The organism is Bordetella bronchiseptica (assembly GCF_900636925.1).
In the GTDB taxonomy this organism is placed as follows: Bacteria; Pseudomonadota; Gammaproteobacteria; order Burkholderiales; family Burkholderiaceae_B; genus Bordetella; species Bordetella pertussis.
Genome location: NZ_LR134326.1, coordinates 3847166 through 3904014, shown reverse-complemented (window position 1 = coordinate 3904014; position 56849 = coordinate 3847166). Strand labels below are relative to the sequence as shown.

At 67.7% G+C, this 56849-nt stretch carries 50 protein-coding genes (2 of these 50 running past the window's edge); 23 read left to right on the top strand and 27 right to left on the bottom strand.

The features are described 5' to 3' along the window. The 8 genes from EL288_RS18265 to EL288_RS18230 form a co-directional block, all read right to left on the bottom strand. On the bottom strand, window positions 1–89 hold the beginning of the coding sequence (locus tag EL288_RS18265) for a transglutaminase-like cysteine peptidase (protein ID WP_126622002.1). Its footprint begins 595 nt before the window's first position; the window shows 89 of its 684 coding nt (coding positions 1–89); its start codon is at window positions 87–89; the stop codon falls past the left edge of the window. 80 nt (window positions 90–169) lie between these two features. Beyond that, entirely contained in the window at window positions 170–7582 is a 7413-nt protein-coding gene (locus EL288_RS18260; RefSeq protein WP_126622001.1) for a retention module-containing protein, read from the bottom strand. A 223-nt stretch (window positions 7583–7805) separates the two neighbouring features. After that, window positions 7806–8471, bottom strand: coding sequence for a response regulator transcription factor (locus EL288_RS18255; protein ID WP_003809051.1), 666 nt, complete (start codon window positions 8469–8471; stop codon window positions 7806–7808). Window positions 8472–8492: 21 nt separating this feature from the next. Further along, on the bottom strand, window positions 8493–9935 hold the full coding sequence (locus EL288_RS18250) for an HlyD family type I secretion periplasmic adaptor subunit (protein WP_003809053.1): 1443 nt from the start codon (window positions 9933–9935) through the stop codon (window positions 8493–8495). A 2-nt stretch (window positions 9936–9937) separates the two neighbouring features. Further along, window positions 9938–12112, bottom strand: coding sequence for a type I secretion system permease/ATPase (locus tag EL288_RS18245; RefSeq protein WP_003809055.1), 2175 nt, complete (start codon window positions 12110–12112; stop codon window positions 9938–9940). Beyond that, window positions 12090–12305, bottom strand: a complete 216-nt coding sequence (locus tag EL288_RS18240; RefSeq protein ID WP_003809056.1) for a hypothetical protein — start codon at window positions 12303–12305, stop codon at window positions 12090–12092. Before EL288_RS18240 ends, EL288_RS18245 begins: the two co-directional genes overlap by 23 nt. A gap of 10 nt (window positions 12306–12315) precedes the next feature. Next, window positions 12316–13785 carry a TolC family outer membrane protein gene (locus tag EL288_RS18235; protein ID WP_003809058.1) on the bottom strand — a complete coding sequence of 490 codons (1470 nt, stop codon included), beginning with the start codon at window positions 13783–13785 and terminating at the stop codon, window positions 12316–12318. A 351-nt stretch (window positions 13786–14136) separates the two neighbouring features. Then, window positions 14137–15327, bottom strand: coding sequence for a TIGR03862 family flavoprotein (locus EL288_RS18230; RefSeq protein ID WP_015064382.1), 1191 nt, complete (start codon window positions 15325–15327; stop codon window positions 14137–14139). Window positions 15328–15581: 254 nt separating this feature from the next. Here EL288_RS18230 and EL288_RS18225 point away from each other — a divergent pair, with 254 nt between their 5' ends. Next, on the top strand, window positions 15582–15908 hold the full coding sequence (locus EL288_RS18225) for an ArsR/SmtB family transcription factor (RefSeq protein WP_003809062.1): 327 nt from the start codon (window positions 15582–15584) through the stop codon (window positions 15906–15908). Beyond that, complete coding sequence (locus EL288_RS18220; RefSeq protein ID WP_003809064.1) at window positions 15905–17185, top strand: arsenic transporter; 1281 nt, start codon at window positions 15905–15907, stop codon at window positions 17183–17185. Before EL288_RS18225 ends, EL288_RS18220 begins: the two co-directional genes overlap by 4 nt. A 40-nt stretch (window positions 17186–17225) precedes the next feature. Here the strand turns inward: EL288_RS18220 and EL288_RS18215 are convergent, their stop codons facing one another. The 5 genes from EL288_RS18215 to EL288_RS18195 are packed head-to-tail and all read right to left on the bottom strand — an operon-like array spanning window position 17226 to window position 22287. Further along, a complete protein-coding gene (locus EL288_RS18215) occupies window positions 17226–18191 on the bottom strand; it encodes a Bug family tripartite tricarboxylate transporter substrate binding protein (RefSeq protein ID WP_003809067.1) in 966 nt (321 codons plus the stop codon). Between the two features lie 43 nt (window positions 18192–18234). Then, window positions 18235–19371 (bottom strand): CaiB/BaiF CoA transferase family protein, encoded by a 1137-nt coding sequence (locus EL288_RS18210; RefSeq protein ID WP_003809070.1) that lies wholly within the window; start codon window positions 19369–19371, stop codon window positions 18235–18237. A 29-nt stretch (window positions 19372–19400) separates the two neighbouring features. Beyond that, window positions 19401–20456, bottom strand: a complete 1056-nt coding sequence (locus tag EL288_RS18205; RefSeq protein WP_080707677.1) for a hypothetical protein — start codon at window positions 20454–20456, stop codon at window positions 19401–19403. Between the two features lie 14 nt (window positions 20457–20470). Further along, on the bottom strand, window positions 20471–21118 hold the full coding sequence (locus EL288_RS18200) for a TetR/AcrR family transcriptional regulator (RefSeq protein WP_003809074.1): 648 nt from the start codon (window positions 21116–21118) through the stop codon (window positions 20471–20473). A 2-nt stretch (window positions 21119–21120) separates the two neighbouring features. After that, entirely contained in the window at window positions 21121–22287 is a 1167-nt protein-coding gene (locus EL288_RS18195) for an acyl-CoA dehydrogenase family protein (protein WP_033458951.1), read from the bottom strand. Between the two features lie 213 nt (window positions 22288–22500). On the opposite strand from EL288_RS18195, the gene EL288_RS18190 reads away from it, so the two are divergent. The 3 genes from EL288_RS18190 to EL288_RS18180 are packed head-to-tail and all read left to right on the top strand — an operon-like array spanning window position 22501 to window position 24193. Then, window positions 22501–23238 (top strand): SDR family oxidoreductase, encoded by a 738-nt coding sequence (locus EL288_RS18190; RefSeq protein ID WP_010926074.1) that lies wholly within the window; start codon window positions 22501–22503, stop codon window positions 23236–23238. A gap of 2 nt (window positions 23239–23240) precedes the next feature. Next, window positions 23241–23576: a DMT family transporter gene (locus EL288_RS18185; protein WP_003819574.1), complete on the top strand. Its 336-nt coding sequence runs from the start codon at window positions 23241–23243 to the stop codon at window positions 23574–23576. Next, window positions 23573–24193, top strand: coding sequence for a TetR/AcrR family transcriptional regulator (locus tag EL288_RS18180; protein ID WP_033458948.1), 621 nt, complete (start codon window positions 23573–23575; stop codon window positions 24191–24193). Before EL288_RS18185 ends, EL288_RS18180 begins: the two co-directional genes overlap by 4 nt. Window positions 24194–24253: 60 nt before the next feature. On the opposite strand, the gene EL288_RS18175 is transcribed toward EL288_RS18180, so the two are convergent. Then, the gene (locus EL288_RS18175; protein ID WP_033458947.1) at window positions 24254–25138 is read right to left on the bottom strand and encodes an NmrA/HSCARG family protein; all 885 of its coding nucleotides are present in this window, start codon (window positions 25136–25138) and stop codon (window positions 24254–24256) included. A 107-nt stretch (window positions 25139–25245) separates the two neighbouring features. On the opposite strand from EL288_RS18175, the gene EL288_RS18170 reads away from it, so the two are divergent. From EL288_RS18170 to EL288_RS18130, 7 genes are all read left to right on the top strand, one after another. After that, on the top strand, window positions 25246–26196 hold the full coding sequence (locus tag EL288_RS18170) for a LysR family transcriptional regulator (RefSeq protein ID WP_126622000.1): 951 nt from the start codon (window positions 25246–25248) through the stop codon (window positions 26194–26196). A gap of 580 nt (window positions 26197–26776) precedes the next feature. Next, window positions 26777–28498, top strand: a complete 1722-nt coding sequence (locus EL288_RS18165; protein ID WP_050486105.1) for a hypothetical protein — start codon at window positions 26777–26779, stop codon at window positions 28496–28498. A 7-nt stretch (window positions 28499–28505) separates the two neighbouring features. Further along, entirely contained in the window at window positions 28506–29381 is an 876-nt protein-coding gene (locus tag EL288_RS18160) for an RES family NAD+ phosphorylase (RefSeq protein ID WP_080704409.1), read from the top strand. Window positions 29382–29617: 236 nt separating this feature from the next. After that, a complete protein-coding gene (locus tag EL288_RS18155; RefSeq protein WP_033458945.1) occupies window positions 29618–30412 on the top strand; it encodes a hypothetical protein in 795 nt (264 codons plus the stop codon). A 148-nt stretch (window positions 30413–30560) separates the two neighbouring features. Next, window positions 30561–31211, top strand: coding sequence for a hypothetical protein (locus EL288_RS18150; RefSeq protein ID WP_080704449.1), 651 nt, complete (start codon window positions 30561–30563; stop codon window positions 31209–31211). 626 nt (window positions 31212–31837) lie between these two features. Beyond that, entirely contained in the window at window positions 31838–33334 is a 1497-nt protein-coding gene (locus EL288_RS18140) for a methyl-accepting chemotaxis protein (RefSeq protein ID WP_033458944.1), read from the top strand. Window positions 33335–34512: 1178 nt separating this feature from the next. After that, a complete protein-coding gene (locus EL288_RS18130; RefSeq protein ID WP_080704427.1) occupies window positions 34513–35043 on the top strand; it encodes a hypothetical protein in 531 nt (176 codons plus the stop codon). A 115-nt stretch (window positions 35044–35158) separates the two neighbouring features. Here EL288_RS18130 and EL288_RS18125 read toward each other — a convergent pair whose 3' ends face one another. Further along, window positions 35159–36079, bottom strand: a complete 921-nt coding sequence (locus EL288_RS18125) for a LysR family transcriptional regulator (RefSeq protein ID WP_033458943.1) — start codon at window positions 36077–36079, stop codon at window positions 35159–35161. A 108-nt stretch (window positions 36080–36187) separates the two neighbouring features. Between EL288_RS18125 and EL288_RS18120 the strand changes: the two genes are divergently transcribed. Both EL288_RS18120 and EL288_RS18115 read left to right on the top strand, forming a co-directional pair. Then, a complete protein-coding gene (locus EL288_RS18120) occupies window positions 36188–36631 on the top strand; it encodes a cupin domain-containing protein (protein ID WP_003809095.1) in 444 nt (147 codons plus the stop codon). Next, entirely contained in the window at window positions 36628–37077 is a 450-nt protein-coding gene (locus tag EL288_RS18115; protein ID WP_010926083.1) for a carboxymuconolactone decarboxylase family protein, read from the top strand. Before EL288_RS18120 ends, EL288_RS18115 begins: the two co-directional genes overlap by 4 nt. 1 nt (window position 37078) lies before the next feature. Here EL288_RS18115 and EL288_RS18110 read toward each other — a convergent pair whose 3' ends face one another. Next, on the bottom strand, window positions 37079–38506 hold the full coding sequence (locus EL288_RS18110; RefSeq protein ID WP_232018699.1) for a hypothetical protein: 1428 nt from the start codon (window positions 38504–38506) through the stop codon (window positions 37079–37081). A gap of 101 nt (window positions 38507–38607) precedes the next feature. On the opposite strand from EL288_RS18110, the gene EL288_RS18105 reads away from it, so the two are divergent. From EL288_RS18105 to EL288_RS18080, 6 genes are all read left to right on the top strand, one after another. Then, complete coding sequence (locus EL288_RS18105) at window positions 38608–39036, top strand: hypothetical protein (protein WP_003809102.1); 429 nt, start codon at window positions 38608–38610, stop codon at window positions 39034–39036. 174 nt (window positions 39037–39210) lie between these two features. Then, window positions 39211–40188 carry a Bug family tripartite tricarboxylate transporter substrate binding protein gene (locus EL288_RS18100; protein WP_003809104.1) on the top strand — a complete coding sequence of 326 codons (978 nt, stop codon included), beginning with the start codon at window positions 39211–39213 and terminating at the stop codon, window positions 40186–40188. A 1-nt stretch (window position 40189) separates the two neighbouring features. Further along, window positions 40190–41848 carry a thiamine pyrophosphate-binding protein gene (locus EL288_RS18095; protein ID WP_010926087.1) on the top strand — a complete coding sequence of 553 codons (1659 nt, stop codon included), beginning with the start codon at window positions 40190–40192 and terminating at the stop codon, window positions 41846–41848. 15 nt (window positions 41849–41863) lie between these two features. After that, window positions 41864–43291: an aldehyde dehydrogenase family protein gene (locus EL288_RS18090; protein WP_010926088.1), complete on the top strand. Its 1428-nt coding sequence runs from the start codon at window positions 41864–41866 to the stop codon at window positions 43289–43291. 41 nt (window positions 43292–43332) lie between these two features. After that, window positions 43333–44532, top strand: coding sequence for a CaiB/BaiF CoA transferase family protein (locus EL288_RS18085; protein WP_003809108.1), 1200 nt, complete (start codon window positions 43333–43335; stop codon window positions 44530–44532). 16 nt (window positions 44533–44548) lie between these two features. Further along, on the top strand, window positions 44549–45340 hold the full coding sequence (locus EL288_RS18080; protein ID WP_126621999.1) for an enoyl-CoA hydratase: 792 nt from the start codon (window positions 44549–44551) through the stop codon (window positions 45338–45340). 8 nt (window positions 45341–45348) lie between these two features. Here the strand turns inward: EL288_RS18080 and EL288_RS18075 are convergent, their stop codons facing one another. Then, entirely contained in the window at window positions 45349–46266 is a 918-nt protein-coding gene (locus tag EL288_RS18075; RefSeq protein WP_003809112.1) for a LysR family transcriptional regulator, read from the bottom strand. A 65-nt stretch (window positions 46267–46331) separates the two neighbouring features. Here EL288_RS18075 and EL288_RS18070 point away from each other — a divergent pair, with 65 nt between their 5' ends. Then, window positions 46332–48035 carry a sensor domain-containing diguanylate cyclase gene (locus tag EL288_RS18070; protein ID WP_033458939.1) on the top strand — a complete coding sequence of 568 codons (1704 nt, stop codon included), beginning with the start codon at window positions 46332–46334 and terminating at the stop codon, window positions 48033–48035. 52 nt (window positions 48036–48087) lie between these two features. Here the strand turns inward: EL288_RS18070 and EL288_RS24460 are convergent, their stop codons facing one another. Further along, on the bottom strand, window positions 48088–48561 hold the full coding sequence (locus EL288_RS24460) for a YMGG-like glycine zipper-containing protein (RefSeq protein ID WP_232018698.1): 474 nt from the start codon (window positions 48559–48561) through the stop codon (window positions 48088–48090). A 156-nt stretch (window positions 48562–48717) separates the two neighbouring features. On the opposite strand from EL288_RS24460, the gene EL288_RS18060 reads away from it, so the two are divergent. Continuing rightward, on the top strand, window positions 48718–48969 hold the full coding sequence (locus EL288_RS18060; protein WP_033458958.1) for a hypothetical protein: 252 nt from the start codon (window positions 48718–48720) through the stop codon (window positions 48967–48969). A 65-nt stretch (window positions 48970–49034) separates the two neighbouring features. Beyond that, entirely contained in the window at window positions 49035–49826 is a 792-nt protein-coding gene (locus EL288_RS18055) for an AadA family aminoglycoside 3''-O-nucleotidyltransferase (RefSeq protein WP_033458936.1), read from the top strand. A gap of 5 nt (window positions 49827–49831) precedes the next feature. Here EL288_RS18055 and EL288_RS18050 read toward each other — a convergent pair whose 3' ends face one another. The 9 genes from EL288_RS18050 to EL288_RS18010 form a co-directional block, all read right to left on the bottom strand. Then, window positions 49832–51277 carry an amidase gene (locus EL288_RS18050; protein ID WP_033458934.1) on the bottom strand — a complete coding sequence of 482 codons (1446 nt, stop codon included), beginning with the start codon at window positions 51275–51277 and terminating at the stop codon, window positions 49832–49834. A gap of 5 nt (window positions 51278–51282) precedes the next feature. Beyond that, window positions 51283–52569, bottom strand: coding sequence for a TRAP transporter large permease (locus tag EL288_RS18045; protein WP_033450980.1), 1287 nt, complete (start codon window positions 52567–52569; stop codon window positions 51283–51285). Continuing rightward, entirely contained in the window at window positions 52570–53073 is a 504-nt protein-coding gene (locus EL288_RS18040) for a TRAP transporter small permease (protein WP_015040373.1), read from the bottom strand. It lies immediately after the preceding gene. A 31-nt stretch (window positions 53074–53104) separates the two neighbouring features. After that, window positions 53105–54127, bottom strand: coding sequence for a TRAP transporter substrate-binding protein (locus EL288_RS18035; protein WP_033451843.1), 1023 nt, complete (start codon window positions 54125–54127; stop codon window positions 53105–53107). Between the two features lie 34 nt (window positions 54128–54161). After that, window positions 54162–54782: a 2-hydroxychromene-2-carboxylate isomerase gene (locus EL288_RS18030; RefSeq protein ID WP_003809123.1), complete on the bottom strand. Its 621-nt coding sequence runs from the start codon at window positions 54780–54782 to the stop codon at window positions 54162–54164. Between the two features lie 50 nt (window positions 54783–54832). Beyond that, the gene (locus EL288_RS18025) at window positions 54833–55252 is read right to left on the bottom strand and encodes a nuclear transport factor 2 family protein (RefSeq protein ID WP_003809124.1); all 420 of its coding nucleotides are present in this window, start codon (window positions 55250–55252) and stop codon (window positions 54833–54835) included. Window positions 55253–55452: 200 nt separating this feature from the next. Continuing rightward, window positions 55453–55980, bottom strand: a complete 528-nt coding sequence (locus EL288_RS18020) for a hemerythrin domain-containing protein (protein WP_003809125.1) — start codon at window positions 55978–55980, stop codon at window positions 55453–55455. 37 nt (window positions 55981–56017) lie between these two features. Continuing rightward, on the bottom strand, window positions 56018–56308 hold the full coding sequence (locus tag EL288_RS18015) for an Ada metal-binding domain-containing protein (protein ID WP_003809126.1): 291 nt from the start codon (window positions 56306–56308) through the stop codon (window positions 56018–56020). Continuing rightward, a protein-coding gene (locus EL288_RS18010) for a 2OG-Fe(II) oxygenase (protein ID WP_003809127.1) crosses the window boundary here: on the bottom strand, window positions 56305–56849 show its 3' portion. It continues 91 nt past the right edge of the window; only the last 545 of its 636 coding nucleotides appear in the window; its start codon lies beyond the right edge, outside the window — the gene reads right to left on this strand; the stop codon is at window positions 56305–56307. Before EL288_RS18010 ends, EL288_RS18015 begins: the two co-directional genes overlap by 4 nt.

The following is a 56849-nucleotide window of genomic DNA, read 5'->3' as shown; positions in this document are numbered from 1 at the left end:
GCGTGGACGCCACCCCACCCGCAAGCCAGGCTCAGCAGGGTTGCCAGCGCCAGGCGCGGCGCTTTACGGGGACGGGTGGACAATGGCATGAAACATATTTTGACATTTTCCGCGTTCCCGCGCCGCCGGCGGGCGGCACGCCTTGCGGCGAGCCGCCCGCGCACCGGGCTTACTGGTCAACTTGCAGCTTGTGGCGGCTGAGCAGGTCCTGGATGATGGCGGCGTCGTCCTTGGTGCCGCCAGCGGTCAGGTCGATGTTCTCCAGCACGATGGTCTGGTCCGCGCCCTGGGTGTTGACATGCCCCTGGGTGTTGACCTGGATCACCGTGTCCTGCCCATCGCTGGAGAACTTCAGGAACTGCGTCAGGTTGCCGCTGTTCTCGCCCTGCAGCAGCTCGCCCAGGTCCAGCACGTCGCCGCCGTCGGCAATGTCGGCGTTGGAGAAGTCCTTGATCGTGTCGCGCGCCGGCGCGCCCACCACGCCCTGGTCGTTGAGCTCCCACTTGAAGGTGTCGCTGCCGTCACCGCCGTACAGGATGTCATCGCCCTGGCCGCCGATCAGCAGATCCTTGCCTTCGCCGCCATGCAGCTCGTCGCTGCCGGCGCCGCCGCGCAGTTCGTCGGTGCCCGCGCCGCCATACAGGATGTCGTCGCCGTCGCCGCCGTACAGCTTGTCGTTGCCGCCCTGGCCGTACAGGATGTCGTTGCCGGCGCCGCCATGCAGCTCGTCGTTGCCGCCGCGCGTATCGCCATCCACGTCAAACAGCGCGTGGTTCTCCGAGATGTACTTGTGCAAGTCGGCATCGGTGGGCTGCACGCCGTTCTTGAGGAACAGGAAGTCCTTGAGCGCCTCCAGGCCCGAACCGTTGGGCAGGTCGGCCGGCTTGGCCGGATTGCCCGCCACGCCCCACGGCAGGTTGTCGGTGTTGATCGCGTCGCCGAACAGGATGTCGTTGCCGTCGCCGCCATACAGCTTGTCGTTGCCGACCGGCGCCAGCTCGGTGCTCTGGCTGCCGCCGATCAGGGCCGACTCGAGGTCCGACGGATCGAGCACGGTCTGCGAGTTGCCGGTGCGGCCCGACGTGTAGCTGCGGATGGTGTCCACGGTGGCATAGAACTGGCCGCCGCCGCTGTTGTCGTTGACGATGAACTGGAATCCGTACTGGCCGGGGCCGTGGATACCCGTGCGAGTGCTGGCGTCGGTGCCGCGCTCGACCTCGTTCCACTGCGTGCCGTCCCACTTCATCAGGACCCATTCGAACTTGTCGGCCGGGTTCTTGTTGCCCATGCTGAGCGCGAAGCTGAACGAGGCGCCGCCGGCGCTGGTGACGTTCATCCTGTGGTCGGGGTTCATGGTTACCTTGAACGCCTGGCCATCCGCGGTCGTATCCGTGATACGCATCGCGTTGTCGTTCTTGGTCACCGTGCCGGTGCCGTCCTTGTCCCAGGTGTTGACGTTGTTGGCGTTCGAGTTGCCGGAGAAGTTGACGTGGGTTTCCTGGCCGCCCGTGTAGTAGCCGCCGGTGTTGTCGTACTTGTTCAGCGTGGACGTGGAAACGCCCGAGCCGATCCCGATGCCATGCACATCGCTGATCGCGGCCAGCTCGGCGAATTCGTTGTCGCGGTTGTAGCTCCACTCGGTGCTGGGTTCGCCGTCGGTCAGGAAGAACGTCAGGTTCTTGTAGGGCTTGCCCTCGCTGTCCACCGTGGGCTGGCCTTCGAACCACTGCGTTGTCCGGTCGAACGCCGCGCCGTACGGCGTGGTGCTGCTGGCCTTCAGGCCCATCAGGATGTCGACCATCTCATCGACGTTTTCCGGCGTCAGGCCCGTGATCGACTTCTTCAGCGCGCTGCTGGAGCCGTTGAAGGTGATCAGCGACACGTTGATTTCGCCGTCATGGACGGCCAGCTGGTTCTCCAGCAGGGCCTTGAGCGCGTCCTTGGCGGTTTGCAGGCGGGTCGGCTTGTTCGAGCCCGAACCCCACTTGTCGTTCATCGAGTCGGACAGGTCCAGCACCAGCGCGATGTTGTAGCTGGTGCCCGCGGTCACGTTCTGCTTGATGCCGCCCTGGTCGCCCAGCATCACATCGTTGCCGGCGCCGCCGGTGATGGTGTTGTTGTCGTTGGATCCGGCCACGAACTGGTCGATGTTGATCGTCAGCGTGGTGGAGGTCAGGTCGCCGTCGGCGTCGCGCACCGTGTAGGTGAACACGTCCTGGCCGTCGCCCGGCAAGGCGCCCTGGCCGCTGGCGTTGGCCTTGTAGCTGTAGCTGCCATCGGCATTGAGCGTCAGCTTGCCGTACAGGCCGTCGATGGCCTGGCCCACCTTGCCGTGCGAGATGGCGCCGGTATCGCCGGCCGCCACGCCCACGATGGCGCCGGCATGGTGCCAGCCGTCGGCGCTGGTGTCGTTGGCCAGCACGCCGTCGGCGGCGGACACGTTCTGGGTCACGCCTTCGGTGACGTTGTCCAGGTCGGCGTGCGCCGTCGGCACCGAGTCCAGGATCTGGATGACCAGGTCGCCGCTGCGCTCCTGGCCGTCGCTGTCCGTGACCGTGACCGTGAAGTCGTCGTGCACGCTGTTCTTGCCGTTGCCGTGGTTATGGGCCTGGCCCTTCTCGGTGTAGGTGTAGCTCAGCGCGCCGGTCTGCGGGTCGTAGCCGGTCACGACCAGCGTGCCCTTGCCGGTGTGGAAGGTGACCGGGTTGCCCGCCGTGGCGTTCGTGACGTCCGTGCCGTTGACGGACACGCTCACGACGGCGAGCGCCGTGGAGAGCATGACCGAGCCGCCGACGGTATCGCCCGAGTCTTCCATGACCCGGTTGAACGCGTCCACGACGGCCGCCTCGGCGCCGGAGGTGACGTCGAATTCAGTCTGCGCGGGGTCGCCGTCGCCGTCGGTGCCGGTGACGTGTACCGTGAAGTCCATGTCATCGGCCGGCACGCTGTTGGTGTACGACAGCGTCGTCAGCGAGACCTTGAGGCCGCCGACGCCTTCCAGGGTCGCGGTGCTGAACTCGCCGAACGAGATCGGCGGGACCGCGGCGGCCGCGGCTGCCTGGATCTGGTCCTGCGTGATGCTCAGCGACGTATCGCCCGCATTGACCGGAACCGTGAGAGTCAGCGTATTGACGCCGTCGAACAGCGTGACCTTCACCGACCCCGGGTTGTTCACCGTGGCGATGCCGAAGTTGAAGTTCAGCATGGGGGACTCAAAGGTCATCTGGAAACTTTCGCCGCCTTCGAACCAGGTATTGCCGATGCCGAACTCATGGCTGACGTTCGGAACGTTCGATCCCTTGCCGTTGAACTGTGCCTGCTGGTTGCTGTGCAGCACCGTTACCGATGCAATGCCGAAGTCGTAGCTGGCCTGCGGCGAGTTGGTGATCTGCGAACCCATGTTCACGGACTCGGTCGTTCCGGGCCGGGTCGCCAGCTGATCGACCGTATAGGTGCCGTCGGTGTTCAGCGTGACCGTGAACACGTGCGTGCCGTCCGGCGAGAAGATGTTGACGGACGCGTTGTTCATCGCGCTCGTCGTCCAGTCGTTCGGCAGGCCGGTGATGCCGGTGATGTTCAGCGAACCCACGCCGTCGGCGCCGCTTTCGAACTCCAGCGTGCCGGTCTGCGTCTGGCCCGCCTCGTTGGCCAGCACGGTATCGGTCACCGTCTGGAACGTCGGCACGTCATCGACGATGGTGATATTGAACGAGCTGCTCGTTTCGCTGTCGCCGTTGCCGGTGACCGTGACGCCGATGTTGTCGGTGATGGTGTCATTGCCCGGCTGGCTGTGCGTCTGCGCCTCGTTCAGCGTGTAGCTGAACGTGATGTCGGCGCTCTTGCCGTCGGCCGAAGGCGTATAGCCCGTGATCGTCAGCGTGCCCTCGGTCGTATTGATGGCCGGCAGGCTGCTCAGGTCGCCGCTCAGCTGCGCGACCGTGAAGGTCTGGCCGCCGATGGTGACGCTGCTGATGCCGTCGCTGGCCGACACGGTGATCGTGCCGCCGGTGGTTTCGCTGTCGTCGGCCGGATTGTCCAGCCCGGCTTCGTACACCTTGCCATCGTCGGCGCCCAGGTTCACGGAGATCGCGCCGGTGTCGTTGACGCCCGTTACGGTGACCGTGAGGGTCGTCGTGGAGGTGCCGCCTTCGCCGTCGGAAACCGTGTAGCTGATGGACGTCTCGACACTGTCGCCCTGGGCCAGGTGCTGGAAGGCATTGCCCGGGTTGAAGGAGTAGGTGCCGTCGGCGTTGAGCGTGAAGGTGCCGCCGTTGTCGCCGGCGATGGCCACGCCGACGTTGCCGGGCTGGCCGTTGACCGCGGAGACGTGCAGGTCGTCGTTGTCCGGATCGGTGTCGTTCCTGAGCACGCCCTGGGCCGGGTCGGTGACCGTCAGGGTGGTGTCCTCGTCGGTCGTGCCGGTGTCGGCCACGGCGGTCGGGCCGGGGTTGGTCACGTCCCACTCGAAGGTCTGGCTGACCGAGGCGCCGTTGGCGTCGGTGGCGGTGATCTCGACGGTGTAGACGCCGTCATTGTTCGCGCCGCCTTGCGAGGCCGAGTTGTCCAGCGTGCCCGAGATGATGCCGGTGGCCGGATCCAGGGTCAGGCCGGGGGGCAGGCCGTCGGCGGTGAAGGTCAGCGTATCGCCGTTGTCGACGTCCTCGAACTGGCCGGAGATGTCGACCGGGGTGATGGCCTCGCCGTCGTTGTTGGCCTGGTCGTCCAGGGTGACGTTCGGGGTGAGCGTGGGCGCGTCGTTGGTGCCGGTGACGGTGATCGTCAGCGTGGCCGAGGAGGTGCCGCCTTCGCCGTCGGAGACGGTGTAGGTGATGGAGGTCTCGGCGGTGGCGTCCTTGGCCAGGTTCTGGAAGTCAGGGCCCGGGTTGAAGGTATAGGTGCCGTCGGCGTTGAGCGTGAAGGTGCCGCCGTTGTCGCCGGCGATGGCCACGCCGACGTTGCCGGGCTGGCCGTTGACCGCGGAGACGTGCAGGTCGTCGTTGTCCGGATCGGTGTCGTTCCTGAGCACGCCCTGGGCCGGGTCGGTGACCGTCAGGGTGGTGTCCTCGTCGGTCGTGCCGGTGTCGGCCACGGCGGTCGGGGCGGGGTTGTTCACGTCCCACTCGAAGGTCTGGCTGACCGAGGCGCCGTTGGCGTCGGTGGCGGTGATCTCGACGGTGTAGACGCCGTCATTGTTCGCGCCGCCTTGCGAGGCCGAGTTGTCCAGCGTGCCCGAGATGATGCCGGTGGCCGGATCCAGGGTCAGGCCGGGGGGCAGGCCGTCGGCGGTGAAGGTCAGCGTATCGCCGTTGTCGACGTCTTCGAACTGGCCGGAGATGTCGACCGGGGTGATGGCTTCGCCGTCGTTGTTGGCCTGGTCGTCCAGGGTGACGTTCGGGGTGAGCGTGGGCGCGTCGTTGGTGCCGGTGACGGTGATCGTCAGCGTGGCCGAGGAGGTGCCGCCTTCGCCGTCGGAGACGGTGTAGGTGATGGAGGTCTCGGCGGTGGCGTCCTTGGCCAGGTTCTGGAAGTCAGGGCCCGGGTTGAAGGTATAGGTGCCGTCGGCGTTGAGCGTGAAGGTGCCGCCGTTGTCGCCGGCGATGGCCGCGCCCACGTTGCCGGGCTGGCCGTTGACCGCGGAGACGTGCAGGTCGTCGTTGTCCGGGTCGGTGTCGTTCCTGAGCACGCCCTGGGCCGGGTCGGTGACCGTCAAGGTGGTGTCCTCGTCGGTCGCGCCGGTGTCGGCCACGGCGGTCGGGCCGGGGTTGGTCACATCCCACTCGAAGGTCTGGCTGACCGAGGCGCCGTTGGCGTCGGTGGCGGTGATCTCGACGGTGTAGACGCCGTCATTGTTCGCGCCGCCTTGCGAAGCCGAGTTGTCCAGCGTGCCGGAGATGATGCCGGTGGCCGGATCCAGGGTCAGGCCCGGGGGCAGGCCGTCGGCGGTGAAGGTCAGCGTGTCGCCGTTGTCGACGTCTTCGAACTGGCCGGAGATGTCGACCGGGGTGATGGCTTCGCCGTCGTTGTTGGCCTGGTCGTCCAGGGTGACGTTCGGGGTGAGCGTGGGCGCGTCGTTGGTGCCGGTGACGGTGACCGTCAGCGTGGCCGAGGAGGTGCCGCCTTCGCCGTCGGAGACGGTGTAGGTGATGGAGGTCTCGGCGGTGGCGTCCTTGGCCAGGTTCTGGAAGTCAGGACCCGGGTTGAAGGTGTAGGTGCCGTCGGCGTTGAGCGTGAAGGTGCCGCCGTTGTCGCCGGCGATGGCCGCGCCGACGTTGGCGGGCTGGCCGTTGACCGCGGAGACGTGCAGGTCGTCGTTGTCCGGGTCGGTGTCGTTCCTGAGCACGCCCTGGGCCGGGTCGGTGACCGTCAGGGTGGTGTCCTCGTCGGTCGCGCCGGTGTCGGCCACGGCGGTCGGGGCGGGGTTGGTCACGTCCCACTCGAAGGTCTGGCTGACGCTCTTGCCGCCCGAGTCGGTGGCCGTGATGGTGACGGTATAGACGCCGTTGTTGCCGCCTTGCGAGGCGGAGTTATCCAGCGTGCCCGAGATGATGCCGGTGGCCGGATCCAGGGTCAGGCCCGGCGGCAGGCCATTGGCCGTGAAGGTCAGCGTATCGCCCTTGTCGATATCCTGGAACTGGCCGGAGATGTCGACCGGGGCGATGGCCTCGCCGTCGTCGTTGGCCTGGTCGCCCAGGGTCACGCCCGGGGTGAGCGTGGGCGCGTCGTTGGTGCCGGTGACGGTGACCGTCAGCGTGGCCGTGGAGGTCGCGCCGGACGGGTCGGTAATCGTATAGGTGATGGTGGTGGTGGTCGTCTGGCCTTCGCCCAACGACTGGTGCTCATTGCCCGGCACGAAGGTGTACGAGCCGTCGGGCTGCACGGTGAACGTGCCGCCGCCGCTGCCGGGCAGCGTCAGGCCGCCGGAAGTCATCGGCCGGCCATTGACGGACACCACGGTCAGCGGATCGCCGTCCGGATCCGAGTCGTTCAGCATCAGGTTGCCGCGCAGCGCCTGGCCCTGGCGGGTCTGGCCCAGGTCGTCCAGCGCGTTGGGCGCCTGGTTGGCGGGCGCGGGCGCGGCTTCGTCATCGGCGCCGGCGGTGGCGCCGCCCAGGAAGGTGCGCACACCGTCTTCGCCGCGGCCCGGATTCGGGTACGCCAGGTCCATCGGGGTGGTGCTTTCGAGAATCTTGGCCAGGCGCACGAAGCTGCTGCCGGCGCTGTCGCCGCTGCCGCCGATGACCGCGGCGGTGGGATCCAGCTCGTCGAACGGATCGCGGCCATCCTGCAGGGCGGCCAGCAGGCGTTCGGAGTCGGTCGTGGTCGGCAGGGCCACCGCGGCCTCGGAAGCGTCGCCGCCGCCGCCGTTCAGGTCCGGCGTGACGGCCACTTCGCGCCCTTCGCCGATCACCAGGGGCATGCCGCCATCGACCTGCAGGGCCACCGTGGAGCCCGAGGCCGTGACGATGTCGCTGCCCTGCGGCACCTTGCTGCCTTCATGCAATTCGGTCAGCGAACCATCGCTGTTGCGTATCCAGGCACGGCCGGTGACGGCGGTGACGACAGCGGGGGAAGAATTGGCCATGGCGATCCACTCCGGGATTGACTGAGATGACCATGATGGTACGGACGCGCCGCCGTCCCGGGTATTGTCCGCGAGGACAGGTTCGCGGGGAGAATTTCAGGGGCGGGGAGGGTGGTGCGGGGGGGGGGACGTGGTGCCTGTCCCCGCGGGGACAGGCACCCAGGCCGCAGGTGTCGCTCCCCGTGCGGGGACAGGCACCCAGGCCGCAGCGGGGACAGGCGCCTTAACGGCCGTCAGTCCCCGTCCGGGGGGCAGGCGTACGGGTGGAAATGCCGTGCACGCACAGCGCCAGTTGCAGGCGGTCGGACACGCCCAGTTTTTCGAAGGCGGCCGACAGGTGCGCCTTGACCGTGCGTTCGGTGATGCCCAGTTCGCCGGCGATGTCGGCGTTGGAATCGCCGTGGGCCGCGCGCAGCGCCACCGCGTTCTCGCGCTCGGTCAGGCGGTCGTGCTGCCAGGGGGCCGGCGCGCTGGGCACGCGTTCGTCCACCAGCTTGAGCAGGCGGGTGACCAGCGAGCGGCCCATCCAGATGCCGCCGCCGGATACGACCTCGAGCACCTGCATCAGCGAGGCCAGCGGGGCGTGGCTGTGGCAGTAGCCGTAGGCGCCCGCGGCAAAGACCTGGGTGCCCTGGGCGTCGCTGGGCCGCGAGCTGGCGACCACCAGGCGCAGGCCGGCGGTAAGTTCCTGCCATTGCGGGGCGTCCCAAGCCGGCAGGCGCGCCACGCTGGCGTCCAGGACCACCAGCTGGCGGCCCTGGCCCTGCCATTGCTGCAGCGAGGCCAGGCCGCGCCCGCGCGCCGGCAGCCAGCGCGCCGCGTCCAGGCCGCGCCAGTGTTGCCAGAGCAAATCGTCATCGGTAACCAACAGAACCGGAGTGGCGTGCATACTCAACCTCGCAGATCTCCCTCAACGTTCGGTAAACGCGTTTTCCTTGGCGCGCAGGATGGGCTTGAGCAGGTATTGCAGCACCGTGCGCTTGCCCGTCAGGATGTGGACTTCGGCCACCATGCCAGGGATGATGGGCAGTTTCCTGTCGCCCAGCGTGGCGCTGTTGGTGCGCACACGCACGATGTAGAACGAATTGCCTTTCTCGTCGGTGACCGTGTCGGCGCCGATCTGCTCCACATGTCCTTCCAGCCCGCCGTAGATGGCGAAGTCGTAGGCGGTGAATTTCACCTCCGCCTTCTGGTCGGGATGCAGGAAGCCGATGTCGCGCGGCAGCACCCGCACTTCCAGCAGCAGGGTGTCGTCGGTCGGGACGATTTCGATGATGTCCTTGCCCGGCTGCACCACGCCGCCCACCGTATTGGAGAACAGCGATTTGACGGTGCCGCGCACCGGGGAGCGGATGTCGGCCAGCTTGACGCGGTCGGCCAGGGCGGCCTGGCCCTCGCGCAGGGTGGCCAGCTTGGTGTTGGTTTCGGACAGTTCGCTGCGCGCCTGGTTGCGGATGTTCAGTTCCGCTTCCTGCAGCTTGCTCTGCGCTTCCTTGATCGAGGCGCCGATGCGGTCGATCTGCGCCTCGGCGCCTTTCTGCTCGCCGCAGTAGCGCGCCACGTCGCGCTGCAGGCGCAACAGGTCCACTTCCGAGACAGCGCCGCTCTTGAGCAGCGGGCGGGTAACCTGCAGCTCGCGCGAGGTCAGCCCGCAGCTGGCCGAGGCCTGGTCGCGCTTGGCGATGGTTTCGCGCAGCTCTTCCTCGCGCTGCTTGAGCTGTTCCCTGGCCACGTTGACGGTGGCGTTCAATTCGCTGGTGCGCGCCTGCCAGGTATTGCGCTCCATCTCGACGATGGCGGGGGCTTCCTGCAGCACTTTCTCGGGCGCCACGAACGGCTCACCGGTGGCCAGCGCCTTCAGGCGGGCCGCCTTGGCCAGCAGCGACAGGTACTCGGCGTTGTTCTCGCCCAGCGACGAGGCAAAGCGCGTCGGGTCGATCTTCAGCAGCACCTGGCCGGTCTCGACGGCCTCGCCGGGACGCACCAGGATTTCCTCGACGATGCCGCCGTCCAGGCTTTGCACGATCTGCACCTGGCGCGACGGCACCACCTTGCCCTCGCCGCGCACCACTTCGTCGATGTAGCCGAAGCCGGCCCACAGCAGCAGCGCCAGCGTGGCCAGCAGCGAGGCCCACAGCAGCACGCGCGAGCCGCGCGCGTCGGCCTGGCGGATGGCCCATTCGGCGTTGCCCACGTAGTTGGCCGGGCTGGGCCCGTCCTTGCGTTCGGCGCCGTCGAGCAGGCGGTCGAACAGGCCCATGATCCAGCCGCGCGGCACGCGCCACAGCGCGCCCAGCAGCGAGCCCTGGCGCGCCGGCGGCGCGGCAAGCGTGGCGTTCTGCGTGTTCTGCATGCTCAGCTCCCGCGGCCCACGCGGCCCTGGCGCAGCGCTTCCACCACCTGCTCCTTCGGGCCGTCGGCCACGATATGGCCGTTGTCGATGACGATCAGGCGCTCGACCAGGTCGAGCAGGGCGGTGCGGTGCGTCACCAGCAGGATGGTCTTGTCGGCGCTGGCGGCCTTCAGGCGCTTGCGCAGCTGCGATTCGCTCTGGTGGTCCATGTTGCTGCTGGGCTCATCCAGCAGCAGGATGGGCGGGTCGTTGATCAACGCGCGCGCGATCGCCACCGACTGGCGCTGGCCGCCCGACAGGGACTCGCCGCGCTCGCCGATCATCATGTCGAAGCCGTTGGGGTGCACGTTGGCGAACTCGGTCACGCCGGCCGCGTTGGCGGCGGCCAGGATGCTGGCATCGTCGGCGTGCGGCGCGCCCATGGCCAGGTTGTGCCTGAGGCTGCCGTAGAACAGCACCGGATCCTGCGGCACATGGCCGATGGCGCGGCGCAGGTCGGCCGGGTCGATCTGGCGCACGTCCACGCCGTCGACCAGCACCGCGCCCTCGGTCGGCTGGTACAGGGCCAGCGCCAGCTTCTCCAGCGTGGTCTTGCCCGAGCCGATGCGGCCGATGACGCCCACTTTCTCGCCCGGAGCCAGCTTGAACGACACCTTCTTCAGGGCCGGCTGGCTGGCGCCCGGGTAGGCGAACGTCACGTCGCGGAACTCGATGCCGCCCTGGAACACCGGGCGGTGCAGGAATTCGGTGCCGGCGGGGCGCTCCACCGGCAGGTTCATGTAGTTGTCGATCGATCCCAGCGAGGTGCGCGCGTTCTGGTATTGCATCAGCAGGGCGGCGACCTGGCCGAACGGCGTCAGGCAGCGGCCGGCGATCATCGAGGCGGCGATGATGCCGCCCATGGACATGGCCGACTCCTGGGCCTGGAATACGCCGATGATGACCACCGCCACCGAAACCAGCTGCTGCATGGCCTGCACGAAACCGACCGTCGAGGCCGAGATCAGCTTCAGCTTGCCGCCGTTCTGGGCGATGAACTCGGTCGAACGCTCCCAGTTGCGCTGGATCGCGCCCTGGCCGTTGAGGGTCTTGACGGCCTCGAAGCCGGCCAGCGCCTCGACCAGGGTGGCGTTGCGCTGCGCCGAGGCCTGGTACGAGGCCATGGTCAGCGTTTCCATGCGCGCCTGCGCCGCCAGCGACACCAGCAGGATCAGCGCGATGGCCACCAGCGGCGGGGCGATCAGCCAGGGCGAGATCCACGCCAGCGCGGCCAGGAACAGCAAGGTGAACGGCAGGTCCACCAGGGTGGTGATGCTGGCCGAGGCGATGAAGTCGCGGATCGATTCGAACGAGCGCAGGTTGGCCGCGAACGAGCCCACCGACACCGGCCGGCCCTCCATCCGCAGGTCCAGCACGCGCTCCATGATCTGGGCCGACAGGCGGATGTCCACGCGCTTGCTGGCGCTGTCGACGACATGCGCGCGGGCGGTGGTCAGCACGAGGTTGAACAGCACTACCAGGCCGATGCCCAGCGCCAGCACCCACAGGGTTTCGATGGCGTTGTTGGGCACCACGCGGTCGTACACGTTCATGGTGAACAGCGGCATCGCCATGGCGAAGACGTTGATCAGCAGCGCGGCGATCAGCGCGTCGCGGTACAGCCGGCGGTTCTCCGCGATGGCGGCCCAGAACCAGTGGCGGCTGCGCACCTTGACGACTTCCGGCGCGCGCGCGTCGAAGCGGAACTGCGGCCGTACGAAACAGGCCAGGCCGGTGTAATCCTCCTGCAGCAGGTCGGCGTCCATCTCCACGGCGCTGGCGCCCAGCTCGGGATGGCTGATCAGGTATTTGCCGCCCGGCGCCGTGCCCAGCAGCAGGCAGGCGCGTTCGCCGCGCAGCAGCAGGATGGCCGGCAGCAGTTCGGGCGAGATTTCATCGAGCGTGCGCTTGACGGTGCGCGCCGACATCTGCGCGCGCGCGGCGGCGCGCGGCAGCAGCGCCGGCGTCAGGCGGTGCTCGACCAGCGGCAGGCCGGACGACAGCGCCTGCGCGGTGGCGGGCACCCCGTGGATGCGCGTCAGCTCGACCAGGCAGTCGAGCAGCGGGTCTTCGTGGGATGCGTGGGGATCCGCGCGCCAGCTGCGGGTGGCGGGATCAGAGAACTTGTCCGTCGTCATCGTCCAGCAGATCGAGATCCTCGGCAAGACGGGCCCGATGCCGCTTGCGCTCGGTGAGTTTGCGTTGCGCCTGCGGGGGCAGGTCGGTCAGGCGCAGGGTTCCGTTCTTGATGAGGGCGTCGATCAAGTCTTCGAGGACGCGGACAAAGTCCGCGTCCAGCTTGGAAAAGCCGTTGTCGTTGCTGGCGGACATGGACGGGGCGTCAGGGCCGGGCCTTGTCGGCCGGCACGAACGTCGGCGGCTTGGCGCCGCTGTTGTAGATCACCTGCACAGGCGCCAGGCGCGATACATCGGGCACGGGCGAGTTGCACAGCTTGAGCACTTCGTCGGTCGTCTCCAGCACGGCGTTCTCTTCCGGCATTTCGTCGCGCGCCGGCTGCACGGACAGCGCCGGCAGGATCTTGTGCGACAGCGCCAGCCAACGGTACTGCGCCAGCTGCAGGTCGGCCATGCCGTTGGCCAGGGCGCGGCGCGATTCGAACAGTTCGTTTTCCGTATCCAGCAGGTCCAGCAGCGAACGCTGGCCGATCTGGAACTGCTCGCGGTAGGCGTTGCGCACCTTGGCGGTGGCGATCTCGTGGTCGCGCAGGAAGGGGATCTGCTCGCGCAGGCGCACGATGTTGTTCCAGGCCACGGCCAGGTCCTGCTGCACGTTGCGGCAGGTGTAGTCGCGCACGTCGCGCGCCGCGTACGACTGCTCGGCGGTCTGGCGCACGCGGGCCGAATCGGCGCCGCCGCGGTACAGGTTGTAGCTCATCACCAGCTGCACGCTCGAGCTTTGCACGTCGCGGTACTGCGGCTCGGGCTGTTCGCGGTCGCGGCCGGTGGCGGCCACGAACTCGAACTTGGGCGAGAAGGCGCCCTTGGCCGAGGCCACGCCGGCGTTGGCCGCCTGCAGGTAGGCCTGCTTGGCCAGGAAGCTGGGGTTCATGCGCAGCGAGTCGTCGAAGTTGGCCGGCTGCTGCGGCAGCTTGCCCGCCACGTCGGGAACGGGCTGCAGATCGACCGCGGGCGTCATGCCCGTGATGCGCTGGAAGCGCTGCTGCACGTCGATCAGGTTGGCGCTTTCGGTCATCAGGTTGGTCTGCGCCAGCGCCAGGCGGCCGCCGGCCTGTTCCAGGTCCACGCGGCGGCCCACGCCCGATTCGGCGCGTTCGCGGATCTGCTTGAGCGTGTCCTCGTGCAGCGAATAGTTCTGGCGCGCCAGCAGTTCCATTTCGCGGTAGCGCTGCAGGTCCACATAGGCCTGTACCGCCGAGTAAGCGGTGCTGTCGCTGGTGGCCAGCAGCTCGTAGAAGCGGCCCAGCTTGTCGTAGCCGGCCTGCTTGACGTCATTGCTGGTGCGGAAACCATCGAAAATCAGCTGGCGCAATTCCACGCTGTAGCCGGGGCGGCTCCAGTTGTACGAGCCGCGGTCCGGCACGTTGCTGCGCCATTCCTTGCCTACGAAGCCCTGGGCGTTGACCTGCGGGCGCAAACCACCGCGTGCAACATTCTGGCCTTCCATGGAGGCACGGAAGTCGTGATACTTGGCCTGGATCTCCGGGTTGCTGAGCAGCGTCTGCTCCACAACCTGGTTCAGGGTGGTACCGGCCTGTTGCTGTGCGTACGCGGCAGGCGCAAACAGGACGGCGACGATGGCGGTCGTGCGTTTGAACGAAAACGTAGGCATAGTCGGTCTCTAGTTATAGTTTGGAACAAACGGCCGACAGTTTGTACGAGAATGTTTTTTTAATCGACTAAAAATTTGTTAATTCTTTGCGTAAACACAATCTTTGCGTCATCATACCTGCAAACATACCGGGTGGTGCTTAAAAAACCATTATAAATCAATAGCATATCCGTTTTTTTCGCAGAAAATCTTTTTATTTCAAAGCGCGTCCCAGGCCGGATTAATGCTAATAATCGGCAATTTCAATGCGTTCCGGCTGATTGATTTAGTTACAAGTAACGTTTTCAACGGCGTGTGCAACTTCATGTTTCCACTGACATTTCGCGTTGGTGGGTCGATTCAAGTAACCATTTATAAACCGTCGCGCAGCCAGGCCAGCACGCCGCGGCCCGCCACCACGCCGCTGGCCATGACCGCGGTCAGCAGATAGCCGCCGGTGGGCGCTTCCCAGTCCAGCATTTCGCCGGCGCAGAACACATCCGGCGCCTCGGCCAGCATCAAGCGGGCGTCCAGCGCCGCGCGCTCGACCCCGCCCGCGCTGCTGATCGCTTCGTCGATGGGGCGCGTGCGCAGCAGCCGCAGCGGCAGCGCCTTGATGCGGCGCGCCAGCAGGCCGGCATCGGCATAGGCCTCGGCGCCCGCGCATTCGCGCAGCAGGGCGGCCTTCACGCCCTTGATGCCCAGGCGGCTTTGCAGATGGCTGGACATCGAGCGCGCGCCGCGCGGATGCATCACCGCCGCCGCTACTCGCTCGGCCGGCCAATCGGGCAACAGGTCCAGCCAGGCGGTCGCCGCGCCGCGGACGTCGATGGCATCGCGCAGGCCCGCGCTGCAAGCGTAGACCAGGCTGCCCTCGATGCCGCTGTCGGTGACCACGAATTCGCCGCGCCGCCATGGCCCGTCCGGCGCCAGCGCCATCGCCACTGCCTTGGCCGGCTGGCCGGCCGCGCGCTGCCGCATAGGCTCGCTCCAGTCGGCCTCGAAGCCGCAATTGGCCGGGCGCAGCGGCGCCACCGCCACGCCGTGCTCGCGCAGCGTGGCGGTCCAGGCGCCGTCCGAGCCCAGGCGCGCCCAGCTCGCCCCGCCCAGCGCCAGCACCACCGCATCGGCCCGGACCGCCAGCGCGCCGTCCGGCGTGCCGAAGCGCAGCGCCTGCGGGCTGGCAGGTTCGCCGGCCGGCCAGCCCAGCCAGCGATGCCGCATATGAAAACCCACGCCGGCGCCGCGCAGCCGCGCCAGCCAGGCGCGCAGCAGCGGCGCGGCCTTCATCTCGCGCGGGAACACGCGCCCCGAGGTGCCCACGAAAGTCTCCACGCCCAATCCGTGCGCCCAGGCGCGCAGCGCCTGCGCATCCCACTGCGCCAGCCACTGCGCCACCCAATCGGCGCGCGCGCCGTAGCGCGCTCCGAACGCCTGCGGCGCCTCGCTGTGCGTCAGGTTCAGGCCGCCGCGCCCGGCCAGCAGGAACTTGCGGCCGACCGAGGGCATGGCGTCGTAGACATCGATGCGCAGGCCATGGCCGGCCAGCGTCTCGGCGGCCATCAGGCCGGCCGGGCCGGCGCCGATGATGGCCACGCGCGCGGCGCGCGGGGAGGGCGCGCCGGCTTGCGGCGCCGCTACGGCGGACAGGGAATCAGGGGACATGCAGGGGCGGGGAGGGCGCGGCCGGATGCCGCGATGGCGGATTTTCGCACGCCGCGCGCCCGGCTCGGCGCATCCGGCGGCCCTGCGCGTCGCGCACCGCCCCGCCGTCTTGGCGGACGAGTGCGGAATAATATTTCGACTATACTTGAAGCATGGAAACCAACGCCGCCATCAAAGCCCTGGTCGCCCTGGGCCACGCGTCGCGCCTGACCGCGTTCCGCCTGCTGGTGCAGGCCGGCGCCGAAGGCGTGGCCGCCGGGCAGCTGGCGCAGGCCATGGGCATCGCGCCCTCGTCGCTGTCCTTCCATCTCAAGGAACTGGTCCAGGCCGGCCTGCTGGAGGCGCGCCAGGATGGCCGCTTCGTCATCTACGCCGCGCGCTACGACACCATGGCCGGGCTGATCGCCTATCTCACCGACAATTGCTGCCAGGGCGCGCCCTGCGACGCAGCGCCTTGCACCCGCGAACCCCGAGCATGATCACCGCCGCCGTCATTTTCCTGTTCACCCTGACGCTGGTGATCTGGCAGCCGCGCGGGCTGGGCATAGGCTGGAGCGCCTGCCTGGGCGCGGCCATTTCGCTGGCCACCGGCGTGGTGCACTGGAGCGACATCCCCGTTGTGTGGGGCATCGTCTGGAATGCCACCGCCGCCTTCATCGCCATCATCATCGTCAGCCTGCTGCTGGACGAAGCGGGCTTTTTCGAATGGGCCGCGCTGCACGTGGCGCGCTGGGGCCGCGGGCGCGGCCGCATGCTGTTCGCCTGGATCGTGCTGCTGGGCGCGGCCGTCTCGGCGCTGTTCGCCAACGACGGCGCCGCGCTCATCCTCACGCCCATCGTCATGGCCATGCTGGCCGCGCTGGGCTTTGGCGCCGGCGCCACGCTGGCCTTCGTCATGGCCGCCGGCTTCGTCGCCGACACCGCCAGCCTGCCGCTGATCGTCTCCAACCTGGTCAACATCGTATCGGCCGACTACTTCGGCATCGGTTTCAACCGCTATGCCGCGGTGATGATTCCCGTGACGCTGGTGTCGGTGGCCGCCACGCTGGCCGTGCTGCTGCTGCGCTTTGGCGCCAGCGTGCCGGCGCGCTACGACGCCTCGCAGCTGAAAGCGCCGCGCGCGGCCATCCGCGACCCGCGCACCTTCCGCGCCGGCTGGATGGTGCTGGCCCTGCTGCTGGTGGGGTTCTTCGGCCTGGAGCCGCTGGGCGTGCCGGTCAGCGCCACCGCGGCGGCGGCCGCCGCCGTGCTGCTGGCCGTGGCCGGGCGCGGCCATTTCATCAGCACGCGCAAGGTCATGCGCGAAGCGCCCTGGCACATCGTGGTGTTCTCGCTCGGCATGTACCTGGTGGTGTTCGGCCTGCGCAATGCCGGCCTTACCCAGTCGCTGGCCGACCTGTTCGGCTGGTTCGCCTCGCACGGCCTGTGGGCCGCCACCTACGGCGTGGGCCTGGTTACCGCCTTGCTGTCTTCGGTGATGAACAACCTGCCCACCGTGCTGGTGGGCGCCCTGTCGATCGACGCCAGCAGCGCCAGCGGCGCGGCGCGCGAGGCCATGGTGTACGCCAACGTCATCGGCAGCGACCTCGGCCCCAAGATCACGCCCATCGGCAGCCTGGCAACCTTGCTGTGGCTGCACGTGCTGGCGCGCAAGGGCGTGCGCATCTCGTGGGGCTATTACTTCAAGGTCGGCATCGTGCTGACCCTGCCGGTGCTGCTGCTCACGCTGGGCGCGCTGGCGCTGCGGCTGTCGTAAGGGCAGGGCGGGGCAGGCAGCCCCGCCGCCCCGCCATCCATCACTCGGGCTGGATGTTCGCCTCGCGCATGCGGCGGCCCCAGGTGTCGAGCTGCGACTGCACGAACTGCTGCTGCTGCGCCAGCGTGTTGGGCGCCGTGGTCATGCCCAGGCCCTTGAACTTCTCCTGGATCTCGGGGCGCGCCAGCGCCTTGTTGACCGAGTCGTTCAGGCGCTGGGCGACTTCCGGCGGAATGCCGGCCGGGCCGGACAGGCCCACCCATACCACCAGGTCGAAGGCCTTGTAGTCGGTCTCGGCGAAGGTCGGCACCTCGGGCAGGTCGGGCAGGCGCTGCTCGGTGCTGACCGCCAGCGCGCGGATCTTGCCGGCGCGCAGCAGCGGCGTGGCCACCGACAGGTCGCCCAGCACGTAGTCCACCTGGCCGCCGGCCAGGTCGGTCAGCGCCGGCGGCTGGCTTTTGTACGGCACGCCTTCGGCGCGTATGCCGGCGATATTGTTGAAGGCCACCGCGCCCACCTGGCCGCCGGGCGAGCCGTAGCCGTAGTTCAGCGAGCCCGCCTTGGCCTTCTGCACCAGCTGGTCCAGCGTCTTGATGTCGCCGTCGCCGCGCACCAGCACCAGCATGGGCATGGTGGTCAGGCGCGAGATGTGCGTGAAGTCCTTCTGCGCGTCGTACGGCAGCTTCTTGAACAGGCCCGGGTTGATCGAGTTCAGCGAGCTGCTGGCGATCGTCAGCGTGTAGCCGTCGCCGGGCTGGCGCACGGCGTATTCGGTGCCGATCAGGCCTTGCGCGCCGGGCTTGTTCTCGACGATGACGTTGGCGCCCAGGTCCTTGCGCAGTTCCTCGGCGATGATGCGCGCGCTGGTGTCGGTGGCGCTGCCGGGCGAGAAGGCGGCCACGATCTTGATCGGCTTGTCGCCCGGATAGGTGTCGGCCGCGCCCGCCGTGCCGGCGGCCAGGGCCAGGACGGCGCTGGCCAGCAGCGCGGATTTGAAGCTATGCATGAGTGGTCTCCTGTGCTTTATAGGAATAGGAATGGGCAAGCGCTCAGCGCTTGGGCGGCGGGGCCGCCATTTCGCCCAGCGCGGGCGGACCGCGCCGGATCGCCGCCGGGGTGTGCGACAGCTTGATCGGAATGCCCGGGCCGGTGTAGTCGGGCTGTTGCACCACCATGCGGCGGTGCGCCGTGTGCGGCGCGGCCGCCACGGCGGCAATGTCCAGGATGGGCGCGGCCGGCACATTCTGCGCCAGCAGCTGCTGGCCGAACGGCTCGCCGTCGACCTGCGCGAAAGCCTGCGACAGCGCGGCGTCCAGCGCCTCGCGGTTGACCACGCGCTGGCCGTTGGTGGCAAAGCGCGCGTCGGCGGCCAGCTCGGCCACGCCCAGTTGCGCGCACAGCTTGGCGAACAGCCGGTCGTTGGCCACCGCGATGAACAGCGGGCAGGTGCGCGTGCGGTACACGTTGTACGGCACGATGTTGGGGTGGCCGTTGCCGCTGGGGCCGGGCGTCTTGCCCGAGGCCAGGTAGTTGGTCAGGAACGGATGCGCCACCGAGACCGCCGAGTCGTACAGCGCCACGTCGGCCATCTGGCCGCGGCCGGTGCGGTGGCGCGCCTGCAGCGCCAGCAGCACCGCGATGGCCGCGTTCATGCCGGTGGTCAGGTCCACCACCGGCACGCCCAGGCGCACCGGCGGGCCGCCGGCCTCGCCGTTGATGCTGAGCAGGCCCGCGATGGCCTGCACCGCCGCGTCGTAGCCCGGCAGCTGGCCCAGCGGCCCGTCGTCGCCGAAGCCCGTGATGCGGCAATGCACCAGCCGGGGAAAGCGCGCGGTGATCTCGGCCGGGTCGGCAATTCCCCAGGCGCGCAGCGTGCTGGCCTTGAAATTCTCGATCAGCACATCGGCCGTCTCCAGCAGCTGCCACAGCGTCTCGCGCCCGGCCTCGCTGTTCAGGTCCAGCACCATGCTGCGCTTGTTGCGGTTGACCGCCCGGAAGTACGCCGACGCGCCGTCGACGAAGGGCGGCCCGAAACCGCGGCACTCGTCGCCCTCGGGCGACTCGATCTTGATGACCTCGGCGCCGTGGTCGCCCAGCATCTGGCCGCAGAACGGCCCGGCCAGGACGCGCGAGGCGTCGATGACGCGCAGGCCGGCCAGCGCGCCGCCGCTATCGCTGCTTTGCATATCGTGATCTCCTTTGCGCGGCGCGACGCTCAGGCGCGCGCGATGCGCCACTCGAATTCATGGCCGGCCGCGCCGCGGCGCACCGTGCCCTGCAGCGCCAGCCGGTGGTTGTGCGCGTCCAGCGCGCCGGTCAGCAGGCCTTGCCAGGCCTGCGCCACGCAGGGGTACGCGTCCTCCACCTCGTCCATCAGCGTCCAGCCGGCCTGCCGCACGCGCGCCTCGCCATCGGCCTCGACCACCTCGCAGGCGTCGCCCTGCGCCTGGCCCAGCGCCTGCATGAAGCGCGCGAACTGCGCCGCCGTGCCGTCGGGCTCGAACCCCAGCGCGCGCGCCGTCTCGTGGTAGAACTGCATGCCTATCATGTGCGCCGTCACGCGCAGCAGATGCGTGGCCTCGTCCGGCCCCCACAGCGTCACCGCCGTCGGCAGCGCCGTGCGCACGTATTCCATGGCGTAGTTGCGGCTGGCCTTGGCCAGGCGCGTGGCCGGCCACGTGGCGGTGGGCAGCACCGGCGCGGCAGCCGGGTCGAAATCCGGCGCGTCCTCGTTGCGCGCGAAGCGCAGCCGCTCGTGCGGCAGCAGGTCGCGGTCGTACTCGTAGTAATAGCCCTCCAGGCCCGACTGCCCGTCGGCCGCCTGCTTGGTGCACACGAAACCCAGGCGCGGGTTGTTCAGCGTCACGCCGTTCTGCGCATGCCAGCCCGCCAGCATCGCGCGCGACACCTCCGACGGAATCCCGCACAGGGCCGTGCCCGACCAGATCCAGCGCGGCGCCGAGTAGCGGATCCACGCCTTGCGGTCCGACTCGTACATGTATTGCACCGCCACGCCGCCGATATGGTTGGACAGATAGTGGTACTGCGCCGCGGCCACTGCCGGCGGCAGGTGCGCGATGCCCAGCTTCTCCAGCCCGGCCAGGAAGCGCTGGTTGCGCTGCCGGCAGAAGATCTCGTAGACCAGCTCGGCCGCGCGCGGCGTGCCGCGCCGCGTCACCGTCGACAGCACGATGCCCGTGAAATAGGCGTGATACCACTCGGCCACCGCGCGCCACGCGCGCTCATCCTGTTGCGGGTTCTGCATCATCAATTTCCAGAAAATGTTCAGATCGCCGGCAGCGGCATCACGCTGCCCACGATCGCGTCGGCAATCCCGTGCGCGATCGATTCGCGCTCGGCCTCGGTCTCGCCCTCGCGCGGGCGGTACCACAATGTCGTCCAGTTCAGCGCGCCCAGCAGCGGCTTGACCGCCAGCGCCGGCGGCGCCGCGCGAAACTGCCCGGCCGCCACGCCCGCTTCCACCACCGCGCGAAACAGCGATTCATAGCGGTCGCGCAATTGCACCAGCTCTTCCAGCTCGGCGCGCTGGCCCGCCGTGGTGCGTCCGGCCAGCCGCAGCTCGATGCCCTGCACCGTCACGCGCTGGTAGGGCAGGTACGCCATCATCAGGTGCGTATGCGCGTGCGCCATGTTCCACAAGCGCCGCGCCGGCGTCACCGACAGGTCCGCCGCCAGGGGCTCGACCGCGTCCAGGTTCAGCTGCATGGCGCGCCGGTGCACCGCGAAGAACAGGTCCGTCTTGCTGCGGTAGTAGTAATACACGCTGCCCTTGGTCACCCCGATCAGGTCCGCCACCGAATCGATCGTCGCGGCGCTGAACCCCATCTCGGTGAACGCCCGGGCGGCCGCGTCCAGCAGCTCCACCTGGCGCAGCGGCATCTCCTCGTACGCGACCGCGGCCCGGGCCTTCATCGTCAGCCCCGCGCCGCCAGCACGCTTTTCTTGATCGCGCGCGCCAGTACCACGCGCTGGATCTCCGAGGTCCCTTCGTAGATCTCGGTGATGCGCTGGTCGCGGTAGCAGCGCTCGGCCGCGCTCGGCTTCACGTAGCCGCGCCCGCCCAGCACCTGCATGGCGTCGTCGACCACGGTGTGCGAGACCTCGCTGGCCAGCAGCTTGGCCATCGCGCCCAGCGTGCTGATATCTTCGCCCGCGTCGTACGCGCGCGCCGCTTCGTACACCATCATCCGCGACGACGACAGGCCCGCCATTGCATCGGCCAGCTTGAAACCGATGCCCTGGTGATCGATGATGCTGCGCCCGAAAGTCTCGCGCGACACCGCGAAATCGCACGCCTCGGCATACGCGCACAGCGCGATCCCGTTGGCCTGCGCCGCCACCACCACGCGCCCGATCGTCAGCGTCGCCAGGGCCAGCTTCAGGCCATGGCCCGGCTCGCCCACCAGCGCGTCCTCGGCCACCCAGGTATCCAGCTTCAGGTTGGTGGTCGTCGTGCCGCGGATGCCCATCTTGTCTTCGTAGAAATCGACCGCCACGCCCTCGGCCTCGCGCGCCACCACGAACGCGCTGATGTTGTTGCGCTGCCCCTCGGGCCCGGTGCGCGCGAACACGATGAAATGGTGCGAGTGCCCGCCATTGCCCAGCCAGCACTTCTCGCCGCGGATGCGCCAGCCCGCGCCCTCGCGCTCGGCGGTGGCCTGCACCGCGCCCGCGTCCGAGCCCGCGCCGCGCTCGCTCAGCGCGAAATTCACCGCGCGGCCCTCGCGCGCCAGCCCGCCCAGCAGCGCCGACTTCTGCGCCGCCGTGCCGCCCAGCAGCACCGGAAACGCGCCCAGCGACAAGGCCGCCAGGATCGCCGCGCTCGACGCGCAGCCCTGGGCCACCGTCTCGACCACCGCGATCACCGAGGTCAGCGACGCGCCGCCGCCGCCATACTCCTTGGGCACGAACATCCCGGAAATCCCGCTCTCGCGCAGCGGCGCCAGATGCTCCTCCGGATAGCGCTGATCCCGGTCGATCTCCGCCGCCAGCGGCGCGAAGCGCTCGCGCGTCAACACCGCGGCCTTGTCCCGCCAGGCCGCCGCTTCCTGTGTCAGCGCCGGTTGCCAGATCCCATGCATAGGTTCGTCTCCGTGATACATACTACTCAGTATTTAATTTGCTGGAGAGAAAGATACTACTCGGTATTTGATAACGGGATTGGGGAAAACCCGCATCATACGGCCCGCCGTGCCGCACCAGCCACTGCCCCGGGCGCTGCGCCAATCTTTGTTGACGCGCCATGCCGCTTCGCGTAGTCTTTTATACCGATCGGTATAAAAGGAACCGCAGACATGGAATTCCAAGGCAAGGCCGCCCTCGTCACAGGGGGCACGCGCGGCATCGGCGCCGCCATCGTCCGCCGGCTCGCGCAGAAGGGGGCCGCCGTTGCCTTCACCTACGCCAGCTCGGATCGGGCCGCCGCCGAACTCGCACGCGAACTCGGCGCCAGCGGGGCCAGGATCCTGGCCATCAAGGCCGACAGCCGCGACCCGCTCGCCGTCCGCGCGGCGGTGGCGCAGACGGCCAGGGAACTGGGCGGCCTGGACATACTGGTCAACAGCGCCGGGGTGTTCCCCGCCGGGCCCATCGAGGACGCCACGCTCGAGCAGGTCAACGACACGCTGGCCATCCACGCGGCGGCGGTCTTCGTGGCCTCGCAGGCCGCGCTTGCCCATATGGGCGAAGGCGGGCGCATCATCTCCATCGGCTCGTGCTTCGCGCAGCGGGTGCCCTATGGCGGCGTGACGCTTTATGCGATGAGCAAATCCGCGCTGATCGGCTTCACCAAGGGCCTGGCGCGCGAGGTCGGCCCGCGCGGCATCACGGTCAACATCGTCGACCCGGGCTCGACCGACACCGACATGAACCCCGCCGACGGCCCGACGGTCAGCGCCGAGCTGGAACTCATGGCGGTCAAGCGCTACGCCCAGCCCGACGAGATCGCCGCCGCGGTCGGCTACCTGGCGGGGGCCGAGAGCCAGTTCATCACCGGCGCCTCGCTCGCCATCGACGGCGGCTTCACCGCATAGCGATGCCCATGCCTCCCCACACAGCCTGGATGCTCCTGGCGCTGGCCGGCGCGCTGGAAATCGTCTGGGCCCTGGCGCTCAAGCAGGCGGACGGACTCACCCGGCTGTGGCCCAGCCTGATCGGCATAAGCGTGGCCATGCTCAGCCTCGTCCTGCTCGCGCTGGCGCTCAGGCACCTGCCGGTGGGCACCGCCTACGCCATCTGGGTGGGCATCGGCGCCTTCGGCGTGGCGGTGTTTGGAACCCTGGTGCTGGGCGAGCCCATGTCATGGGCCAAGCTGCTGTTCCTGGCGCTGATCGGCATCGGCGTGGCGGGCCTGCGGATGATCGAACCATGAGCGCCAAACCCCGAGCCGCGCCCACCCGGAAAATCGGCCGCCCGCGCGCCTTCGACCGGGACGCGGCCCTGCTCGCGGCCATGCGCACCTTCTGGACCCAAGGCTACGAAGGCACCTCGATCCAGGACCTGGTGCAGGCCATGGGCGTGAACAAGCCCAGCCTGTATGCCACCTTCGGCTGCAAGGAAGAAATCTTTCGCGAGGCGATCGAACTCTACGACCGCGTCGAGGGGCGCGCCACCTCGCAAAGCCTCGCCCAGGCCCGCACCGCCCGCGAGGCCGTCGAAACCATGCTGCGCGCCAACGCGCGCGCCTATGTCGTGGCCGAAGGCCCGCGCGGCTGCATGATCGTGCTGTCATCCCTGCTGGGCGCGCCCGAGAACGCGCGCGTGCGCGCGTACCTGGCCGACAACCGCCTGGCCGGAGAAACCCTGCTGAAAGACCGCCTCGCGCAAGGCATCGCGCAAGGCGACCTGGCGCCCACCGCGGACATCGGCCAGCTGGCCGCCTTCTACACCACCGTGCTCGAAGGCCTCTCCATCCAGGCCCGCGACGGCGCCGGCGCGGACAAACTCAACACGATCATCGATGCCGCCATGCTCGCCTGGCCGGCCTGAGAACCGCGCCGGCCGGCTGGCAGACTCGGGCCGGGCGGGGGGCAGGCGAGTCGATACCCGCTACGACCGCGCGCCATTTTGCCCGGCCACCAGGTCCTGGACATACGCGCGCAGCGAGCGCGGCTCGCGGCCCAGCGCCGCGCGCAGCGCCAGACTGTTGCCGCCCAGCCCATAGGCTTGATAGTGCTCCATCACCCTGGCCAGCAGCTGCAACTGCGCCTCGCCGTAAGGCAGGCGCGCATGCGCCGCCCATTCGTCGAAACCCGGCTGCAGCGCCGCGACCGGCGACCCCAGCGCCTCCGACAGGGCCGCCACGATATCCATGCGGCTGTACATGCCCGCGCACAGCTCCAGCGTCGCGAAAGCCAGCCGGTCCTGCGTCAACGCAATCGCGGCCGTTTCCGCAACGTCGCGGTAGTCCACGCGCGCGATCCGCGCCTCCTTGGGAAAAGGCTCGCCAAAGCAGCCGTCATCGCGGATCGACGCCCACGCCAGGCCTATGTTCTGCATGAAATTAGCCGGGTGCAGAATCGTGTATTCCAGCCGGGAAGAATAAAGCGCATCCTCCACCGCAACCTTGCTGGCGTGGTTTGCCAGCCGGATATTGGTCGGCTGGATCACCGAAGAAAACACGAACTTGCGCACCCCGCTGCGCTGCGCCGCCTCGACCAGCGCCACCCCCATCGCCGCCTCGTCGGCCGCGAACGCCGGCCCGATATGAAACACCCCGTCCACGCCGCGCGTCGCCTCGGCCAGGCTGGCCGCATCGCGCAAATCGCCGATGGCGATCTCGGTCGCGCCCAGCGCACGCGCGGCCGCCGCGCGCGCCTCGTCGCGCACCAGCGCGCGCACCGCCACATCGCGCCGCCGCAACGCCGGCACCACCAGGCCGGCAAACTTGCCGGCCGCCCCTACAACCAACACAACGGATCGAGCGCTGCCCACTGGCTTCTCCCTGGTAACGGTGAATCGATGCAGCCAGTCTAGATACTCGCCATGGGTCAAACAATACGCGCCGACATGGAAGCTGAATCACCAAAATCGAGATAACCATGAGCCGCCTCGAAGACCTCGAAACCTTCATCCACATCGCCGAAGCGGGCAGCCTCACCCAGGCCGCGCGCCGCCTCGACCGCTCGCTGCAAGCCGTCAGCCGAACCCTGGCGGCGCTCGAACAAGACCTCGGCGTCCAGCTCGTCCACCGCAGCACGCGGCGCCTCGCGCTCAGCGAAGCCGGCCAGGCCTACTACCACCGCATCAAACCCGCCATCGCCGCCATCGCCCAAGCCCGCCTGGACATTGCCGAGCGCCGCGCGGCGCCCTCCGGCACCCTGCGCGTCGGCGCCCCGGTCCTCTTCGGCCCCGACTTCCTCGTTCCCGTCATCGCCGACTACATGCGCGCCTACCCGCAGGTCCACGTCGACCTGCAACTCACCGACGCCTTCGCCGACCTGGCCGACGAAGGCCTAGACCTCGTCGTGCGCATCGGCGACCTGCCCGACTCCGGCCTGCAGGGACGGCGGCTCGGCACCCTGCGGCGCGTCGTCTTCGGCGCGCCCGCCTACTTCGCGCAGCACGGCCGCCCCACGCATCCCGAGGAACTGCGCCAGCACGCCTGCATCGTCCGGACCGTCGACCCGCACCCCGGACGCTGGGCCTTCCAGATCGCCGGCAAGCGCCGCACGGTCGGCGTGCGCGGCGCCTTCCGCGCCAACACCATGGCGGCCATCTACAGCGCCGTCAGCGCCGGCCTCGGCATCGGCTACTCGCCGCTATGGCAGATCCAGCGCCTGCTGGAAGCGGGGCAAGTCGAAACCGTGCTCGAAGATTTCGAACCCAGGCCGGTGCCCATCCACGTGCTCTGGCAGGAGAACAGGCTGATGCCTGCCAAGGTGCGGGCGTTTGTGAATTGTTTGGTGGCGGGGGGGAGGTTGGAGGGGGGGGGAGGGGAGGGAGTTTTGCGGTCAGGTGGAGCGGGGGGAGGGGATGGTCGGTGGATTTGAAACGAGCGGGGCCGATAGTCGGAGTTGATTGGACCCGGGCGGGTGGGCTGAATGGATTGGCGGTTGGGAGCGTTGTTTCTGGGGTTCGGACGAGCTTGTTGTTGGTTTGGGTGGCCTTCGTTAGATGGTATGAGGGCAAGAGGGGGCTGGTTGCTAGCGATTGTGGATGTCTGCTCTCGACCCATCGCGGTCCATGGGAAGGTTTGTCTGCTATGACGGCTCAAGGGCGGGAAGCGGTCGAACGGCTGCCATGGCTACTTCTGGTAGTGCTATGTCGTCTGTAGACTGCCGGCGCAATTTCATTCTCTCTCATGGCGCTCAATGGCCCATTCAGCCAGATGCGCTCATCGAACGGTAAAGCAGTTAATATCCCCGATTATTTCTCACCGTCCCCCAACATAAAAGAATCAAAGGTTTCCGTATTGGCCTGCTCGCAGGAAAAAACGCCTGGTCGCTGGTTTAAAGTGGCGATCGGTACCAAAAGAATGGTTATAACAACAGCCCGAAGGGCTGCCTTTTTGCTTCCAACCTGCCACTTTCGAGCGAACAGGGGGACCGTTAATGCAAGGAGGAGGTGTCGGTGACAGTTGAGCAATGCTTCGTTGGCGTTTGCTTCATCCCGCTCGATGGTCGCGGACAGAAGTTCTTCGGATTCTCGGAGTTCCTCGCTGGCCTTGCGCTCATGGTGTTGGCCTGGACGATCGCTGACGTCCGCTACCGTTTTCGGGTCCGGACGGCTCCCATACCTCTGCTGGGCGTCACATTCTCGGTGGTTGCTGCCATCGGCGTGCTGGCGCTACTGACGGACCTTTGGCGTGCTGAGCAGTGGCTCGTACCCAAGGGCAACCTACTGACTCCGGCGTCATGGCAGGCACTCTTGGGCGGGTTGTTTCTGCTGACGTTCCTCACCTGGACTTGGTTCGCGTTCATCCGACCACCCATTTATGGTACATACAACGCCGAGCGCTATGCGCAAACCCTGTATCGCTTCATCCTCAAGGGTTCGCCGGCAGAGCTCGCAGTCATCGCAGACGAACTCGCCTACTCGGCCGGGGCGCTTGTCCGCCACGCCACGGACAGGGGCAAATTGAAGAACTATCGGCTTGAGGGCAAAGATGAAAAGAAGAAGAACCCACCGAAGGTGGAGGGATATGCCAACGACCTGCTTCTGCTCATCGCTGACAAGAGACTGTGTCGCGCAATCGTCGGGTCATCGCCCGGCACCGCACTGGCCGTGTTCCAAGCAATGGCAGAGACGAAGAAGTATGGCATCCAGGTTGAGACCTTCGCCAAAAATATCGTCAATGAAGCGCTGGCAAACAAAGATTCCTGCCTCTATCACGAGGCTGAGGGCTACGAATCGGGTTTGATTGGCTACCACAAGCCACTCAGTCAGGCGATGTTCGCCAACTATGAGATGGTCGAGACGATCGGAAGTCTTCTTGATTCCGACATATATGGTAAGGGGGAATGGGACGCCGCGCAGTGGGAGGCATACTGTAGGGTTGTTTTGATGACGTTCCGCAGCTACGTCAACGAAGGGTACGGAGGCCATTCGAGCGTGTTGTACCGCGCCAAGGGCTACATAGAAAATGCTGCTTCCGATCTCTACACTTTGAACGAGCTCACCAGCGCTTGGGATACCGATTCATCCCGCCGTCTTCGTGTAGTCATTGAGTTCGTCAAGGACGCAGTCAAGATTCTCGACGAGAAGGGGGTTCCCGACTATGTCCGAATTCGTGTGAGAGAGAAGTACGGCCATCCGAGCGAGACCTTTTACGATCACATAGCCAGCTTGATCTTCGAGGTGATCTTTCACGCTTCGGCAGTCAAATCGCCACAGTGGGGATGCTGGACGATTCAGCACAACTCGGTGTGGGGTAAGCTGTTCAACTTCAATCACCTCGATGGTCCCGCGGGAAAAGTGGTGAAGTTCAAGGTGCGCCGGCTACTCTACGAGGAAATCGCTGACATGCAGCGCTTCCCGAACTTCAAAGGAGCAAAGATTCTCGGCTTCTGTCTGAACGTAATGGGACTTACTGTCAGCGAGGGCGATTACGACAGGGACAGCCGGGCGCTTCAAAAGGCCTTGTTGGCTTGGACGAAGAAGAACTTCACTTGGCTGCATGAGTACAACCCGCGCGTTGCCGAGGCGTGCTTGGTGGACGGCATGACCTACGATGCGGAGAACCTTCGGTTGGTCCGCACCTCTCCTGCCGAAGGGCTGAGACGGGAGCCGAGCTACATCTACTTTGACCTCGATCCTGCGTCATCAGAAGCGGCTGCGAGAATTACGAGTTGAGGTTGAAATGGGTAAGACCGTAACGCAACAATTTACTCCTGTTCCACTTGACGAGCTGGTTTTTGGTGTCAGGGATTTTAAGAATAAATCGCTGGTTGAAAAGCGTATATTCATTCAGCGACTGGTCGAAGCACATCCGATACTTAATCTACAGTGGGGGCCGGGGCGTCGCTTTCGTCGCGCAAGGCGATTGTCTGGCAATGAAGTGCCGCCTGACCACGTCAACGGCGTCGCTTGGCGAGGCGAGGTGCCGGCCAGACAAGGAAGAGCAAATCCTTCTGGTTTCTCTGTCATCTATCTAGCCGACAGGATGGAAACGGCCTTTCGCGAAGTACACGCTGAAGTCGACCGTACGGTGATTGCAGAGTTCGCAATTCTGGAACATCACGCTATTCACATAGCTCCAATTGGTGAGATGAGCCTAATTCAACGATCTGGTAGAGGATGGTTGTCGGGTAATGCATCGTTCGAAATTTCGCAGATGTTGAATGCATGCGTCCTAGACGAGGCGAAGTCACTCCTCGTCACCGACGCTTTTCTTTTTGATTGTCTTACCAACCCTGAGGACGATTACGACATTTCATCGACGGTCGCAACGTGTGTTTTTGAAAAGATTCCGGCCGTAACGAGCATAGCGTACCCGAGTCGCCGGCAACATGGCGCCATTAACTTAGCCGTACGTACAGACAGCTTTTGGGATAACTGGGGTATCGTCTCAATCCAGTGTGGATTGGCGACGCACCTTGCATGCGGCTACTATCGATTCTCGGATCGGCGCCATGTCTCGGGTATCACACGTTCTGGTGTATTGAGGTGGGATGCTGAACTGCTCGATGATCATTCGACAATCCTTCTGGATCCTCCATGGACACCGCCGAGCTAGCAGGAACCTACTGACGGCTTGCAGGTGTGAAGCCGCCGTCCGAACGCGCGGTTGCTGATAATAGCGAACGACACATTGTGGCCGAGAGCAGCCACCAACCCTAAAGGTGTCAGCCTTTCCGCTACCAAACGGCACGCATAACACGCTCTCTGAGCGAGATACTGGTTCCTTACCAATCCAAAGCCCCAAACCCGGCCGCAACCGCTATTCTGGAAGCCCCCCCTTCGGACAACGCCATGCTTCCTGAGCTGCCACCTCTACACGGCCAATTCCTGGAAAAAATCCACGCCGCAGTCGCCGCCGACCCACGGCTGACCGCGCTGCTGGCCGCCGGCTCATATATCCACGGCGGCTTCGACGAGTATTCGGACCTGGATTTCGTCATCGTCTGCGACGATCGTAGCTACGGCGAGGTCATGGCTGCACGGCTCGAGTTCGCGCAGCGGATGGGCGGGCTGCTGTCTGCCTTTACCGGCGAGCATGTGGGCGAGCCCAGGCTGCTGATCTGCCTGTACGGGCCGCAGTTGCTGCATGTCGATTTCAAGTTCGTGACCCTGGGCGACCTGGACCGGCTGGTGGAGCGCCCGGCCGTGCTGTTCGCGCGCGACGCCCAGGCGGTCGAAGCCCGGCTGGACGCGGCGGCGATTGCCTGGCCCGAGGCCACGCCCGATTGGTTCGAGCGCAGGGCCTGGATCTGGCTGCATTACGGCGCGAGCAAGCTGGCGCGCGGCGAGTTGTACGAGGCCATCGGGATTCTGGGCTTCTTTCGCGAGCAGGTGCTGGGGCCCATGCTGCATCGCCGGGCGGGGCGCCCGCAGCGCGGGGTCAGGCGGATCGAGGCGGTGGCGGGGGAGGCCGGCGCGCAACTGGCGGCTGCGGTGCCCGGGCCTGACAAGGATTCGGTGCGCGCCGCGTTGTTGGCCGCCATCGCGCTCTATGTCGAATTGCGGACGGACGAGCCGCCGTCTGAAGCGGTGAGCCGGATGCCGGAAGCGCTATATGACTATGTGGGCAGGCACGTTGGCGTCTAGTGAGAATGGAGTTTCTAGGGTAGTAAACGGTGCTAGACGGTCTACGCCCACTCAGATTGAGGTCGATGTCTGACTACGACCCAAAGCGCACCGTTCCGGCTATAACGCTTCCAAGCGCTACTGAGTCTGCCTCTGGAGCCTAAATCTGATGCGTATATCGCTGATCGGAACTGTCCACGCCGAAAGTGGACGCGCCAACTTGGCGGAATTGCGGACGATCCTTGAACGCCTTCAGCCGGGCGTTATCTTTGCTGAAATTCCCACTGCCAATCTTGCTGACTATCTCGACGGCTCTCACGGCAATCTCGAGTCTGCTGCCGTTGCCCTCTATCGCAAGCGCCGTCCAGTTTACGTTGTACCTGTGGACTTGAACAAACCGAGCGACGAGTTCTTCAGAAAATCCGAGGAGATGTTTAAAAAGGTCGAAAGGACGAGCTCTGAATATCGCCGTCTGATGGACCAAAACAGCCTCGACACGCGAGATCACGGTTTTCCATACCTCAACAGCGATCGTTGCGCCCAAGCATGGGCAGCCATCTACGACGAGGTGCGCGCAACCGTCGAATGGATTGGCGACGCCAGTTTGCGACAGATCTACGCTCTATGGAGCGAGACAAATGACCGTCGCGAGACGGGAATGCTAGAGAACATCAATGGCTATTGCATCCGCGGCGGACTCTCTCATGGAGTGCTTCTCCTTGGAGCGGGACACAGGAAAGCCATGGTGGAGAAGGTGCAGGAGCAACGAGGCGTCGGTGCACCAGGAGTCTCATGGAACTTTGAAAGTTTTCTGGATTAGGCTGTGTGAGGAAATGTCCACTTCTGGTTGAAATCCGCCCAGTCAGGTCACTCATCAGCCCCCTTCCGTGGCGCAATCCGGTCACTCCGTAGTCCTCCGATTCCTCCACAACCCATCCCCCTCGAACAACCCTGCCACCCACTGGACGAAAACCTGCACGCGTGCCGAGAGCTGGTGGGTCTGGGGGTAGAAGGCGGCCATGGGCATGCTGGTCAGGGCCCAGTCGGGCAGGATTCCACGCACGGCGCCGGTTTCTAGCAGGGACGGGCGTCGGCGGGCGGCAGGGCGGCGTTGCCGTTGTTGAAGTAGAGGTCCAGCGGGTGGCTGTCGTGCTGTTGCGCAGGGTAGCGGCGACTCGTTTGTCGGTGCCGGGAAACCGCAAGTCCTGGTGTCGGTGCTGGGCGGGGGCGGCGCACATGCGGAAGCACATCTGGCCGACGCGGCGCGATGAGGCCCTGGTCGGCGATTGATAGGGACTTGCCAGGACCGTAACAGTCTTGCAATCGTAGGAAGGCACGTAGGGCGGAAAGGCAGCAAATTTGGAATAAATATTCACAATTAGTTATTTATGTTGCAGAATCGGGTTTGCGCGGACCCGCCCGCCTCCTCTGCCGAAGGACCTGTCAATGCGCACCGCAAGCCGTTTGCTGGAAGACTCGTATCGCCGGGCCGACCGGGCGATGTTGCCGCTGCTCTGGGTGCTGGTCATCGTCGGTCTTTGCATGGCGCCGCAGTACGGCCGATGGACGGCCGCTGTCACGGTAGGCGTGTTGGCGGCCGGCCTGCCCACGCTGTTGATCCTCTGGCGGCCCGGCAAGTTGTCGACGCGCCTGGCCGTCGCCTGTGGGCTGATGGCGTTGGCGGGGCTGCACATCCACCTCATGTCGGGCATGACCGAAATCCACTTCGGCATCTTCGTGCTGCTCTCGCTGCTTCTGGCATATCGGGACTGGCGGACCATTCTGTGCGCGGCCGTGGTGATCGCGGTGCATCACCTGTCGTTCAATTTTCTCCAGCAATGGGGATATGGCGCGATCTGCTTCACCGAGCCCAGCCTGGGGATGGTGTTCTTGCATGCGGCCTATGTCGTGGTGCAGGCCGCGGCGCTGGGATGGCTGGCCTGGCGGATGGAGCGCGCCGCCGTGGCCGCCGAAGAGCTGGCCCGGCTCAGCGCACGGATCGGCCGCGAGCCTGGGGTCTTCGACCTGCGATTCGGCGGCTCGGAGATGGAAAGCGGGCTCGGCCGCGCGTTCAAGACCACCATGGACGCGGTGCATCGGACCATGAGCGAAGTGCGGGAGACGGCGACGGCGCTGTCGGCGGCCTCGCGCGACATGATGCAGGGCAACCTGGCGCTGGAGGAGCGCTCGCGCACGCAGGCCGAGTCGCTGGCGCAGACCGTGGCGTCGATGCGCGACCTGGCCGCCAATGTCCATGCCAATGCGGCGCATGCCCTGCAGGCCGGGCAACTGACCGACCAGGCCCGCCAGAGCGTCGGCACCGGAAGCACGGCCGTCGCTGGCGTCGCGACCGTGATGGGAGAGATCCAGCAGGAGGCGCAGAAAATCTCGGAAATCATCGGCGTGATCGACAGCATCGCGTTTCAGACCAACATCCTGGCCCTGAACGCGGCGGTGGAAGCGGCCCGCGCGGGCGAAAGCGGCAAGGGCTTTGCGGTGGTGGCCTTCGAGGTCCGCGCGCTGGCCGAACGCAGCGCCGGCGCGGCGCGCGAGATCCGCGGCCTTATCGAGGGCTCGCTGGAGAAGACCGGCAAGGGTTTTCGGCAGGCGGATAACGCCGCGGGCATGATCCGTGAAGTCGTTGCCAGCATTGACGAGGTCGCCGGCGTGGTCGGCCAGATCGGCGACGCGGGCCGTGTCCAAGGCACGGATATCGAGGAGGTGAACCGGGTCGTGGCCAAAATGGACGAACTCACCCGGCAAACCGCCGACCTGGTCGCGCAGGCCGCCAGCGCCTCGACGGCCTTGCAAGGCCAGGCGGCCCAATTGCTGCAGGCGGTTGGCGTGTTCCGCTTGCAAGACGGCCGGCGGTCCGATGAGCCCGTGGCGTCGACAGGGGCTGAGTCGTTTCGGCCGGCCGCGCCGGCGTTGGCCGGTTTATGAGCGGCGCGTCTCGATAGAGGTCCTTGGCCACCGGCCAAGTTGTCGCTGATGGCTGGCTGCGGGGCGTTCCTGGGCGCTCGTTCGCGGGGCTGAGCGGCCGATGGATCAATGCCATGAACCAGTCACTCTATGGGCAAGAATCTCTCAATTTTCTGTTATCACGTGCCTTGCGAATGCGATGATCTGCGCCATTTCACAAACACAGGCATCCATTGCAGCTAGGTCTACTTGGTGCGCAGGCTATAGTGTTTGTAGCGAATTTGCTCGCGACGCTGATCCAGCAACCATGTGGTGCGCAACACATGAGAGGCAGCGAGTTTCATGGCTAAATTTTTATACGGATCATGTTCCGTAAAGCTAGGCTGCAAGTGCTTTGCTATATTTTTGTGAACCAATTTGGACTGCAAGCTCCAGATATAACTTGCGGTATGGTGCGGTCTACATTGCGTTGGGCATTAGGACACTATCGATGACACGCAGACTCACTAGAAATTTGGATCCTGCACTCTTGCCTGAGGCGCGCATGGATCGGATGCGCGAGGAAATGTGGCGCCTTCGCAGCACAATCATTTCCCTCCTCCCTGAAACATACCGCGAGATTGTCGATCCGCCTCATGATCTTTCGCGTGACGAATCCAAGCGGTGGCGCGAGATAGCAGCGCAACGAGTAATTGAAATGACCGTGCCCGACGGAATGGGTAAGACGGCATGCCCCCTATGCGGATCAGTTCCTCAATTCGTTGGAATTGGGTACAGCTATCCAATTGGTCTCGAACGACATCTCGTCGGCTCACATCGCTCGGTAATTTGCGACGTCATCCATGCTGTAGTGGGTGTTCAGCGGGTTCGCCATAGAGAGAAATGGCCAAATGACTACGGACCTTACGGCTGCGACTAGGTAATGCCTGATGCCCGGATCGCCTCGGTGAGCGGGGCGCTATTTGTTGCGATAGTGCTTTACGTCGACTTGCGGGAGGACGAGCCGTCGTCCGAGGATGTGAGCCGGATGCCGGAATGTCTGGTGACTATCTGAACAGGCGCGTAAGCGTTCGATGGTAATAGCGATAGCGTATTGGTATCCGGCGCCGGTGACAGGTAATAATCTCTGTCCAATATGTCAGCGGCAGAGGCCTCTACGACATTTCATGGCCGACTTAATTTAATCATTAGCAAAGCCAATGGCAAAACCAGCTACTCGTGCAAATCTAATCGATGCGTTGTCGCGAGCGGATGAGTTTTCGCGCGATATACGGGCGGATCGAATTGAGTGGTTGGCTCAGCATAGTTCTCGCCCTGGCGGGGTGATGGGAGATATGGCGGCCCTTCATATGATGGAAGAAGCGAGACACTGTTTTATTTCCGGGTATTTTATCGGGACAATATTGCTCGCTACATCTTTTATCGAGCAAACCCTCAGCGAAGAGCTTGCAGGTGTTGCGTCTGAGAAAGAACGAAAGACGCTAGCGACGATGATCAAGGCGGGGCGACGATATCTATCGATGGCTGACGACCTGCTTGATAGAACTGATCGTCTCCGAGAACTGCGGAATCCTTTTAGTCACCGCAAGGCTGACGATCATCCTCATGCGCTTGGCACAAGGTTTTTGGCGACAAAAGCACATCCTGCCTCAATTCTCGAGGCGGACGCGAAGTTGGCGATGACGGTAATGTATGAATGGTTTCGGCGTACGCTACGTAGCGTTGTGTAGGAAGCCTTGGCTCGTGAGACGGAACATGTCAGGGGGGTGAGAGCGTTTCGGCCCGCAGACCAGGCAGTCCGCAACTCGCACCCCTGCCAAGCCATTAACCCACCCGTCCGCTAACCTACCCCCCCATCCCCCACAACTCCTCCCCCTCGAACAACTCCGCCACCCACTGGACAAAAACCTGCACGCGCGCGGACAGCTGGTGGGTCTGGGGGTAGACGACGGACATGGGCATGCTGGTCAGGGTCCAGTCGGGCAGGATCTCGCGCAGCGCGCCGGCTTCGAGCAGGTGGCGCACTTCGGCGCGCGGCAGGGCGGCGATGCCCAGGCCGGCGGCGGCGCCGGCGGTGACGGCGGTGCCGTTGTTGAAGTAGACGTGCGGCGGGTGGTCTAGCGGGTGGCTGTCGCGCTGTTTGTGCAGGGTGGCGACGAATCGTTTGCCGGTGCCGGGAAAGCGAAAGCCCAGGTGCCGGTGCCGGGCGAGCTGGGCGGGGTGGGTGATGGCGGGATGCGCGTCCAGGTAGGCGGGGGCGGCGCACAGGCAGAAGCGCATCTGGCCGACGCGGCGCGCGATGAGGTCCTGGTCGGCGATGTCGCCGCCGCGGATGGCGCAGTCGATGCCTTCCTGCATCAGGCCGACGACGCGTTCGCTGCAGCCGATGTCCAGATGGATGTGCGGGTATCGTTCCGTGAAGCCGTGCAGGGCGGGGATGACGAGGTGGATGCCGACGGGGGTGGGCATTTCCACGGCGACGCGGCCCTTGACGACGGCGCGGCTCAGCGAGACCGAGGCTTCCAGGTCGTCGATGTCTTCGATGACTTTGCGGGCGCGCTGGTAGTAGGCCAGGCCTTCGTTGGTGGGGTGGACTTTGCGCGTGCTGCGGTGAAGCAGCCGGATGTCGAGCAGCCGTTCCAGCGCCTGGATCTGTCCGGACAGGGTGGTGCTTGCTACGCCGAGGGAGTCGGCCGCGCGGGTGAAGCTGCCGAGTTCGACGATGCGGCAGAAGGCGCGCATTGCCTCGATGCGATCCAGGGCCATTTATGCGAATACTCGTTTAAACAAACCGAGTATAGGGCGTTTATCCGGGGAAAATAATCAAATAAAGTGGTCGCCATGCCCTCTCTTTCGGAGGGTAAGGAGCAAGCGATGGGTATTCCGATCAATCGCGGCGTGATTGCCGCGCTGTGCGCCGCGGCGCTGTCGCTGGCGGCCCCGGCCGCCTGGGCCCATGGCGGCGGCGAGCGCGTGGCGGTGAATTTCGAGGAGGCGATTCCGAATATCCCCGGCAAGTCGCTGGTTGCCGTCGAGGTGGCGTATGCGCCGGGGGCGGCGTCGGCGCCGCACCTGCATGCGAAGTCGGCGTTCATCTATGCGTATGTGGTGTCGGGGGCGATCGAGTCCAAGGTCAACGATGGGCCGGCGCGGGTCTATCGCGCCGGCCAGAGCTGGTCCGAGCCGCCCGGCGCGTCGCATTCGATCAGCCGCAATGCGAGCAGGACGGAGCCGGCCAGGCTGCTGGCGGTGTTCGTGGTGGACAGCGGCGACAAGGCGCTGACCGTTCCTGTCGCCGATCAAGGAGTGAAGCCATGACGATGCGTATCGATTACAACCAGGTGGCTCCCGGGGCCGCGGCGGCGCTGGCCGGGGTGTATGGCTATGTGATGAAGAGCGGGCTGGCGCCCGCGCTGGTGGAGCTGGTCTATCTGAGGGTGTCGCAGATCAATAATTGCGCGTACTGCCTGGATATGCACACGCGCGATCTGCTGAAGCAGGGCGTGGCGGTCGAGAAGCTGGCCCTGCTGCAGGCGTGGCGCGAGGCGGGCGGGCTGTTCGATGCGCGCGAGCGGGCGGCGCTGGCGTGGGCCGAATCGGTGACGCAGGTGGCGCAGACCGGCGTGCCGGACCAGGATTACCAGGATGCGCGCGCGGTGTTCGGCGAGAAGGAGCTGGTGGATCTGACGGTGGCGATCGGTTTGATGAACGCCTACAACCGGATGGCGATCGGTTTTCGGAATACGCCGAAGGCGGCCGTGTAGCTCATTTTGCCAGTTCGTAGCCCGAGATGGCCTTGCCGTCGTCCTCGGGCCAGAACAGGACGTTCCGGGCGCCGTCCATGCCCAGCAGGTCGTCGGGCGAGCGCTGCGGCAGCCGCCGCCACGATTGGCCGCCGTCGGCGGTCCAGAATTCGCCGGTGGCCGATATGCTGGCCGGCGCGTCGCCCCAGGGGTAGAGCAGGCGCGGCACGGTGTGGTCGGCCCACAGGGAGACGACCTGGGCCTGGTTGGACACGCGCAGGGCGGTGGCGGTCTGGTAGGCGGGCAGGCCCAGGGGGAAGACGCGCGGCAGGGGGCGTTCGTCGGTCCATTCCAGGGTGGCGGGGTCGAGCCGGGCCAGGGTGGCGTTGCCGCCGGCGCGGGTCAGCACGGCATGGATGGCGCCGTTGGGGGCCTGGGCGAGCTGGGCGATGCGCACGCCGCGCTGGCGGGTGATGCCGGCGATGCGCCAGTCCTGGCCCTGGCGCTGCAGCAGCACCTGGGTGGTGAGGTAGGCGATGGCGCGGCCCTGCGCCGATTGATAGCCGATCCAGTGGGTGTACCAGCCCAGCGCGCGGTCGGCGTCCAGCACGGCGAGGTGGCTTTGGTCGCTGTCGTAGCCGGGGTCGAACAGGCGTGCGTTGTGCAGCGCGGGCCCGAAGTCGGCGGGCGCGGGAAACAGCGAGGTTTCGCTGTAGACCTGGGTGGCGGTGCGGCCCTGGTCTTCGGAGTAGTACCAGCCGGTGGGAAAACCCGCCGGGGTCTTGCGACGGTCGTCTGCGCGCATGTCCTGGATGTCGCGCACGCTCCAGGCGCGCCGGGCGTCGATCCAATGGATGTCCTGGTGCGGGGCGACCAGGGCGGCCTGGGCGAACAGGCCTTGTTCCTGCCATTGCCAGCTGGCTCCGCCGTCGTCGGAGCGAAACACCAGGGTCTGCTGCACGCCAGGCTGCGTGCCGCGCTGCGCGCGCAGCGCGGCGCTGTTGAGGGTGCTGAGCAGGAACACGCTGGCGCCGTCCGGCGTGGCGGCCAGGCAGGCGGAGTCGGTGACGGCGGCGGCGATGCGGAAGCTGCCGTCGGCGTCCAGGCGCCACAGGGCGCTGTAGTCGCGGGCGCGGATGTCGCGCTCGGGCGGCTGGCCGGACACGCCCTGGGCGCTCAGCCAGTTGGCCTGGGGGCCGGCGTTCTGCCTGGTGATGAAGCCGGGCGCGTCGCGTCCCAGCATCCAGGTGTGCGCGCCGGCGCGCGTGATGCCGGTGCAGTACGGCGTGACGGCGGCGGCGGTGCCGTCGGGGGCCTGGCCGATGGTCCTGGACGGGGGCGTGGAGTAGGTCCAGGCCTGTTCGGCCCACAGTATGGCGCCGGCGTAGCCCGCCAGGGCGATGACAAGGACGGCGGCGGCGAGGCGGACGACGGTTCTGCTGCGGGGCATGGGCAAGAAGGCGTAGGGGCTGAGTGCATGACTTTACCCTGTCCGGGCGCCGGCTTCGGCGCGGCACGCCTTACACTGGCGCGACCCCACAAGGAGAGAGCATGGCGCGAGAATCCCGAACCAACCCGCGCGCCGCGGGCCGCAACGCCCTCGGCGCACGCCGCTTCTGGTTTGTTTCGCTGGCGGGCATCGTGCTGGCCAGCGGCTACGACATCCTGCAGGCGTTGCAGGGCAGCGCAGCGGCGGCGCAACGGCTGGTGGTGCCCGTGCTGCTGCTGCTGTGGCTGTATCGCGGCAGCGATTGGGCGCGCTGGATCCTGATGGTGATGCTGCTGGGCTTCGGGGTGCTCAATATGTACCTGGGCACGGGCATGCTGCGCTATGGCGTGCAGAACTGGCTACACATTTATGTGTTCAGCGCCTTCATGGTGGCGACGGGCCTGTACCTGGCGCTGGCCGGCAAGGATTTTGCGCGCTACCGCAGCCATGTCGCGGCGCGCCGGGCGCGGCGGGCCGCAAGCCAGGGCTAGGCCGTGCCGGACGCTACGTTCGTGCCGCTTCAACTCAGCTTTTCAATAATACCAACGCTCGCCGGCGGGGGCTGACCTACACTTTCTTCCGGGATTCTGAGGCCTTTTGCAAGCGGTTCGGCGCGGCGGAAAACAACAGAATTGGTTCGACCAATCCATCTTCGGAGGAAAGACATGCTGGGTATCAAGCGGTGGACGCGCGCGCTGTGCGGTTTGGGTATGGTGTTTTCGATGTCGGCGCACGCCGCCGGCGATTTTCCGTCGCAGTCGGTGCGGCTGATCGTGCCGTTTCCGCCCGGCGGTTCGGTGGACATCGTGGCCCGCACCTACGCGCAGGAGCTGCAGGGCATCCTGGGCCAGACGGTGGTGGTGGAAAACCGCGCCGGGGCCAACGGCATCATCGGCGCCAACGCGGTGGCCAACGCCAAGCCCGACGGCTATACGCTGCTGCTGGCATCGAGCGGCACGTTCACGATTTCGCCGGCGCTGCAGAAGGTGCCTTTCGATCCGTTCAACAGCTTCGATTACCTCGGGCTGGTGGTCAATTATGCGAACGTGCTGCTGGTGAACACCGAGTCCAGGTACCAGAGCCTGGGCGACCTGATCGCGCAGGCGCGCAGCCAGCCCGGGGCGGTGACCTTCGGTTCTTCCGGCGCCGGCGGCTCGAACCATCTGGGCGGCGAGCTGCTGGCCTACCAGGCCAAAGTGAAGATGCTGCACGTGCCGTACAAGGGCAATGCGCCCGCGATGACCGACCTGCAGGGCGGCCGCATCGATTTCATGTTCGACATCACCACCACGGCCAAGGGCCATATCGAAGGCGGCAAGGTGCGGCCGCTGGCCATTACCTCGGCGCAGCGCAATCCGGCCTTCCCCAGCGTGCCCACCACCGCCGAGGCGGGCGTGGCCGGCGTGGAGTTCGAGGGCTGGTTCGGCCTGATGGCGCCGGCCGGCCTGCCGCAGGACGTGGCGCGCAAGCTGGTGGGCGCCAACCAGAAGATCGTGGCCGGCGCCGCCTTCGGCCAGAAACTCAAGGACTGGGGCTACAGCGTGCCGTCGACCGACCCGCAGGTGATGCGCGAGCGCGTCAAGGCCGACCTGGACAGCGTGACCGCCCTGGTGAAGAACGCGGACATCAAGGCGAACGACTGACATGAAATACACAGTGGGAGCCTTGCTGGCCGATTGCCTGGCCGCCAACGGCGTGGATACGGTCTTCGGCATCGTGTCGGTGCACAACATGGCCATCATGGACGCGATCGCCGCGCGCCCGGCGCTGCGCATGGTGATGACGCGCGGCGAGACCGGCGCGGCGCACATGGCCGATGGCCATGCGCGGGCGCGGCAAGGCCTGGGCGTGGTCATCACCAGCACCGGCCCGGGCGCGACCAATGCCGTGCCGGGGCTGGCCGAGGCGCAGTTCGCCGGCTCGCCCGTGCTGCACATCACCGGCCAGACGGCCACGCCCTACCTGGGCAGCCGGCGCGGCACGGTGCACGACATGCCGAGCCAGCACGACATGCTGCGCTCGGTCGGCAAGGCGGTGCTGCGGGTGACCGACGCCGACAGCGCGCTGGCCGTCATCCAGGAGGCGATCCGCGTATGCCTGCAGGCGCCCGCCGGACCGGTCAGCCTGGAGATCCCGGTCGACCTGCAAGGGCGCGAGGTCGCCATGCCGGACCCCGCGTCCCTGAAGGTCTCGCCCGCCGCCGCGCCGCCGCCCGAGCCGACCGCCATCGCCGAGCTGGTGCGCCGCATCAAGGCGGCGCGCCGGCCCATGCTGTGGGTGGGCGCGGGCGCCAAGGGCGCGGCCAGCCAGCTGGCCGCCCTGGTGGACCTGGGTTTCGGGGTGGTGTCGAGCTGGTCGGGGCGCGGCGTCGTGGACGACCATCATCCGCGCAACCTGGGCGCCTTGAATGGCGCCGGCTCGCCCGCCGTGCTGGATCTGTACCGGTCGGCCGACCTCATGCTGGTGGTGGGCTCCCGGCTGCGCGGCCAGGAAACCGATAACCAGGCGGTGCCGCTGCCCACGCCGCTGCTGCGCGTCGATATCGACGCGGCGCGCGACAACCTGGGCTACGCCAACGAACTGTTCGTGCAGGGCGATTGCGCCGAGGTGCTGGACCGGCTGCTGGCCGGCCTGGCCGATGGGCTGGACATCGATCCGGCGTTCGACGCCGACGTGCGCGCCGCCAGGCAGGCGGCCATCGACGATTACCTCGGCCGCCTGGGTCCGTACCGGGATTTTCCCGCGATGCTGCGCCGGGTGCTGCCCGATGACGCGCTGTGGGTGCGCGACATCACCAAGAGCAACAGCACCTGGGGCCATCGCCTGTTTCCCTTGCGCAAGGCGCACCAGAACATCTATCCGGTCAGCGCCGGCATCGGCCAGGGCCTGCAGCTGGGCATCGGCGCGGCGCTGGCCAGCCCGGGGCGCAAGACGGCGGTGCTGACCGGCGACGGTGGCTTCTATTTCAACATGACCGAGCTGTGGACCGCCGCGCAGGAGCGGCTCGACATGCTCGTCATCGTCATGAACGACCAGGGCTACGGCGCCATCCGCGGCATCCAGGACGTGGTCTGCGACGGCCGGCACCGCTACGACGCGCTGGGCGGACCGGCCTTCGCCGACATCGCGCAGCTGGCCGGCGCGAAGTTCTGGAAGGTCGAGGCGGCGCGGGACTTCGAACGCATCGCCGCCGAGGCCTATGCAAGCCCCGGCCTGTGCGTGGTCGAGGTCGACATGGTCGCCATCGGCGCCTTGCCCATGTATTACCCGTATATCAAGGCCGGCACGCCGCGGCAGGACTAGTAGGAAGCAATCGAGATGTCGACGCAATACCGCAGCTTCGTGGCGGGCCAATGGCAGGACGGCGGCGAGCCCGTCGCGCTGTACAACCCGTCCGACCTCCAGGAGGAGGCCGGGGTCTACATGCATGCCCCGGTGGAGATGGTCAACCAGGCCGTGCGCGCGGCCGAGGAGGCGCTGGATGCCTGGCGCGGCCTGCACGCGATGGCGCGCAGCCGCCTGCTCGACGGCATCGCCGACGGGCTGGTGCGGCGGCGCGACGAGCTGGCCATGGCGATCGCGCGCGAACAGGGCAAGCCCCTGCGCGACGCGCTGGCCGAGGCCACGCGCGCCGCCGATATCTTTCGCTATTTCGCCAGCGAGACGATCCGGCAGAAGGGCTACACCTATGCGTCGATCCGCCCCGGCGTGCGGGTCGAGGTGCAGCGCAATCCCGTGGGCGTGGTGGCCCTGGTCACGCCGTGGAATTTCCCGGTGGTGATACCGGCCTGGAAGGCGGCCGCGGCGCTGGCCTACGGCAATACCGTGGTGATGAAGCCGTCGGAGATCGCGCCGTGCGGCGCCTGGATCCTGGCCGACGTGATGCGCGAGGCCGGCCTGCCCGCGGGCGTGTTCAACCTGGTGCTGGGCGCGGGCCAGGCGGGCGCCGCGCTGGTGGCGCACGAGGCGGTCGCGGCCGTCAGCTTCACCGGCTCGGTGGCCACGGGCAAGCGCATCGCCGCCGCCGCCGCGGGCAAGCGCATCCAGCTCGAGATGGGCGGCAAGAATCCGCTCATCGTGCTCGATGACGCCGACCTCGATACCGCCGTGGCCTGCGCCATCGACGGGGCCTTCCTGTACGCGGGGCAGCGCTGCACCGCGTCGAGCCGCATCATCGTCACCGAGGGCATCCATGCCGCCTTCGTTAAGCGGCTGCTGGCGCAGACCGCCAGCCTGGCCGTGGGCCACGCGCTGGACGAGGCCACCGTCATCGGTCCGGTGGTCAACGCCGAGCAGTTCGAGAAAAACCGCCGCTATGCCGACCTGGCGCGCCAGGAGGGCGGCACGGTGGCCGGCGGCCGGGCCCTGTCGCGTCCGACCCGGGGCCATTACTTCGAGCCGTGCCTGGTCACCGGCCTGGACAACAGCGCCACCGTGTGCCGCGAGGAAGTGTTCGGACCGTTTGCCTGCGTGCTGACGGCGCGCGACTACGAGCACGCCCTGGCCATCGCCAACGATACGCCGTTCGGCCTGTCCAGCGGCCTGTGCACCACCAGCATGAAGCACGCCCAGCACTTCAAGGCGCACACCAAGAGCGGCCTGGCCTCGATCAACACCTCGACCTCGGGGGTGGATTTCCACGTGCCGTTCGGCGGCAACGGGGCATCGAGCTACGGTCCGCGCGAACAGGGCGAGTTCGCCATCGAGTTCTTCACCACGCTGAGAACGGTGTACATCGGCGACTGAGCGCCGCACCGGCTTTCGGATCAAACAAGTCTGGAGTAGTCATGCTTCACAACGCGCTGCGCGGCGTCAAAGTGCTGGACCTTTCGCGCATTCTCGCCGGCCCCTGGTGCACGCAGAACCTCGCCGACATGGGCGCCGAGGTCATCAAGGTGGAACAGCCCGGCAGCGGCGACGATACGCGCGGCTGGGGGCCGCCCGACCAGACGTCGCCCGACGGCCAGGCCTCGATGTCGGCTTATTTCATGGCCTGCAACCGCGGCAAGCAGTCGATCGAGCTGGACTTCTCCCGGCCGGACGGCGCGCAGACGGTGCGCCGGCTGGCGGCCGAGGCCGACATCCTGGTCGAGAACTTCAAGGCCGGCGGCCTGGCCAAGTACGGCCTGGACTATGCCTCGCTGGCGCGCGTGAACCCGCGCCTGATCTATCTTTCCATCACGGGCTACGGCCAGAGCGGCCCCATGGCCGGCAAGCCGGGCTACGACTACGTCTTCCAGGGCATGGGCGGCCTGATGAGCTATACCGGCCAGCCCGACGGCATGCCGGGCGCGGGCCCCTTGCGCACCGGCGTGGCGGTGGTGGACCTGATGACCGGCATGTACGCCACCTCGGCGGTGCTGGCCGCGCTGCGCCAGCGCGACCAGACCGGCCAGGGGCTGCCGCTGGACATCTGCCTGCTGGATGTCGCCGTGGCGCTGAACGCCAACCAGGGCGCCAACTACCTGGTGTCGGGCAAGGCGCCGCAGCGCACCGGCAACGCCCATCCCAACTGCGCGCCGTACGAAGTGTTCGCGTGCGCCGACGGCCACCTGATCCTGGCGATCGGCAACGACGGCCAGTTCGCGCGCTTCTGCAAGGTCGTCGGCCATCCGGAGTGGGCCGGCGACGCGCGCTACGCCACCAACAGCGCCCGGCTCGAGCACATGCCCACGCTGCGCCCCATGCTGGCCGCCGCGCTGGCCGGCGCGCCGCGCCAGGCCTGGACCGATGCCTTCGACGCCGCGGGCGTGCCGTGGGGGCCCATCCACACGCTGGACGAAGTGTTCGCCCATCCGCAGGTGCGGCACCGCGAATTGCTGCAGACCGTCCGGCATCCCGTGCTGGGCGAAATGCGCCTGGTGCGCAACCCGTTATTGGCCGGCGCGCCGGCCCACGCGCTGCAGGCTTGTCCGCCGCTGCTGGGCGAGCACAGCGCGGCCGTGCTTGGACACGACGCCGCCGCGGCCCGCGCCACCGAACCTTGATTTCAGGAGTACAGGAATGACCAACGCAGTGTATTCAGGGGCCCATGCGCAGGCCGTCATCGAAGACAACGGCATCGCCACGCTCATCATCCGCGACGCCGGGGTGCTCAATATCCTGGGCACGCCCGTCATCGAGAGCCTGCGCGAAGCGCTGGCCTGGCTGAAGGAACAGCCGGGCGCCCGCGTGGTGATCCTGCGCGGCGCCAGCGACCGCGCCTTCATCGCCGGCGCCGACATCGCCGAGATGGCGCAGCTCGACGAGGCCAGGGCGCGCCGGTTCATCTCCGGGCTCAAGGCCTTGTGCGACGATGTGCGGCATCTGCCGGTGCCGGTCATCGCGCGCATCCCCGCATGGTGCCTGGGCGGCGGCCTGGAGTTCGCGCTGGCGTGCGACCTGCGCGTATGCGCCGACACCGCCCAGTTCGGCATGCCGGAAGTCAAGGTCGGCATTCCCTCGGTGATCCACGCGGCGCTGATGCCGCGCCTGATCGGCGCGGCCAACAGCGCCTGGATGCTGCTGGCCGGCGAACTCATCGACGCCCGCCAGGCGCTGGCCTGGGGGCTGGTCACGCGCAGCGTGCCGGCCGAGGAGCTCGACAGCGCGGTGCGGCAAATGGCCCTGGGCCTGGCGCAACTGGGCCCGGCCGTGCTGCGCCAGCAGAAGCGGCTGCTGCGCCGCTGGGAGAACATGTCGGTGGATCAGGCCATCGACGACAGCGTGGCCGAATTCGGGGCCGCCTTCAACACCGGCGAACCGCAGAAGTTCATGAACGAATTCCTGGAAAGCAAGAAGAACCGCAGCCGCTGAGCGGCCGCTCAGCCGGGGGCGGGCCGGGTCGCGGACACCGCCGGGTCGCCCAGCAGGTGCGCGGTCACCTGCTTCACAATGGGCGACAGCGGGCCCTCCGAGGCCGTCACCAGCGTCAGCTCGCGGCGCGCCCAGGGTTCGTCCAGCGGCGCCACCGCGATGCGCTGCTTGTCCAGCGCCTCGGCCGCCACGCTGCGCGGCACCAGCGCCACGCCCACGCCGGCTTGCACCATCGTCAGCAGGGCCTCGAACGTGTGCGCGTGGATGCGCACCCGCGGCGACTTGCCGGTCAGCTTGGCCATGTCGCGCAGGAACACGAAATTGCTGCTGGCCCGGCTCATGCAGACGAACTCGATATCCAGCACCTCGGCGAACTTCACCGGCCCGCCGGCCGCCACGGGATGCGCGCGCGGCGCGGCGATGACCAGCTCGTCCAGCGCATAGCGGGTCGGCAGCACGCCCACCGACTGCGACTGCCCGGCAAAAATGCCGATGTCCGCCTCGTGCCCGGCAATGGCCGCCTCGATGGTATTGCTGGGGCGCTCTTCGAGCAGGATGTTGACCTGCGGATTGGCGGCCAGGAAGCGCCCCAGGCTGGGCACGATGAAACCGTTGAGCGAGCTGCTGTTGGCGAACAGCTTCACGCTGCCGCGGATGCCGCGCGCGAAACTGCTGACCTCGCCCTGCATGGTCTCGACGCCGGCCAGGATCGCGCGCACGTGCTTGAGCACGAACTCCCCCTCGGCGGTCAGTTCCATGCCGCGCGCCTCGCGCTTGAACAGCGGCACGCCCAGCGCCTGCTCCAGGTTCTTCAGGCGGTAGCTGGCGGCCGAGGTCGTCAGGTGCACCGCGTTCGCGCCGCCGGACAGACTGCGCGCATCGGCAATCGCGACGAATAGACGCATATCGGTAAGTTCGTATCGCATCGGGCGCAAGGGGGCGGGCGTGGGGAAGGGGTATTTGAACATATGGATACGAGGGCGCTTCGGGCATGCACGCGCCATGGAACCCTCCTATACTCCAGACCACGCCCGGAAACACCACGAACGCCACGACAAGCCGGTTTGGCGGCCGGCCGCAAAGGGGAGCGAAAAACGTGTTGCACAACCAAGGCAGGCGCGCACAGCCCATGCAGCGGATCGTGCGCCACGTGACGCTGGGCCTGGCCCTGGCCTGGCTGGCGCTGGTGGCGGGCCTGGGCTGGTGGATCTCGCAGCGGATCGTGACGGCGCAGCTCGACCGGCTGGCGGCCAGCGCCGAGTACGAGGCCAGGACCACCGCGCGGGTGATGGACCGGCTGTTCACCGAAATGGTCAGCGTGGCCAATATGGTGGCGCGCCAGGGCCAGGTCACCGAGCTCGCCGCCCGCTACCGCACCGATCCGCCCGGCGCCGCCGCGCTCACCCGCCAGCAGCGCGCCGCGCTCTTCACGCGCGACCCCCTGGTGCGCAAGGTGGGCGATTTCATGAACGCGCTGGCCAGCGACCTGCGCTACGCCCGCATCTACATGAACAACATGTCGGACGACACGGTGACGGCCAGCAATTGGGCCGAACCCGACAGCATCGTCGGCATGGTCTACGCGGGCCGGCCCTATCTGATCGACGCCCTGCGCACCGGCAACGGCTATTCGTTCGGCATCGCCCGCCTGAACAAAAGCCCTTCGTATTTCGTGGCCAGCCGCATCGAGGACGCCAACGACACGCCGCTGGGCTCGGTCACGGTCAAGTTCGACGCGCCCGAGGTGGCGCTGTACCTGACGGGGCGCCATACCGCGCTGATCGTCAACCCGCAGGGGCGCGTGATCACCGCGTCCGCCGGGCCCTTCATGCTGCGCAACGTGGCCGCGCTGCTGCCCCCGGGCTCGGTACTGCCGCCGGACGGCGAAGAGGCGCCGGGCGAGCCCATGGACGTGCGCGCGGCGGGCGGCGCCGGCCGCGCCGAGCAATGGCTGATCGACGGCAAGCCCTACCTGGTGCGGCGCCAGCCGCTGTCGGGCACGCATTACCGCCTGCTGACGCTGGCTTCGCTGGAACACCTGGCGCCCCTGCGCACGCAGCACGTCTGGATGACCACGCTGGTCGCGGCGGTCGGCCTGGTGGTGATCCTGCTGTCGGGCCAGGCGGCCCGGCAGATGGTGATGCGCCGCCAGGACGAACGGTATGCGGCCAACTACGACGCCCTGACCGGCCTGCCGAACCGGCGCGCCGTGCTGGCCGAGCTGGGCCGGCTGTTCGCGCTGGCAAACCGCTTGCAGCAGCGCGTGCTGGTGGCGTTCATCGACCTGGATGGATTCAAGTCGATCAACGACACCTACGGGCACGAGATCGGCGACAAGTTCCTGGTCGAGGCCGGCCGGCGCATGTCGGCCGGCCTGCGGGCCAGCGACACGCTGGGCCGGTGGGGCGGCGATGAGTTCGTGGTGGTCGGGCTGGTGGCGCCGTCCGCGTCGACCGACCCGGACGCGGCCGCCGCGGCCATGCGCGAGCGCCTGGCGCCGCTGCTGGTGGGCGCCTACCGCTTCGCCGATTGCAGCTTCGATTATCCCGGCGCGAGCCTGGGCGTGGTCAGCGTCGACCCGGCCGCGAGCTCCGTGCAAGCCGTGTTGAAGGACGCCGATCGCTTGATGTATGCGGACAAGCAGGCAAGGCGGGCGGCTGGCGTGATGGACGGCGAAGGGGCGCTGCCCGCCTGAGGGGCCGCCGCCCGCCTGCCGGCCGGGGCGGTTTGGCAGCGGCCTGCGGCGTTCACGGCGTTACCTGGTAGCCGCGCTGCTGCATGCAAGTGCTGTAGGCGGAGGACGCGGCCGTGCCTTGCTGGGCGTCATTCCTGCGGTCCTGGCGGCGGTCCTGGCGCTGCCGCGAGCCGCCCACGACCATCCCCGCCGCCGCGCCATCCTTGGCCTTGTTCTGCCGGTACTCCTGCTTGACGTCGTCGTCCACCCGGTCGTAGATCTCTTCGTGCTGGCGGCCGCGCACGCCCGCCACCGCCGCGCCCGCGGCCGCCCCGGCGGCGGCGCCCCGCACGCGGCCGCCGGAGCGCGAACCGTCGGTGCCGGCGCTGCTGGTGCTGGTGCTGCCCGCCTGGGCCTGGCAGGCGGCCATGTCCTGCTGGGTGGTTTCGGGAGACTGCCCTTGCAGCGGTGTCACGGTCTGGGCGGCGGCGCCCAGGCCGAACAGGCAGAGCAGGGAAGCCGCACAGGGGAATATGGACTTTTTCATGAAAAACTCCATCGATGTTCAGGGGCCCTGGATGATGCAGTGTAGCGCTGCGCGACGCATCGCTGACGCGGGCCCGGCATTGCGAGTAAGGTACGGAGTTGAAGGCCTTGATTGCCCGGCACGTCGGCCTGTGCCGCCAGCGGGAACCTGAACATCATGAACACCCTTTGTTTGGCAGTGCGGCCATTGCTGGTCGTGGCCGCGTGCGCGTCGATGGCCGCCTGCGCGGACCATCCGCCCCGGCAAACCGGGATGGACTACCGCAGCCCGCCGGCGGCCGCGACCCAGGGCGCCAGCCGCGCCCCTGGCTCCTCGGGCCAGCGCCTGACCATACAGTCCGGCGAGGGCGAGAAACTGAACCTGCCCTGGTTCATCCAGGATACGCAGGACTGGGTCAACAGCCACTGAGCCTGGCCCCGGTCCCTGCGACCTGCGCGCGGCGCCATGTCGCTCCGTTTGTTAGCATCTGCTCCATGGACCAAGACCCCGCGCTCTCCATCGAACCGCAACTGTCGCGCGCCTGCGCCGTGCTCGAGCGGCGCCTGGCGCCGCATATCGTGGCGATCCATTTGTTCGGCTCGGCGGTGGATGGCGGGCTGCGGCCCCATAGCGACATCGACCTGCTGGTGACGGTGGACGCGCCGCCGGATGCGTCAACGCTGCAGGCGCTGATGCGCGAGCTGCTGGACGTGTCGGCGTTCCCCGGCGCCTCGGCGTCGCTGCGCGCGCTGGAAGTCACGGTGCTGGCGCTGGCCGATGTCGTGCCGTGGCGCTACCCGGCGCGGCGGCTGATGCAGTTTGGCGAGTGGCTGCGCGACGATATCCGCGCCGGCGTGTTCGAAGCGCCTGTGTTCGACCACGACCTGGCCATCCTGCTGACCAAGGCGCGCGCCCACAGCGTCGCGCTGCGCGGCCCGGCCGCGCAGGCGCTGTTTGCGCCGGTGCCCGGGGCCGACCTGGCGCGCGCGCTGCGCGATACGGTGGCGCAATGGAATACGCCGCAGGACTGGGCCGGCGACGAACGCAACATCGTGCTCGCGCTGGCCCGTGGCTGGTACACCGCCGCGACGGGCGGCATCGCGTCCAAGGACGCGGCGGCGGCCTGGCTGCTGGAGCGGATCGCGCCCGAGCATCGGCCGGTGCTGCGCATGGCGCGCGCGGGCTACCTGGGGCAGGCGGTCGACGGGCTGGACCGCTGCCCGGACGCGGTGGCGGGTTTCGTCGCCTGCGCCCGCGGCGAGATCGAACGGATCTGCGCGGCCTGAGCCGTTCAGGCCCGCGTCCGCGCAGCCTCGCGCGATCCTTCCCGCACCCCCGCCGGCACGCCGCCCGCCACGCCCAGGCAGGCCTCCACCAGCGCCGCCACGCCCAGCAGCCATTCGTCCTGGTACAGCCCGGCCGCCAGTTGCAGGCCGACGGGCAGGCCGCCGGTGCTGAATCCGGCCGGCAGCGAAATGGCCGGGTGGCGGGTGAGGTTGAAGGGGTAGGTGTAGGGGTTCCAGTCCAGCCAGTCCTGCGAGGCGGCGCCCTCGGGGGCTTCGCGGCCGGCGGCAAAGGGCAGGATGGGGACGGTGGGGGTGAGCACGAGGTCGAATTGCGCGAGGTGGGCGGCCATGGTCTCGCCCAGTTTCTGGCGGCCGATCATCGCCCGGTAGTAGTCGGGCAGCGGCAGCGCGTGGCCGCGCGCGGCGGCGGCCTGCAGGCCGGGGTCGAGCAGGGCCTGGCGCTGCGGCGGTATCTGCGCGACCAGCCACGCCGCGCCGGCCTGCCAATGGGTGCGGATGAGGCTGTCGCAGCCGTCCAGCGGCAGGCGGGTGTCGATGAGCCGGGCGCCGTGCGCGGCCAGGCGCTCGGCGGCCTGGCCGATGACCGCGGCGACTTCGGGGTCGCAGGCGTCGCGGTCCAGGTGCAGGCCGATGCGCAGGCCTTGCAGGCTGGCGGGCGGCGCGCGTTCGTGGCGCGGGGCGGGCACGGCGTGCCAGTCGCGCGGGTCGGGCTGGCCGATGATGCGCTGCAGGCAGGCCAGGTCGGCGACGTTGCGGGCCATGGGGCCGACGTTGGACAGGGTCAGCATGGGGCCGGCGGGCCAGGCGGGAACGCGGCCGAAGGTGGCTTTCATGCCGGCGATGCCGCAGAAGCTGGCGGGGATGCGGGTGGAGCCGCCGCCGTCGGTGCCGACCTGCAGCGTGCCCATGCCGGCGGCCGCGGCGCAGGCGGCGCCGCCGCTGCTGCCGCCGCTGGTCAGGCGGGTGTCCCAGACGTTGCGGGTGGCGCCGGTGAGCAGGTTGTCGGCCGTGCCCTTCCAGCCGAACTCGGACGTCGTGGTCTTGCCGACGAACACGCCGCCGGCTTCGCGCAGGCGCGCGGCGGCGGGGGCGTCCTCGGTGGCGGGCTGGGCGACGCAGGCTGCGCGCGAGCCGTAGCCGGTGGGCGCGCCGCGCGCCAGCAGGATGTCCTTGATGCCGTAGGTGACGCCGTCGGCCGGGCTGAGCGGGGCGTTGTTCATCCAGCGCGCTTCGGAGGCGGTGGCCTCCCGTAGGGTGAGCGTGCGGTCGAGGTGGCAATAGGCGTTGACGACGGGGTTCCAGCGGTCGACCATGGCCAGCACGGCGCGCGCGTGGTCCAGCGGCGAGACGGTGCGGGCGCGGTAGAGCCGCGCCAGCTCGGCGGCGCTGGCGTAGGCGAGGTCGTGCGGGGCGGGGCAGGCGAGGTCCATGGGGTTCAGTTCTCCATCAGCCTGACCAGCGCGAGCGACAGGCCGGGCACGTAGGCCAGGATGAAAAGCACGACGATGGCGGCCAGCACGAAGGGCAGCACGCCGCGCACGACCACTTCGTAGGGCTGCCGCGATACGGATACGGTGGTGAAGAGGTTCAGGCCGAAGGGCGGCGTGAAGAAGCCCACCACCAGGTTGACGCAGAACACCACGCCGAGGTGGATGGGGTCCACGCCCAGCATGAGGCCGATGGGAACGAGAATGGGGGCGAGGATGATGATGCTCGCGCCCGCGTCCATGATGCAGCCGACCAGCAGCAGGAACACGGTGAGCAGCGCCAGGTAGAGGAACTGGCTGTCGAGGATGGGCGCCAGCTCGGTGGCCAGCAGGGTGGGGATGCGCGCCGAGGCGAGGATCCAGCCGAAGATGCCGGCGCCGCCCAGGATGAAACCGACCATGGACGAAGTCTCGACCGACCCCACCATGACGCGCCACAGGTTGCGCGCCGTGAACTGCCGGTAGCACAGGCCGAGCGCGAGGCTGAGCGCCACGCCGACGGCGGCGGCTTCGGTCGGCGTGAAGACGCCGCCGTAGATGCCGCCCAGGATGACCACGGGCATGAGCAGCGGCGGCACGGCGCGCCACACGACCCGGGCGGCCTGTCCGGCCGTGCAGGCGCGCGCCGGCTGGCGCGGCACGCGCAGCCGGCGCGCCAGCAGGAAGTTGGTGACCATGAAGGCCAGCGCCATCAACAGGCCCGGAATGATGTTGGCCACGAACAGCTTGGGGATGGAAACGTTGACGGTGGCGCCGTAGAGGATGAGCGCGATGCTCGGCGGAATGATGTTGCCCAGCGCGCCGGCCGAGGCGGTGACGCCGGTGGCCAGCTGCGGCGGATATTTCTGCGCGATCATGGCCGGCATCATGATGGCGCCGATGGCCGCCACGGTGGCCGGGGCCGAGCCGGTCAGCGCGCCGAACATGGCGCAGGCGAGGATGGTGACGTAGCCCAGCGCGCCATGCACCCGGCCCACCAGCATGTCGATGAGGTCGATCAGGCGCCGCGACAGTCCGGCTTTCTCCATGAGGTTGCCCATCAGGATGAACAGCGGGATGGCCAGCAGCGGAAACGAGTCCAGGCCGGCCATGACCCGCTGCGGCACCACGATGAGCGGGCGCAGGCCGGTGGCCATGAGGAAGATCGCGCCGCACAGCAGCAGCGAGAAGGCGATGGGGATGCCGGCCAGGAACAGCGCGAACATCAGCGAGAACAGCAACAGGGCGTCTTGCATTCATATCTCCGCGTCGGGGGCGGCGCTGCGGTCCCGCGCCAGGGCGGCGAGGCTTTGCACGGCGATGAACAGGCCGCCCGCCGGCAGCGCCGCGTAGACGTAGCCCATCGAGACGCGCATGGCGGGACTGAGCTGGTTGTGGACGATGGCGATGATCTCGATGCCCTGGACGACCAGGATGGCCGCGGCCGCCAGGATGGCGCCGTTGACGAAGACGGCGTGCGCGCGGCGCGTGCGGCCTTCGAAGCGGGCGACCAGGATGTCGATGACGGCGTGGCCGTTGGCCCTGACCAGCACGGCGGCGCCGAGCATGGTCATCCAGATGAAGCTGTAGCGGGTCAGCTCTTCGATCCAGGGGGGCGAATAGCCCAGCAGGTAGCGGCCGGCGACCTGGGCCGTCGCCGCGAGGGCGATGATGGCCAGGAAGGCGGCGGCCAGCGCCTTGCACAGGACGTCGCAGCCCCGGCTCGTTCTGGCGAGCCCGGCGAGTAGTGCGCGTTTCATGTCGGGGAATCTCTCGGTGGCGGTGGCCGGCCTATTGCGCCAGCGCCTGGGCGCGGGTCACCAGTTCGGGGTCGATGGTGTTCCTGTAGCGTTCGTAGACGGGGGCGGCGGCCTGGCGGAACGCGGCCTTGTCGACGTCGGTGTTGATGGCCACGCCGGCCTCGGCCAGCTTCTTCTCGGTGGCCGCCTCGGTGGCCAGCAGGAACTGGCGCTGCGCGGCGATGGCTTCGTCGGCGGCCTGCTGGAAGGCGGCCTGCTGCTCGGGCGCGAGGCTGGTCCAGATGCGCGCGGACACGACGATGGGGATGGCCACGTAGACATGCTCGGTCTTGGACAGGTACTTGGCCGCCTCGTAGAAGCGGCTGGTGTAGTAGAGCGCGGTGGGGTTCTCGGCGCCGTCGATGGTGCGCTGCTGCAGGCCGGTGAACAGTTCGGGGTAGGCCATGGACGTGACGTTCACGCCCAGCGCCCGCCAGGTGTCCACGTAGATGGGGTTCTCGGGCATACGCACTTTCATGTCCTTGAGATCGGCCAGCGTCCTGATGGGCTGCTTCGAGTTGTACAGGTTGCGAAACCCGCCGTGGCCCCAGCCCAGCACCTTGAGGCCGGTTTTCTCGAGATCGGCCTCGATGCCGTCGGTGAAGGACGAGTCCAGCGCCTGGAAGGCGGTGGGGTAGTCCTTGAACAGGTAGGGCAGGTCGAAGACCATGGCCTTCTTCTCGAAGGCGCCCAGCGCGAAGCTGGCGATGACGCTCATGTCTATGCTGCCCAGCTGCATGCCTTCGGCGACGTCGCGTTCGCCGCCCAGCTGGGCGCCGCCCAGCACCTGCACCTTGACCGCGCCGTTGGTGTGCCGGGCCACGCGCTCGGCGAAGCCGGCGGCCAGGTGGTGGTACATGTCGTCTTCGTTCTCCACCGAAACGTGCGCCAGCTGCAGCGTGCGCGGCTGCGCCCCGCTGGCGGCCTGCGGACGCTCGGCGCCGCCCTTGTCGCAGGCGGCAAGCAGCGTGGCGGCTGCGATGATGGCGAGCGTGGTTCTTGCGGTACGCAACATGGTTGTCTCCTCGTTTTATGAATAGGTGTGCGTGCTAGGCAGGGGCGCCGGCGTAGGCGCCGACGCGGCCGGCCAGCACGTCTTCCAGGAACGGCAGCCGGTCCTGGCCCCAGAACAGATGGCCGTTGCACAGGTAGAAGGGCGAGCCGAACACGCCGTGGCCGATGGCCTCGCGGGTGTTGTCGGCCAGGCGCTGGCGGATGTGCGGCGCCTGCGCCCGTTGCAGGATCGCGTCGGCGTCCAGGCCCAGGCCGCGCGCGATCTCGTCCAGCGTGCGCGGCTCGGAGATGTCGCGCTCCTGCGTCCAGATGGCGCGCAGCACGGCGTTGGCGTAGTCGCCGGTGGCCATGCCCAGTTCCTGCGCCGCCAGGATGGCGCACGAGGCCGGGATGTCGTCGACCGGGTAGTGGCGCGGATGCAGGGTGATGGGAATGCCCAGGTGGTCGCGCCAGCGCTCCAGCTCGGTCACGCGGTAGGCCTGGCGCTGCGTCGAACGCTGCTGCAGCAGGATGCCGCCGGTCTGCGCGTAGACGGCGGACAGCTGCATGGGCTTGTGGCGGATCGTGGCGCCATGGCGGCGGGCCAGTCGTTCGAGGCGTTCGCCGCCGAAGTAGGCCCAGTCGGACACGACGGAAAAGTAGTAATCGATGTGCATGCTTGCTTCCTGGTTGCCGTGGCGGGCGCGGCGGGCCGCCGCGCCTTGCCTCAGTTGCGCGGGATCGCGGTGATGCCGAGCTGGCGCAGCTGGCCGGCCAGGTCGATGTAGATGGTTTCGCTTTCGATGCGCTCGTCGTCGAAGCCGAACACGTTGACCAGGCGCACGTTGAACGACTTGCCCGAGCCGGGCAGGCCGAGGTAGGCGCCGCGGTGGGTGCCGGTGTAGATGGCTTCCATGACGACGATGCCTTCCTGTTCGGTGTAGCGCACCGGGCGCACGTTGAAATCCGGGAAGGCCTGCCACAGTTCGGCGTAGCGCGCGGCGACCTGGTCCTTGCCGCGATAGACGCGGCCGGCCACTTCGTCGCGCACCGGGTTCTCGTCGGCCAGCGTGGCCAGCATCTCGTCCATGAGGTGGCGGTTCTCCACCTCGATGTGCTGCGCAATCAAATCCACTCTCCACGTCATCGAAGTCTCCTTGGGTAGATGAAACAGGACAGCCCGGCCGGCGGCGCCGCGCGCAAAAACGGGATCCCAAAATTTCTAGATCGGGATCCTATTTGGACGGCGCGTGTTTGTCAACGGCGTGCGCCGAATGAATTCGGGCGCAAGCAGGGCGCCGCGCGCGGCGACGCGCGGTCGGTGCGGGGGAGGGAGGCGGCGGCGGCCTAGCTGCGCCGGTCGCGCATGGCCTGCGCCATGTCGGCCAGCGCGCCGTCGTCGAGCAGGCGCTCGGCCAGCGGCAGCAGTTCTTCGTCTTCGCGGCGCAGGTGGGCGCGATAGGCGGCGATGAAGTCTTCGGCCTGGCCGGGCGCGAAGGCGGCGCCCTGGCCGTCGGCGACTTGCTGCAGCACCTCGCGCACGCGGCGCCAGGCGCTGCCCAGGGCGCGGTGCTCGTCGGTCAGCGAGCCGACCAGCTGGCGCAGGCAGACGGCGTCGGAGCCGGCCATGGATTCGATGAGGGCGGGAAACAGATCCTGTTCCTCGTCCTCGTGGTGCTTGACGGCGGCGCTGTCGAAGTAGCGCATGACGCTGGCGGCGGCGGTGCGCGCCGCGTCGTCGCTGCCCTGCGCGCGCAGGTGGGCGGCCAGGCGTTCGAGCGTGGCGCACTGCCGTTCGATGCGGCCGTGACAGGCGGCCAGCAATTGCAGGGGCTGGTCGAAATCGGGGGCGGGCGCGGGAAAGGCGGAGGACATGGCGGCGGTTCCGGATGGCAGGAGCGTCCTGCCTGTTTTACTCCATGGCGGCGCGCTTGTGGGCGCGGGCGGTTTTCCAGGCGGCGTAGGCCTGCGGCATGCAGACCGCGCAGGGACGGTAGCCGGCGGCGACGGCGCTGGCCTCGTCCAGGAAGAAGACGCGCTGCGCGGCATAGCCGCCTTGCGCCAGCGCGCGCGCGGCGGCGCGGCAATCCAGGCGGCCGTAGAGGCGGCCGCGGCGGTGGCCGCCCAACGTGCCGGGCTCGGCGCTGAGCAAGGGCTGTCCATCGGCGCCGATCAGGCGCCAGCGGCGCGCGGGCGTGTTCATGGCAGCAGCGCCAGGCCGACGCGCCGGCCGGCGCGCACCGGACTGATGGCCTGCCGCAGGCTGGCGCGGTAGAAACCGTGCGCGCCGCGGCAGGGCCGGTGGGCGGTGGGAATGAGCGCGGCGTCGCCCTGTCGCAGGGGGATGACGATGGGGCGCGATTGCATGCGCGGGCGCTGCTCGGTGAGCACGAGTTCGCCGCCTGCGAAGTCGCGCTTCGGGTCCGACAGCAGGGCGACGAGCTGCAGCGGGAAGACGTCGGGCGCGGGTTCGTGCTGCGTCAGCGGCCGCGCGTGGCCGGTCTCGACGATGTCCAGGCGGATATCGGGCTGCGCGCCGGCCGGCGCCGAGGCCGGATAGCGCCAGCCGGTCTGCAGGGTTTGCGCCCAGGCGTTGGCCAGCGGCGCGAGCTGCGCGTAAAGCGCGGCATGCAGCGGCGCGAACGCGCCGGCCGCGACGCCCGGGCCTTGCGGCGGCAGGCAGGCAAGCAGCGCGGCGATGGCCGGCGCGTCGAACAGCGCGGGCAGCAGGGCCCAGCCGTCGC

What these genes read in the sequence shown, in the direction of transcription:
- EL288_RS18260 (WP_126622001.1), bottom strand. Translation starts at nt 7,582, where the DNA reads ATGGCCAATTCTTCCCCCGCTGTCGTCACCGCCGTCACCGGCCGTGCC.
- EL288_RS18255 (WP_003809051.1), bottom strand. Translation starts at nt 8,471, where the DNA reads ATGCACGCCACTCCGGTTCTGTTGGTTACCGATGACGATTTGCTCTGG.
- EL288_RS18250 (WP_003809053.1), bottom strand. Translation starts at nt 9,935, where the DNA reads ATGCAGAACACGCAGAACGCCACGCTTGCCGCGCCGCCGGCGCGCCAG.
- EL288_RS18245 (WP_003809055.1), bottom strand. Translation starts at nt 12,112, where the DNA reads ATGACGACGGACAAGTTCTCTGATCCCGCCACCCGCAGCTGGCGCGCG.
- EL288_RS18240 (WP_003809056.1), bottom strand. Translation starts at nt 12,305, where the DNA reads ATGTCCGCCAGCAACGACAACGGCTTTTCCAAGCTGGACGCGGACTTT.
- EL288_RS18235 (WP_003809058.1), bottom strand. Translation starts at nt 13,785, where the DNA reads ATGCCTACGTTTTCGTTCAAACGCACGACCGCCATCGTCGCCGTCCTG.
- EL288_RS18230 (WP_015064382.1), bottom strand. Translation starts at nt 15,327, where the DNA reads ATGGCCGCCGAGACGCTGGCCGGCCATGGCCTGCGCATCGATGTCTAC.
- EL288_RS18225 (WP_003809062.1), top strand. Translation starts at nt 15,582, where the DNA reads ATGGAAACCAACGCCGCCATCAAAGCCCTGGTCGCCCTGGGCCACGCG.
- EL288_RS18220 (WP_003809064.1), top strand. Translation starts at nt 15,905, where the DNA reads ATGATCACCGCCGCCGTCATTTTCCTGTTCACCCTGACGCTGGTGATC.
- EL288_RS18215 (WP_003809067.1), bottom strand. Translation starts at nt 18,191, where the DNA reads ATGCATAGCTTCAAATCCGCGCTGCTGGCCAGCGCCGTCCTGGCCCTG.
- EL288_RS18210 (WP_003809070.1), bottom strand. Translation starts at nt 19,371, where the DNA reads ATGCAAAGCAGCGATAGCGGCGGCGCGCTGGCCGGCCTGCGCGTCATC.
- EL288_RS18200 (WP_003809074.1), bottom strand. Translation starts at nt 21,118, where the DNA reads ATGAAGGCCCGGGCCGCGGTCGCGTACGAGGAGATGCCGCTGCGCCAG.
- EL288_RS18195 (WP_033458951.1), bottom strand. Translation starts at nt 22,287, where the DNA reads ATGCATGGGATCTGGCAACCGGCGCTGACACAGGAAGCGGCGGCCTGG.
- EL288_RS18190 (WP_010926074.1), top strand. Translation starts at nt 22,501, where the DNA reads ATGGAATTCCAAGGCAAGGCCGCCCTCGTCACAGGGGGCACGCGCGGC.
- EL288_RS18185 (WP_003819574.1), top strand. Translation starts at nt 23,241, where the DNA reads ATGCCCATGCCTCCCCACACAGCCTGGATGCTCCTGGCGCTGGCCGGC.
- EL288_RS18180 (WP_033458948.1), top strand. Translation starts at nt 23,573, where the DNA reads ATGAGCGCCAAACCCCGAGCCGCGCCCACCCGGAAAATCGGCCGCCCG.
- EL288_RS18170 (WP_126622000.1), top strand. Translation starts at nt 25,246, where the DNA reads ATGAGCCGCCTCGAAGACCTCGAAACCTTCATCCACATCGCCGAAGCG.
- EL288_RS18160 (WP_080704409.1), top strand. Translation starts at nt 28,506, where the DNA reads ATGGGTAAGACCGTAACGCAACAATTTACTCCTGTTCCACTTGACGAG.
- EL288_RS18155 (WP_033458945.1), top strand. Translation starts at nt 29,618, where the DNA reads ATGCTTCCTGAGCTGCCACCTCTACACGGCCAATTCCTGGAAAAAATC.
- EL288_RS18150 (WP_080704449.1), top strand. Translation starts at nt 30,561, where the DNA reads ATGCGTATATCGCTGATCGGAACTGTCCACGCCGAAAGTGGACGCGCC.
- EL288_RS18140 (WP_033458944.1), top strand. Translation starts at nt 31,838, where the DNA reads ATGCGCACCGCAAGCCGTTTGCTGGAAGACTCGTATCGCCGGGCCGAC.
- EL288_RS18130 (WP_080704427.1), top strand. Translation starts at nt 34,513, where the DNA reads ATGGCAAAACCAGCTACTCGTGCAAATCTAATCGATGCGTTGTCGCGA.
- EL288_RS18125 (WP_033458943.1), bottom strand. Translation starts at nt 36,079, where the DNA reads ATGGCCCTGGATCGCATCGAGGCAATGCGCGCCTTCTGCCGCATCGTC.
- EL288_RS18120 (WP_003809095.1), top strand. Translation starts at nt 36,188, where the DNA reads ATGGGTATTCCGATCAATCGCGGCGTGATTGCCGCGCTGTGCGCCGCG.
- EL288_RS18115 (WP_010926083.1), top strand. Translation starts at nt 36,628, where the DNA reads ATGACGATGCGTATCGATTACAACCAGGTGGCTCCCGGGGCCGCGGCG.
- EL288_RS18110 (WP_232018699.1), bottom strand. Translation starts at nt 38,506, where the DNA reads ATGCCCCGCAGCAGAACCGTCGTCCGCCTCGCCGCCGCCGTCCTTGTC.
- EL288_RS18105 (WP_003809102.1), top strand. Translation starts at nt 38,608, where the DNA reads ATGGCGCGAGAATCCCGAACCAACCCGCGCGCCGCGGGCCGCAACGCC.
- EL288_RS18100 (WP_003809104.1), top strand. Translation starts at nt 39,211, where the DNA reads ATGCTGGGTATCAAGCGGTGGACGCGCGCGCTGTGCGGTTTGGGTATG.
- EL288_RS18095 (WP_010926087.1), top strand. Translation starts at nt 40,190, where the DNA reads ATGAAATACACAGTGGGAGCCTTGCTGGCCGATTGCCTGGCCGCCAAC.
- EL288_RS18090 (WP_010926088.1), top strand. Translation starts at nt 41,864, where the DNA reads ATGTCGACGCAATACCGCAGCTTCGTGGCGGGCCAATGGCAGGACGGC.
- EL288_RS18085 (WP_003809108.1), top strand. Translation starts at nt 43,333, where the DNA reads ATGCTTCACAACGCGCTGCGCGGCGTCAAAGTGCTGGACCTTTCGCGC.
- EL288_RS18080 (WP_126621999.1), top strand. Translation starts at nt 44,549, where the DNA reads ATGACCAACGCAGTGTATTCAGGGGCCCATGCGCAGGCCGTCATCGAA.
- EL288_RS18075 (WP_003809112.1), bottom strand. Translation starts at nt 46,266, where the DNA reads ATGCGATACGAACTTACCGATATGCGTCTATTCGTCGCGATTGCCGAT.
- EL288_RS18070 (WP_033458939.1), top strand. Translation starts at nt 46,332, where the DNA reads ATGCACGCGCCATGGAACCCTCCTATACTCCAGACCACGCCCGGAAAC.
- EL288_RS24460 (WP_232018698.1), bottom strand. Translation starts at nt 48,561, where the DNA reads ATGAAAAAGTCCATATTCCCCTGTGCGGCTTCCCTGCTCTGCCTGTTC.
- EL288_RS18060 (WP_033458958.1), top strand. Translation starts at nt 48,718, where the DNA reads ATGAACACCCTTTGTTTGGCAGTGCGGCCATTGCTGGTCGTGGCCGCG.
- EL288_RS18055 (WP_033458936.1), top strand. Translation starts at nt 49,035, where the DNA reads ATGGACCAAGACCCCGCGCTCTCCATCGAACCGCAACTGTCGCGCGCC.
- EL288_RS18050 (WP_033458934.1), bottom strand. Translation starts at nt 51,277, where the DNA reads ATGGACCTCGCCTGCCCCGCCCCGCACGACCTCGCCTACGCCAGCGCC.
- EL288_RS18045 (WP_033450980.1), bottom strand. Translation starts at nt 52,569, where the DNA reads ATGCAAGACGCCCTGTTGCTGTTCTCGCTGATGTTCGCGCTGTTCCTG.
- EL288_RS18040 (WP_015040373.1), bottom strand. Translation starts at nt 53,073, where the DNA reads ATGAAACGCGCACTACTCGCCGGGCTCGCCAGAACGAGCCGGGGCTGC.
- EL288_RS18035 (WP_033451843.1), bottom strand. Translation starts at nt 54,127, where the DNA reads ATGTTGCGTACCGCAAGAACCACGCTCGCCATCATCGCAGCCGCCACG.
- EL288_RS18030 (WP_003809123.1), bottom strand. Translation starts at nt 54,782, where the DNA reads ATGCACATCGATTACTACTTTTCCGTCGTGTCCGACTGGGCCTACTTC.
- EL288_RS18025 (WP_003809124.1), bottom strand. Translation starts at nt 55,252, where the DNA reads ATGACGTGGAGAGTGGATTTGATTGCGCAGCACATCGAGGTGGAGAAC.
- EL288_RS18020 (WP_003809125.1), bottom strand. Translation starts at nt 55,980, where the DNA reads ATGTCCTCCGCCTTTCCCGCGCCCGCCCCCGATTTCGACCAGCCCCTG.
- EL288_RS18015 (WP_003809126.1), bottom strand. Translation starts at nt 56,308, where the DNA reads ATGAACACGCCCGCGCGCCGCTGGCGCCTGATCGGCGCCGATGGACAG.